General features: G+C 41.4%; 51 protein-coding genes (1 of these 51 running past the window's edge). 28 read left to right on the top strand and 23 right to left on the bottom strand.

The genetic code is table 11. From position 1 onward, the window contains the following. The 5 genes in view from FNZ24_RS03405 to FNZ24_RS03385 are tightly spaced (at most 58 nt apart) and all read left to right on the top strand, a layout consistent with a single transcriptional unit that may run on beyond the window. Window positions 1-491: the 3' portion of a DmsE family decaheme c-type cytochrome gene (locus tag FNZ24_RS03405; protein ID WP_416384810.1), read on the top strand. 460 nt of this gene lie to the left of the window's left edge; the window shows 491 of its 951 coding nt (coding positions 461-951); its start codon lies beyond the left edge, outside the window; the stop codon is at window positions 489-491. A gap of 14 nt (window positions 492-505) precedes the next feature. Further along, window positions 506-2,494, top strand: coding sequence for an MtrB/PioB family decaheme-associated outer membrane protein (locus FNZ24_RS03400; RefSeq protein ID WP_153913020.1), 1,989 nt, complete (start codon window positions 506-508; stop codon window positions 2,492-2,494). Window positions 2,495-2,540: 46 nt separating this feature from the next. After that, window positions 2,541-5,024: a DMSO/selenate family reductase complex A subunit gene (locus tag FNZ24_RS03395; protein ID WP_153913019.1), complete on the top strand. Its 2,484-nt coding sequence runs from the start codon at window positions 2,541-2,543 to the stop codon at window positions 5,022-5,024. 10 nt (window positions 5,025-5,034) lie between these two features. Next, complete coding sequence (locus tag FNZ24_RS03390; RefSeq protein ID WP_153913018.1) at window positions 5,035-5,664, top strand: DMSO/selenate family reductase complex B subunit; 630 nt, start codon at window positions 5,035-5,037, stop codon at window positions 5,662-5,664. A gap of 58 nt (window positions 5,665-5,722) precedes the next feature. Further along, window positions 5,723-6,334: a TorD/DmsD family molecular chaperone gene (locus FNZ24_RS03385; protein WP_194944983.1), complete on the top strand. Its 612-nt coding sequence runs from the start codon at window positions 5,723-5,725 to the stop codon at window positions 6,332-6,334. Between the two features lie 74 nt (window positions 6,335-6,408). Here the strand turns inward: FNZ24_RS03385 and hmpA are convergent, their stop codons facing one another. Further along, window positions 6,409-7,602 (bottom strand): NO-inducible flavohemoprotein, encoded by a 1,194-nt coding sequence (hmpA, locus tag FNZ24_RS03380; protein WP_153913016.1) that lies wholly within the window; start codon window positions 7,600-7,602, stop codon window positions 6,409-6,411. A gap of 364 nt (window positions 7,603-7,966) precedes the next feature. Here hmpA and FNZ24_RS03375 point away from each other — a divergent pair, with 364 nt between their 5' ends. Then, window positions 7,967-9,955 (top strand): methyl-accepting chemotaxis protein, encoded by a 1,989-nt coding sequence (locus tag FNZ24_RS03375; protein WP_153913015.1) that lies wholly within the window; start codon window positions 7,967-7,969, stop codon window positions 9,953-9,955. 677 nt (window positions 9,956-10,632) lie between these two features. On the opposite strand, the gene FNZ24_RS03370 is transcribed toward FNZ24_RS03375, so the two are convergent. The 3 genes from FNZ24_RS03370 to FNZ24_RS03360 form a co-directional block, all read right to left on the bottom strand. After that, complete coding sequence (locus tag FNZ24_RS03370; RefSeq protein ID WP_153913014.1) at window positions 10,633-11,106, bottom strand: peroxiredoxin; 474 nt, start codon at window positions 11,104-11,106, stop codon at window positions 10,633-10,635. Window positions 11,107-11,238: 132 nt separating this feature from the next. Further along, window positions 11,239-11,784, bottom strand: a complete 546-nt coding sequence (locus FNZ24_RS03365) for a DUF2937 family protein (RefSeq protein ID WP_153913013.1) — start codon at window positions 11,782-11,784, stop codon at window positions 11,239-11,241. Between the two features lie 23 nt (window positions 11,785-11,807). Further along, window positions 11,808-12,689, bottom strand: a complete 882-nt coding sequence (locus tag FNZ24_RS03360; protein WP_153913012.1) for a LysR family transcriptional regulator — start codon at window positions 12,687-12,689, stop codon at window positions 11,808-11,810. 158 nt (window positions 12,690-12,847) lie between these two features. Between FNZ24_RS03360 and FNZ24_RS03355 the strand changes: the two genes are divergently transcribed. Then, the gene (locus tag FNZ24_RS03355; RefSeq protein WP_153913011.1) at window positions 12,848-13,204 is read left to right on the top strand and encodes a hypothetical protein; all 357 of its coding nucleotides are present in this window, start codon (window positions 12,848-12,850) and stop codon (window positions 13,202-13,204) included. 54 nt (window positions 13,205-13,258) lie between these two features. On the opposite strand, the gene FNZ24_RS03350 is transcribed toward FNZ24_RS03355, so the two are convergent. Beyond that, the gene (locus tag FNZ24_RS03350) at window positions 13,259-14,185 is read right to left on the bottom strand and encodes a permease (RefSeq protein WP_153913010.1); all 927 of its coding nucleotides are present in this window, start codon (window positions 14,183-14,185) and stop codon (window positions 13,259-13,261) included. Window positions 14,186-14,301: 116 nt separating this feature from the next. On the opposite strand from FNZ24_RS03350, the gene FNZ24_RS03345 reads away from it, so the two are divergent. Together FNZ24_RS03345 and FNZ24_RS03340 are read left to right on the top strand one after the other, a co-directional pair. Continuing rightward, the gene (locus FNZ24_RS03345; protein ID WP_153913009.1) at window positions 14,302-14,643 is read left to right on the top strand and encodes an ArsR/SmtB family transcription factor; all 342 of its coding nucleotides are present in this window, start codon (window positions 14,302-14,304) and stop codon (window positions 14,641-14,643) included. Beyond that, window positions 14,640-15,491: a helix-turn-helix domain-containing protein gene (locus FNZ24_RS03340; RefSeq protein WP_153913008.1), complete on the top strand. Its 852-nt coding sequence runs from the start codon at window positions 14,640-14,642 to the stop codon at window positions 15,489-15,491. Before FNZ24_RS03345 ends, FNZ24_RS03340 begins: the two co-directional genes overlap by 4 nt. 62 nt (window positions 15,492-15,553) lie before the next feature. Here the strand turns inward: FNZ24_RS03340 and FNZ24_RS03335 are convergent, their stop codons facing one another. From FNZ24_RS03335 to FNZ24_RS03320, 4 genes are all read right to left on the bottom strand, one after another. After that, window positions 15,554-16,093 (bottom strand): dihydrofolate reductase family protein, encoded by a 540-nt coding sequence (locus FNZ24_RS03335; RefSeq protein WP_153913007.1) that lies wholly within the window; start codon window positions 16,091-16,093, stop codon window positions 15,554-15,556. Between the two features lie 236 nt (window positions 16,094-16,329). Continuing rightward, window positions 16,330-16,872, bottom strand: coding sequence for a heme utilization protein HutZ (gene hutZ, locus FNZ24_RS03330; protein ID WP_153913006.1), 543 nt, complete (start codon window positions 16,870-16,872; stop codon window positions 16,330-16,332). A 47-nt stretch (window positions 16,873-16,919) separates the two neighbouring features. After that, entirely contained in the window at window positions 16,920-17,429 is a 510-nt protein-coding gene (hutX, locus tag FNZ24_RS03325) for a heme utilization cystosolic carrier protein HutX (RefSeq protein ID WP_153913005.1), read from the bottom strand. Window positions 17,430-17,658: 229 nt separating this feature from the next. After that, window positions 17,659-19,695 carry a TonB-dependent hemoglobin/transferrin/lactoferrin family receptor gene (locus FNZ24_RS03320; RefSeq protein WP_153913004.1) on the bottom strand — a complete coding sequence of 679 codons (2,037 nt, stop codon included), beginning with the start codon at window positions 19,693-19,695 and terminating at the stop codon, window positions 17,659-17,661. A gap of 353 nt (window positions 19,696-20,048) precedes the next feature. Between FNZ24_RS03320 and FNZ24_RS03315 the strand changes: the two genes are divergently transcribed. The 9 genes from FNZ24_RS03315 to hutW all read left to right on the top strand — a co-directional run bounded on the left by FNZ24_RS03315 (window position 20,049) and on the right by hutW (window position 31,292). After that, window positions 20,049-20,807 carry an energy transducer TonB gene (locus FNZ24_RS03315; RefSeq protein ID WP_153913003.1) on the top strand — a complete coding sequence of 253 codons (759 nt, stop codon included), beginning with the start codon at window positions 20,049-20,051 and terminating at the stop codon, window positions 20,805-20,807. A gap of 20 nt (window positions 20,808-20,827) precedes the next feature. Continuing rightward, window positions 20,828-21,607 carry a MotA/TolQ/ExbB proton channel family protein gene (locus FNZ24_RS03310; protein WP_153913002.1) on the top strand — a complete coding sequence of 260 codons (780 nt, stop codon included), beginning with the start codon at window positions 20,828-20,830 and terminating at the stop codon, window positions 21,605-21,607. Next, complete coding sequence (locus tag FNZ24_RS03305) at window positions 21,604-22,029, top strand: ExbD/TolR family protein (protein WP_153913001.1); 426 nt, start codon at window positions 21,604-21,606, stop codon at window positions 22,027-22,029. Before FNZ24_RS03310 ends, FNZ24_RS03305 begins: the two co-directional genes overlap by 4 nt. A 74-nt stretch (window positions 22,030-22,103) precedes the next feature. Further along, the gene (locus FNZ24_RS03300; protein ID WP_153913000.1) at window positions 22,104-23,006 is read left to right on the top strand and encodes a heme/hemin ABC transporter substrate-binding protein; all 903 of its coding nucleotides are present in this window, start codon (window positions 22,104-22,106) and stop codon (window positions 23,004-23,006) included. A gap of 99 nt (window positions 23,007-23,105) precedes the next feature. Then, window positions 23,106-24,122, top strand: a complete 1,017-nt coding sequence (locus FNZ24_RS03295) for a FecCD family ABC transporter permease (RefSeq protein ID WP_153912999.1) — start codon at window positions 23,106-23,108, stop codon at window positions 24,120-24,122. 190 nt (window positions 24,123-24,312) lie between these two features. Beyond that, on the top strand, window positions 24,313-25,077 hold the full coding sequence (locus tag FNZ24_RS03290; protein ID WP_228768366.1) for a heme ABC transporter ATP-binding protein: 765 nt from the start codon (window positions 24,313-24,315) through the stop codon (window positions 25,075-25,077). A gap of 219 nt (window positions 25,078-25,296) precedes the next feature. Next, the gene (locus tag FNZ24_RS03285; protein WP_228768361.1) at window positions 25,297-27,144 is read left to right on the top strand and encodes an ABC transporter ATP-binding protein; all 1,848 of its coding nucleotides are present in this window, start codon (window positions 25,297-25,299) and stop codon (window positions 27,142-27,144) included. A gap of 492 nt (window positions 27,145-27,636) precedes the next feature. Then, on the top strand, window positions 27,637-29,511 hold the full coding sequence (locus FNZ24_RS03280; RefSeq protein WP_153912996.1) for a methyl-accepting chemotaxis protein: 1,875 nt from the start codon (window positions 27,637-27,639) through the stop codon (window positions 29,509-29,511). A gap of 392 nt (window positions 29,512-29,903) precedes the next feature. Continuing rightward, entirely contained in the window at window positions 29,904-31,292 is a 1,389-nt protein-coding gene (gene hutW, locus FNZ24_RS03275) for a heme anaerobic degradation radical SAM methyltransferase ChuW/HutW (RefSeq protein ID WP_153912995.1), read from the top strand. Between the two features lie 816 nt (window positions 31,293-32,108). On the opposite strand, the gene FNZ24_RS03270 is transcribed toward hutW, so the two are convergent. Then, a complete protein-coding gene (locus tag FNZ24_RS03270; protein ID WP_153912994.1) occupies window positions 32,109-33,311 on the bottom strand; it encodes a hypothetical protein in 1,203 nt (400 codons plus the stop codon). 69 nt (window positions 33,312-33,380) lie between these two features. Beyond that, the gene (locus FNZ24_RS03265; RefSeq protein ID WP_153912993.1) at window positions 33,381-33,818 is read right to left on the bottom strand and encodes a hypothetical protein; all 438 of its coding nucleotides are present in this window, start codon (window positions 33,816-33,818) and stop codon (window positions 33,381-33,383) included. A gap of 105 nt (window positions 33,819-33,923) precedes the next feature. Here FNZ24_RS03265 and FNZ24_RS03260 point away from each other — a divergent pair, with 105 nt between their 5' ends. Continuing rightward, complete coding sequence (locus FNZ24_RS03260; protein ID WP_153912992.1) at window positions 33,924-34,187, top strand: hypothetical protein; 264 nt, start codon at window positions 33,924-33,926, stop codon at window positions 34,185-34,187. A 352-nt stretch (window positions 34,188-34,539) separates the two neighbouring features. Here FNZ24_RS03260 and FNZ24_RS03255 read toward each other — a convergent pair whose 3' ends face one another. Then, entirely contained in the window at window positions 34,540-35,442 is a 903-nt protein-coding gene (locus FNZ24_RS03255) for a LysR family transcriptional regulator (protein ID WP_153912991.1), read from the bottom strand. 239 nt (window positions 35,443-35,681) lie between these two features. On the opposite strand from FNZ24_RS03255, the gene FNZ24_RS03250 reads away from it, so the two are divergent. Both FNZ24_RS03250 and FNZ24_RS03245 read left to right on the top strand, forming a co-directional pair. Continuing rightward, entirely contained in the window at window positions 35,682-36,086 is a 405-nt protein-coding gene (locus FNZ24_RS03250; protein ID WP_153912990.1) for a VOC family protein, read from the top strand. A 62-nt stretch (window positions 36,087-36,148) separates the two neighbouring features. Then, window positions 36,149-36,688 (top strand): NADPH-dependent FMN reductase, encoded by a 540-nt coding sequence (locus FNZ24_RS03245; protein ID WP_153912989.1) that lies wholly within the window; start codon window positions 36,149-36,151, stop codon window positions 36,686-36,688. A 27-nt stretch (window positions 36,689-36,715) separates the two neighbouring features. Here FNZ24_RS03245 and FNZ24_RS03240 read toward each other — a convergent pair whose 3' ends face one another. From FNZ24_RS03240 to FNZ24_RS03230, 3 genes are all read right to left on the bottom strand, one after another. Continuing rightward, window positions 36,716-37,228 (bottom strand): GNAT family N-acetyltransferase, encoded by a 513-nt coding sequence (locus FNZ24_RS03240; protein WP_228768360.1) that lies wholly within the window; start codon window positions 37,226-37,228, stop codon window positions 36,716-36,718. 77 nt (window positions 37,229-37,305) lie between these two features. Then, window positions 37,306-37,962 carry a Bax inhibitor-1 family protein gene (locus tag FNZ24_RS03235; protein WP_102529618.1) on the bottom strand — a complete coding sequence of 219 codons (657 nt, stop codon included), beginning with the start codon at window positions 37,960-37,962 and terminating at the stop codon, window positions 37,306-37,308. A gap of 85 nt (window positions 37,963-38,047) precedes the next feature. Continuing rightward, the gene (locus FNZ24_RS03230; protein ID WP_153912988.1) at window positions 38,048-38,398 is read right to left on the bottom strand and encodes a DUF4870 domain-containing protein; all 351 of its coding nucleotides are present in this window, start codon (window positions 38,396-38,398) and stop codon (window positions 38,048-38,050) included. Window positions 38,399-38,867: 469 nt separating this feature from the next. Between FNZ24_RS03230 and FNZ24_RS03225 the strand changes: the two genes are divergently transcribed. Beyond that, window positions 38,868-40,817 carry a diguanylate cyclase gene (locus FNZ24_RS03225; protein WP_153912987.1) on the top strand — a complete coding sequence of 650 codons (1,950 nt, stop codon included), beginning with the start codon at window positions 38,868-38,870 and terminating at the stop codon, window positions 40,815-40,817. Between the two features lie 35 nt (window positions 40,818-40,852). Here FNZ24_RS03225 and FNZ24_RS03220 read toward each other — a convergent pair whose 3' ends face one another. After that, complete coding sequence (locus tag FNZ24_RS03220) at window positions 40,853-41,650, bottom strand: molybdate ABC transporter substrate-binding protein (RefSeq protein WP_153912986.1); 798 nt, start codon at window positions 41,648-41,650, stop codon at window positions 40,853-40,855. 591 nt (window positions 41,651-42,241) lie between these two features. Here FNZ24_RS03220 and FNZ24_RS03215 point away from each other — a divergent pair. Together FNZ24_RS03215 and FNZ24_RS03210 are read left to right on the top strand one after the other, a co-directional pair. After that, complete coding sequence (locus FNZ24_RS03215; protein ID WP_153912985.1) at window positions 42,242-43,696, top strand: methyl-accepting chemotaxis protein; 1,455 nt, start codon at window positions 42,242-42,244, stop codon at window positions 43,694-43,696. A 91-nt stretch (window positions 43,697-43,787) separates the two neighbouring features. Beyond that, window positions 43,788-44,852, top strand: a complete 1,065-nt coding sequence (locus FNZ24_RS03210) for a hypothetical protein (RefSeq protein ID WP_153912984.1) — start codon at window positions 43,788-43,790, stop codon at window positions 44,850-44,852. A gap of 66 nt (window positions 44,853-44,918) precedes the next feature. On the opposite strand, the gene FNZ24_RS03205 is transcribed toward FNZ24_RS03210, so the two are convergent. The 3 genes from FNZ24_RS03205 to FNZ24_RS03195 form a co-directional block, all read right to left on the bottom strand. Next, window positions 44,919-46,661, bottom strand: a complete 1,743-nt coding sequence (locus FNZ24_RS03205) for a sugar phosphorylase (protein ID WP_153912983.1) — start codon at window positions 46,659-46,661, stop codon at window positions 44,919-44,921. A 389-nt stretch (window positions 46,662-47,050) separates the two neighbouring features. Continuing rightward, window positions 47,051-48,271, bottom strand: a complete 1,221-nt coding sequence (locus tag FNZ24_RS03200) for a glycosyl transferase (RefSeq protein WP_153912982.1) — start codon at window positions 48,269-48,271, stop codon at window positions 47,051-47,053. 1 nt (window position 48,272) lies between these two features. Further along, on the bottom strand, window positions 48,273-49,127 hold the full coding sequence (locus FNZ24_RS03195; RefSeq protein ID WP_153912981.1) for an HAD-IIB family hydrolase: 855 nt from the start codon (window positions 49,125-49,127) through the stop codon (window positions 48,273-48,275). 662 nt (window positions 49,128-49,789) lie between these two features. On the opposite strand from FNZ24_RS03195, the gene FNZ24_RS03190 reads away from it, so the two are divergent. Continuing rightward, window positions 49,790-50,998, top strand: coding sequence for a BamA/TamA family outer membrane protein (locus FNZ24_RS03190; RefSeq protein ID WP_153912980.1), 1,209 nt, complete (start codon window positions 49,790-49,792; stop codon window positions 50,996-50,998). A 60-nt stretch (window positions 50,999-51,058) separates the two neighbouring features. Here the strand turns inward: FNZ24_RS03190 and FNZ24_RS03185 are convergent, their stop codons facing one another. From FNZ24_RS03185 to FNZ24_RS03175, 3 genes are all read right to left on the bottom strand, one after another. After that, on the bottom strand, window positions 51,059-52,924 hold the full coding sequence (locus tag FNZ24_RS03185) for a GGDEF domain-containing protein (RefSeq protein ID WP_228768359.1): 1,866 nt from the start codon (window positions 52,922-52,924) through the stop codon (window positions 51,059-51,061). A 227-nt stretch (window positions 52,925-53,151) separates the two neighbouring features. Next, window positions 53,152-53,568, bottom strand: coding sequence for a MarR family winged helix-turn-helix transcriptional regulator (locus FNZ24_RS03180; protein ID WP_153912978.1), 417 nt, complete (start codon window positions 53,566-53,568; stop codon window positions 53,152-53,154). 2 nt (window positions 53,569-53,570) lie between these two features. Then, complete coding sequence (locus FNZ24_RS03175; RefSeq protein WP_228768358.1) at window positions 53,571-54,608, bottom strand: cation diffusion facilitator family transporter; 1,038 nt, start codon at window positions 54,606-54,608, stop codon at window positions 53,571-53,573. A 425-nt stretch (window positions 54,609-55,033) separates the two neighbouring features. Between FNZ24_RS03175 and FNZ24_RS03170 the strand changes: the two genes are divergently transcribed. The 3 genes from FNZ24_RS03170 to sigZ all read left to right on the top strand — a co-directional run bounded on the left by FNZ24_RS03170 (window position 55,034) and on the right by sigZ (window position 57,163). Continuing rightward, window positions 55,034-55,588 (top strand): TMEM165/GDT1 family protein, encoded by a 555-nt coding sequence (locus FNZ24_RS03170; protein WP_153912977.1) that lies wholly within the window; start codon window positions 55,034-55,036, stop codon window positions 55,586-55,588. A gap of 152 nt (window positions 55,589-55,740) precedes the next feature. Continuing rightward, a complete protein-coding gene (locus FNZ24_RS03165; protein ID WP_153912976.1) occupies window positions 55,741-56,439 on the top strand; it encodes a glutathione S-transferase family protein in 699 nt (232 codons plus the stop codon). A gap of 151 nt (window positions 56,440-56,590) precedes the next feature. Continuing rightward, window positions 56,591-57,163, top strand: a complete 573-nt coding sequence (gene sigZ / locus FNZ24_RS03160; RefSeq protein WP_228768357.1) for an RNA polymerase sigma factor SigZ — start codon at window positions 56,591-56,593, stop codon at window positions 57,161-57,163. Window positions 57,164-57,221: 58 nt separating this feature from the next. Here sigZ and FNZ24_RS21820 read toward each other — a convergent pair whose 3' ends face one another. Then, window positions 57,222-57,353: a hypothetical protein gene (locus tag FNZ24_RS21820; protein ID WP_267463719.1), complete on the bottom strand. Its 132-nt coding sequence runs from the start codon at window positions 57,351-57,353 to the stop codon at window positions 57,222-57,224. Window positions 57,354-57,671: the final 318 nt, after the last annotated feature.

The following is a 57,671-nucleotide window of genomic DNA, read 5'->3' as shown; positions in this document are numbered from 1 at the left end:
ACGTGGTACAYGCMGCTAAAGATCCCGCATTAGAYAAGCTCACCGTCAATGACACCTGTAYTAGCTGTCAYACCCGCGAAAAAGCTGACATGAACAAGCGCTCTGCTCACCCAATGAAGTGGGACCAGATGACCTGTATCGACTGTCACTCTCCACACGGTTCAATGTCTGAAAGCGCCCTAAATAAACCAACGGTTAATGACACTTGTTATAGCTGTCACGCTGAAAAACGCGGCCCAATGTTATGGGAGCATGCACCTGTCACTGAAAACTGTGTCACTTGTCATAACCCACACGGTAGCGTTAATGAAGGCATGCTAAATAATCGTGCACCTCAGTTATGTCAGCAATGTCACGCTGATGACGGCCACGCAAGTCGCGTTGTTTTACAACCTGGAATGGATGCCTTTGGCGGTGGAAAAAGCTGCTTGAACTGTCATAGCCAAATCCATGGTTCTAACCACCCAGCCGGCAGCTTGCTGCAGCGCTAATTAGGAGCCATAACATGAACTTTAAACTGAACTTAATTACTGCTTCTTTATTAGTTGCATCAGSKCCAGCCATGGCGGCTAACTTTGCCGTCGGTAATGCYAATACTGAAAACCTCAATCAAGAAAAGTATGAGTGTAAGCGCTGTGGAAATAGCACTGGCTAYAGYGGCAACATTGATATCTCTGCAGGTTACATCGACAGCGACGATGTTCACGCAGCCAATGCTTTTGGGACTGACCAAGACGGTTTTGTCTCTGCGGTCAGTGGCGATATTGAATACCAAGACGAGCATGGTTACCAAGCMAGTATTCAAGCTCATCAATTAGGCTTTGAAAACAGCACAGCTAACATYAGTGTCGGTCAAAAAGGCTTGTTTAATGTCGATGCTGATTACTCACTGATTACCACTTATCAATCAGGTGATGCACAAAGTAGCCTTTACTACGATGACGGCATGATGGTATCGGGCGAGCCTTATGTGTTCGAGCTATCTCAGCAACGTGAGAAAGTGGGTATWGGTGCTGATTTCAACCAAGACTTTTATCAAGGCTATGTGCGTTTCGACCGCGAAGATAAAACCGGTTAYAAGAGCAGCAGCTTAGTCAGCCCAAGCCCTGTTAACTTTGGTCAACGCGTTGACTCAACCACAGACTCATTTACCGCTGGCGCGGCATTAACCGGTGAAAATTGGTTAACTGAACTGAGCTACTTTGGTAGTCAGTATAAAAACAATACTGAAAACTTGAGCCTGCCAACTTATTACGATGTTTACTCAGCCACACCGGATAATGAAGCACACCAAGTGTCGTTATCGGGTCAGTACCGCTTAGACCGCACCATCATGTCAGGTCGTTTCATTGTCGGTCGTATGATACAGGATGATGATTTAATTCAAGTGGCTGGCAACCCAATCCAGAACTGGGATGGCGAAGTCGACACCACAGATGCCAATATCCGCATCACTTCAATGCTCAGCAACCGTTTACGTGTTGGCGGTAGTCTTGATTACAGCAACCGCGAAAACAACAGCTCTGTGTATGAATTCCAGCAATACAACTTCGATAGTGTCAGCGGCACCTTCAAAGAAAATGTTGCCACAGACGTTGAGCGCTCAACCTTTAAACTSAATGCCAGCTACCGTATTGCTAGTGGTTACCGCTTACAAGCAGGTTATGACCGCAAAGACATCGAACGCACCTACAGCGACCGTGAAGAAACCAACGAAGATAGCTTATGGGCAAAACTGTCTATTCGCGCTATCGACAACTTCACCATTGATATGAAAGCCGCTCACAGCAATCGCGGTGGCTCTGAGTATCAAGCYACAGAGCTGACTTCAAGTGAAGACAACTCGCTTATGCGCAAGTACTACTTAGCAGATAGAGAGCGCAATGAAGTTGAACTGCGCGTCAGTCACACCCCGCTTGATTGGTTAAGCATCGACTTTACAGGTCGTTACGCTAAAGACGATTACGACGATACCGTCATTGGCTTAACTGAGTCAGAAGATTACAGCTACGACATTAACCTTAATATGCAACTCACCAAGCAGTTCTCGGCTTACGGTTTTGCAGGTCAGCAGTGGATTAACTCAGCTCAAGCTGGCAGCCAAAGCTACAGCGACCCTGATTGGTACGCGGATATCGAAGATGAGTTTATCAACTTAGGTGCAGGCGTAAGCTACGGCGGCCTAATGGAAGACAAGCTCACCCTTGGCGCCGACTACCTATTCAGTAATTCAAGCAGTGACACTTATATGACTGCTGAGGGTACCAGCCCATACGGCGACTACTACTCCTATAACCATAGCGCGAGTCTTTACGCTAACTATGCCTTGAGTGATGACATGGCATTGAAGCTGACTTACCGCTACGAACGCTATTACGACACCGATGACGCTCAAATGACCCCTGATGAAGTGCCAGGCATGGTTACCCTGGGCGAGCTTAATCACAATTATAACGCCCATCAAATCATGCTGAATTTCAGCTATGTGATGTAGTCGTTTTACAAACGTGCTGAATAAATTTTAGTAAGAGGAAATAGTAATGGAACGCAGAAGTTTTTTAAAAGCGAGTGCTGCATTGGGTTGCGCAGCTACAGTCACAGGCTGTAACACTAGTTCAAAAGATGCAGTGGAAGTCCCACCAGAAACCCCAGTTGATGAGCAAATGACTTGGTCTGCTTGTCTTTGTAACTGTGGTTCAAATTGCCCATTAAAAGTATTTTCAGTCGATGGCAAAATTGTCCGTATTGAAACAGATGACGAAGGTGATGACGAATTTGGAAATCACCAGATTCGTGCTTGTGCGCGAGGTCGCTCTAATCGTAAACGTGTTTATAACCCTGACCGCATTCAATACCCGATGAAACGTGTAGGTAAGCGCGGTGAAGGAAACTTTGAGCGCATTAGCTGGGAGCAAGCGACGTCTGAGATTGGCGCAAAGTTAAAAGGTATTTATGACTCTTATGGTGCTCGCTCAGTATATTCAATGTACGGAACAGGTGCTTACTACGATATCAATGGTGGTAACTCATGGAAGCATATGCTTAATCTCATGGGCGGTTACTTAGGCTATTACGGAAGCTATAGTGCGGCACAAATAGCGAAGCTATTTCCACTTATTTACGGCTCTTCAGCCAATTCAACTATCAGTGAAATTCAGTACAGTGATTATTGCCTCTTTTTTGGTTACAACCCTTTAGAAATGCGTCAATCAGGGTCTGGAGAGGGCTTTGAATATGCCTATTATAAAGAAAAAAATAACCTTAAAACGGTAATTGTTGACTGCCGTTACAGTGACACTCTTGCGGGTAAAGATACTGAGTATCATGCATGCCGCCCAGGAACTGATGCAGCTTTATGTGCAGGTATCGCATATCACCTAATTACTATGGGTTTAATAGATGAAACCTTCTTATCTACCAAAGTATATGGATTCCGCGATGAACCTGCGTTACCAGAAAAAGGATTGGAAGCTTTACCTTATGAGCGCAGTTATGAGGCCTACATTTTAGGTACCGGTGAGCTTGACTCGCAAGCTAAAACGCCAGAGTGGGCAGAGGTAATTTGTGGAGTACCTGCAGAAAAAATCAGGAAAATAGCAGAAGAACTTGCCGCAGCAGAAGCTCCTTATATCGGAAGTGGATGGGGAATTCAGCGCCAAGCTAATGGCGAGAATAATGTCTGGTCAATTGCAGCTCTTTGTATGCTAGTTGGTGCCATTGGGAAAAGAGGCACTTCTACTGGAGGCTTACCCAATTCAGCTATCTCAATGTATACATTTGGATTAGCAAGTCTAACAGGCACAAGCAGTGCAGAAACGGCAAAAATATCTGTATTCTCATGGCCTGACGCAATCAGGAATGGCAAAGAGATGACAGCTTTTAAAGATGGAGTAATACTACCTGACTATGATGATGCCAACCCTGTGGATGGTAAGCTTGATGCAAATATTAAAGCGATTATCAACGTTGCAAGTAATACATTAATCAACCAACATTCTGATTGTTTTGGTACCGCTGAATTACTTGAAGACGACACTCTATGTGAATTAATCGTTGTCAGTGAAAACCATATGACTCCTTCAGCGAAATTTGCCGATTACTTATTGCCTGAAACAACATGGTTAGAAACAGATGATATCGCCAACCAGTCATATGGTGCAGGTGCTATGAATCTAGTTACACCAGTAACTAAAGCTGTTGATCCTTTATTTGATAGTCGTTGTGCTTATGATATTTGTTCGGATATTGCTGATGCTATGGGTGTCGGTGAACTATATCGTCAAGGCAGAGCAGATTTAGATGAAACACTCGAAGCTTATTATCAGCAAAAAGTTGCTCCGATGAGTTCGCAATTTCCATCCACTTACAAAGACTTTCAGTCTCAGGGTATTGTCAAATCATTCAGTGAATCTAGCGAAAGAGATTGTGCATTATATAGCTATGTAAATACAGCTGAAGCCGAAGTAAATACCCCATCTGGTAAAATAGAACTGTTTTCTAATAAAGTCGATTTCATGAACAAAAACTGGGAAAAGCCAGATTATGTTTTAGATCCAACAGTTGTTCCTAATGGTCATTTTATTACTCCAATCCCAACTTATATTGTTACTTGGGAAGGCTTTGAAGATCCAAACACTCGCGATGACTACCCTTTTCAGTTAATTGGTCATCACACTAAAGGTCGAACTCATTCTTCATTCCATAGCGTGCAATGGCTGCGAGAAGCTGTACATGATGCAGTTTGGGTAAACCCACAAGATGCAAATGGCTATGCAGACGGTGACTGGGTCATCGTTGAATCGCCAGCTCGGGATGGCAACCTCGCAAGACAAGTCAAAATTCAGGTGAGATTAAGTAACCGAATTATGCCTGGCGTTGCATCTATCCCTCAAGGTGCATGGTTCGATCCCGAAGCAGGAGTTGATATCGGTGGATGCGTAAATACCTTAACCGCATATCGACCAAGTCCAATAGCTAAAGGTAACCCACAGCATACAAACCGTGTAAGAATTTTTAAAGCATAGGAGCTAATCAATGTCTGAATTAACCCAATACGGCTTCTACTTTGATACCCGTAAATGTAATGGATGTAAAGCTTGCCACATAGCATGTAAAGATAAATTTGATGCTGAAATTGGAGTCAAGCCTCGTCGTGTATACGAATATGGCGGTGGCGCTTTTTCTGAAAACTCTAACGGTACGGTTGAATGTAGTGTATTCACATACTATATGTCTATCGGCTGCAATCACTGTGATGAGCCAGTCTGTGTAAAAGCTTGTCCAACAGGCGCAATGCATAAACGTCGTGAAGATGGCTTCGTTCATGTAGCTACTGATTTATGTATCGGTTGTGGTAGCTGTGCCAGTGCTTGCCCTTATGATGCACCACAACTGGATCCTGTCAGAAAAGTCATGATCAAATGTGATGGTTGTTTTGAACGTGTTCAAGAAGGAAAGCAGCCTTTATGTGTTGTAGGTTGCACCCAAAGAGCTCTGGACTTTGGAAAGATTGATGAGCTTCGTGCTAAATATGGTGAACAAGCTAGTATTGCACCCTTACCTTCTGCAGACATTACATCGCCGAACCTGATCATCGGAACAAGCGAAATGACTCGACCATCAGGTAGCCTCGATGGTGTTATTCAAAATCCAGATGAAGTGTAGTTGATCAGTAAAATGCATGTGGAGAACTAAACAGTTCTCCACATTTTTAGGGGAAACAATGTTAGCAATAAAAGAACGACAGGAACTTTCAGGAGCAATGTTTAACTTACTGGCAGATGCTTTCTATAATCCACCTACAACAGATAAACTCAAGCTAACAAGCAGCTCATTTGAAAACTGGCCAGATTTTTCCGGCCCTAACACAGAAGCAATTCACGCGATAAAACAGAGTCAATTAAACAATACAATAGATGACTTCAATGCCGATTATCATCGATTATTCGTGGGACCAGGTAAGAAGCTCGTTTATCCATGGGGATCATATTACACAGATCAAGAAGGTTTACTCTTTGGCAAAACGACTAAAGCCTGGGAAGATTTTTGCCACACAAGTGATATTAAAATTACTACGATAACTTATGAGCCTACAGATCATTTCGCCCTCATTTTTTCAGCTTTATCTGCTATACAATTAAGTGAACATACTGAAGAAAAAAAGCTAAGACTTATTAAAACCATTTTATTGGAACACTTTAGTGATTGGGGAATAAAAGTACTTAATTTGATACAAGAAAAATCAAATACTCAATACTATTCTGCAATTGCATCACTAGCATTTCAATTAGTAAATTACTGGGTAAATGAGACTGATACTACGTTAGCATCATAATCAACAAAAAAGCGACTACTATAGCGTATATAGTGAGTCGCTTTTTTAATGGTCGTTATCCTCTTAATTCAAGGTTATAGATCTGAATGCGGACCAAAAACTTCGTAGTTTATTTGCGACTCAGCAACATTAAGCGCTAGTAATTGCTGCTTAATTGCTTTCATAAAGCCGATAGGGCCGCAGAAATAGTATTGTGCGTTTGGCACAATATGTTCAGCAATCTTGTTGAGCTCAACTGTCCCTTCAAAATCAAAATCTTCAGCCGGTAAATCTGTAGCTAAAGGCTGACGATACCAAACGTAGCTGTCTAAGTTGGTATTCACATCTCGTTTGGCTTTGATTGCTTGCTTAAAGCTATGCTGTGCACCATCTTCACAAGCATGTACCCAAGTGATATTTGCTGTATGTGATTGCGATAATAACTGATTCAACATGCTCTTCATTGGCGTAACACCCACACCTGCCGATAATAGCACTACTGGTGTTTCTGCTGCTGTCGCCAATACAAAGTCACCTGCCGGCGCAACAACGTCAATCACATCACCCACTTGGTAATGATCATGAAGCAAGTTCGACACCTTGCCATCTGATTCACGCTTAACACTAATGCGGTAAGTGTTGCCATTAGGTGCATCTGATAATGAATACTGACGAATTTCAGTAAACTCAAGCTGTTCATGCTCAAGCGACACGCTTAAGTATTGCCCCGGAGTGAACTCGACGACAGGCTCACCATCTTCAGGCGCTAACAGGAATGAAGTGATAACTGAAGACTCTGCTGTTTTTGCTTTAACCACAAAGCGGCGTTTACCTTCCCAACCGCCAGTTTTAGCCGCAGTTTGTTGATAAAGCTGCGCTTCACGGTTGATAAAAATATCAGCTAAAAAGCCATAAGCATTGCCCCAAGCTGTCAACACTTCTTCAGTCACGGCATCACCGCCGAGCTCTTTAAGTGTCGCAAGTAGGTGACCACCAACAATGGCGTACTGCTCTGGCTTGATTAAGAAACCAGTGTGTTTATGGGCAATGCGCTCAACTGCAGCGCCTAGCGCTTCAAGGTTATCGATATTTTTTGCGTAAGCGGCAACCGCATTAAACAAGGCAACAGGTTGACCGCCAGTATGCTGATGCGCCAAGTTAAATACATCTTTTAACTCAGGGTTATGTTCGAACATACGTTGATAGAAATGGGTGGTTAGCGCTGGACCTGCCGCTTCTAGTAATGGAATAGTGCTCTTTACAACGTCTTTAGTATGCTGATCTAACATAAACAACCTCTAATATGTATTTAAAATGCATGTTTTAAAATGATAATAAACATGCATTTGATTTAGATCAATATATTTTAGATTAATTTCATTTTATCTAGGGCTCATTTAACAATTAATCTCAAAAATTAGGTCGTTTATAAGCGAACAACACCTTGTACCTGACTAAAAATAGAGCAGTAACTCTATTTTTGTATTAAGCCTCTATTTCTTTATAAGCAGCTTAGTCTCTTTTCAATTTAACCATAAATAAAACAAGGGTTTGATCACATAAAGATACAAGTTGATACATACAGTGTAATCTTAATGTCATATTTAATTCATAAAATCCCCAACACTTAATCTCCAAAAAGCTAACATTTCAATGAAGATTTCCACTCTTTCCTTAACAGCTTCGGCAATATTGTTGCTGCTTGCTGCTCTATTGGCTGTTACTGTACTTTGGAGCACTGATAAACGTCAGCAATTAGAATTACAAGCCACTGAACTACAACAAATTCAACAAGCGTTTTTGCTTGAAGTCCGTCCTAATATCAATGCGTACCTTCAAGCTGGCGACAGTGGCACATTAAATCAAGCAAGACAGCAACTCATAGACATTTCAGGGAGCATTGACCAAGTCAACTTACCTTCTGCAACTAATGATATTAACGCTCTGCTGCAATTCCTGAATGGCTTTGTTGATAACCTAGACAACCGCTATCGCGCTGCAGGTAAACTTGCTGGTAACCCACGACAATTATTAGCCCACTCAGAATCTGAAATGCTCGACAACAATATGCGTTTAGCAGCTTACGCAGAGCAAGGCTTAGCTATCAATGCCGAGCTAGCCCAAGATTTTTTACACTTAAGCCGTGAATTACCGCCATTGGTATTTAGGCTATCTCAGCTCACTGACGGTTATCTCATCGGCAAAGACACTCGACTAGAAGCCAGCTTACAGCGCAGCATTGACGAGCTTAATCAATGGCATAAACAATTAAAAAAATTGGACTTAATCGGCATATACCAAATTGAAGAAGTCGATGAATTTGCTTTGGGTGCAGATGAACCAGAACAGTTTGAAGTCGGTGAGAGTTACCGTAGCGAATTGCTAAGTTTGAGTTTACGCTACGACAAAGAAGTGGCTAATACTCACAAAATGCTCGCAGATAACTTAGCCGTGCAATCACAGCTCACAGCTGATACTAACCAAGTCGAGCAGCAACTATTGCGCTTAGGGACACTGCACGCCAAATACGATCAAGACTTAAAAAAGCAGCTACAAACTATTCTCTATTCAATGGTGCTGGTTATTGGCCTATTTGCGATGACTTATTTATGGTTGCAGCAACGTCGAGTCGTCAGTCCATTAAAGCGTCTTAATGCAGCTTTCATGAAACTCAGCGAATCAAATCATCGTGAACAATTACAAGTTAATAGCCGCTGCGAAACCGGTCAGATTGCAGGACATTTTAACCAGTTACTGCATAGATTTGAGCAAGAGGATGAACAGCAGCGACAGCAAGTCACCAAAGTTTCGCAATCATTAAGTTTACTCATTGAGCGTATTAAGCAGTTATCTAATGGTACCGAGCAAACTCAGGAAGTCGTCAACATCGCGCAGACTCAAACCAGTCAAATACGAGAGCTTGCAGATCAGGTTAAGCAAACGTCATCCGTTGTTGAGCAAAAAGCCGCGCTCACTATGGAGCATATGCAAGCAAGTCAAAGCCAAGCTGAGGCTGTTTTAGAAGCAACTGGCACCTCTCAAAAAGCAGTGAGCCATTGTAATCAATCATTGAGTCAGCTTTCGACATCTGTAACTGATGTGTCTCAAATCATTGATGTGATAGGTAATATTGCAGAACAAACCAATCTATTAGCATTAAATGCCGCCATTGAGGCTGCACGCGCTGGTGAACAAGGTCGAGGCTTTGCCGTTGTAGCTGACGAGGTGCGTAATTTATCTCACCGCACTCAAAGCTCCCTTAAAGATATCTTAAATATACTTGAGCAACTCACCATCTCAAATAAAGCCTTAACTGACAGTGTTCAGGGAATTGGAGAAGCAACTCAAAGCCAGCAAGAGCGAGCGACCAACCTACTCGAAGTGGCGAAAACCGTGCAAGAACAAGCCAACGAAATGGTCGGCACCGCAAAACAAGGCTCTGACTTTGCTAACCAACAAGTGAACTACCTCGATGAATTTGGCACCGCCATGGATAGCTTAAATCACCATGCTCAAAGTGCCTCAGATCAAAGCCATCAAATCGCATCTGAAGTGGCAGAATCTGTACACTCCATCGAGCAAAGTTTAGGTATAGAAACTGATTCCGTTATGACTGCAAAAGCAGACAAAAGCGTTTTTTAGTGATGTGAATAATTCATTATTTAATGCATTTTAAATAAGACATAAAGTCGTGGCGCTTCGCCCATACCAGACCAAAAGGGAGTGACGGCAACTCCCTCTTGGAACACCCACCCGCTCCCTTGAAGTGTTAATCCTTCATCGCTTTACACTCATTAGCTAACGCCTCAGGCTCGCCATCCATGGCTCAACTGAGGCTATCTCGGCATCCATGCCGAGCTCACGCAAATGAGTGTAGCGATTCTGGACACTTCAAACGGAGGCTCTTGAGCCTGCAACTTCATTTGATGTTTCTTCATTAGAGCTTAATTGCTTTGGTTATTTTCAATTGAAGTAAAATCGTAGAGAAAAAATACCCAGTGTAGATGTAGCAGCGAGCTTCCAAAACATGGATGTTTTGGCAGAGCTTACAGGGATGTACTTGTAGCGTCTCGCAGTTGTATCTACACATAAGGCCGCTTTTTTCACATCCATGTGAGCGCGACATTCCGTTCATCCTGAACATCCCAGCAGCAGGCAATGGATTAGATTGAACTGTGAGTTTAAAAAGATTTTCCAATACATAAAAGGTTATTGTGTTGAAAAAGCTTTTTAATCGTTATTCTTTAAATTCTATTGATCCACATAAAAAAACGGCCCGTTTAGGCCGTATTTATTAGATTGAGTCAAACTAGCGCCATTTATAACGCTGCTAATATCGCTTCTGCTGTACTCACTTCAAACGACTTTGGTGCTTCCACATTCAAAGTTGTCACAACACCATTATCGACAATCATGGCATAACGCTGTGAACGTACACCGCCAAAGCCAGCGGTATCCATGTCTAGTCCTAATGCTTTGGTAAAGCTTGCATCGCCATCGGCTAGCATGGTCAGCTCAGAGGCATTTTGCGCTGCGCCCCAAGCTTTCATCACAAAGGCATCGTTTACTGACACACAAGCGATCAAATCAACACCTTTGGCTTTTAACTGATCGGCAAAAATGACAAAACCGGGTAAATGAGATTCTGAACAGGTCGGCGTAAATGCACCTGGCACCGCAAACAGCACCACTTTTTTATCGGCAAAAAATTCACTCACATCGTGATTAAGCATACCGTCAGGTGTTAATTCAGATAATGTGCCAGCAGGTAACGCTTGTCCTTGTTGAATCATGTTAAATCCCTATTTAGTGTATTTGAGTGAGGTAAGCATAGAACGAAATTGGCTTCACAAACACCGATGGTTTGTATGGTTAATCATACAGTCCAATTAACTCAGTTATTCAGTTTTAGCCTTAGCGATAAATTAAGCTTCAAGTTTAGATTTGGGTTTAGATTTGGGTCTAATTGCACGATAGGCATGTTTGCAGCCTTTGCCGCAGCCGACGAGGCATAATTCGCAAGCGAGCGACAAAAGAAAACCTAGCACTAATCCTATGCCTATTGCTCGCGTATCAAGCATGATGGTATGACTAAAGTTATGCCAAACTTCTTGTCTAATATCTTCCATCGGCTCAAAAGCCACTTGTTCAAAGCTGCTATAAGCAGTTTGATTAAACTGATTCAGTGCACCACTGAGTAATTGATAACGTTGATAAATAGCTTCAATGCTATCGCCCCCAGCATTAATCACTTGGTCGGGGTTTTGTTGGTAATGATTAATGAGCTTGTCGAGATCGCCAGCAAAAAATCGGTCTGCGTCTCGCTGAAACTCAGCCAAGCTTAGCTTTGCCTCTTGAGTATGAGCTTGAAGTCGCTGGCCATATTGGTCCACAAAAGCAGGCACCTGTACACCGAGCAGAACCCCGCTAACAAACAAGATTAACCGCAAATAATCCATTATCGATTTCATAAATGCTACCTATTGTTAAACGCTTACAGCGTTAACTTGGGTTGAATAAAGTCAATGAAAGCAGAAATGCGCCGCGCAACAGAAGATGACTTGTAATACACCGCATTAACTTGGCGGCAGCCAGCATTTGCCAGCTTTTCAGCCTCTAGTATGGTGACCAAACGCCCATCGGCAATATCTTTATTAATCATAAATCCAGATAAACAACCAATTCCGTGCCCTGCCAGTACTAGCTGTCTAATGGTTTCACCACTACTGCAGGTCATTGTAGGCTCTGCGTTAAAGCCCCCTTTAAGGGGCCAATGGTTAAGGACTTTAGGTTCAGAAAAGCCAATCAAATCATGATTAGCCAATTCACCAATCTGTTGCGGCATACCGCGCTTTTGTAAATATTCAGGCGTTGCCACTAGATACAACATGCTATGACCTAATAAACGAGCATGTAAAGTCGAGTCAGCCAGTTCACCGATCCTGATTGCTACGTCGGTATGCTTTTCAAGTAAATCAACAAAGCCTTCATTAGAGGTTATTTCTAACTCGATATCTGGATAAGTTTGTTTAAATTCATGGATCAAGGGTACAAGCTGATGGAACACAAAAGGACTGGCAGCATTGACGCGTAAGCGACCTTTGGGCAAATCACCACGGCAAATTAGGTCATGTTCTGCTTGATTCAAACACTGCAGCCCTTTACGAATAGCATCAACAAACTGGCGACCTTCATCAGTTAATTCCACACGTCGAGTGGTGCGATTTAAAATAGTCACTCCCAGCTGTTGCTCTATTCGAGCTACCGATCGAGATACCCGTGCCACTTGAATATCTAAATGCTCTGCGGCTGCAGAAAAGCCGCCGCTATCGACCACAGTTAGCAATATTTCTAAATCATCTGAACGCGTCAGCATATTAGTCCCACCCATTTATACTCGCTTAAGCTGATACAAAGTGCTTATTCATTCACAGCTTGAATACTGCTATCTTACTCTTACGATGAAGCACTACAATCGCCCTAAAGCGGTCAAAGCTAGTCATCAATATGGACATTACATTAAAGGATTAATACATGAAAGCCGCGATTTTTTTACCACTATTAGCAACACTTGCTCTGTCTTCACTGACACTATCCAAATCAGCCACTGCTGAGCCATTAAATCCAGAGGCATTAAGTCCAGAGCAAATGGATATGGTTATCCAAATGTCAGTTAACCAAATGAAAGCAGAAGGTGAATTTGCCCAAATGGCGACTTGTACCAATCAAACTGAAGCCAAAGTGGAATCAGTATTTAGCTCTGTAATGCGAACGTGTGTAGAAAAACATATGATTGATCAGGATGACGCTAAAACAACCGCCTGTTTAGTATCAAACTTTTCAGAAAAGCTGGGGATATCAGCCGAAAAATTTACTGCCTGCACAGAGTAAAAACAAAAAGCACTCACCACAAGTGATGAGTGCTTAGTTTATTCTCTAATACCGTTAGAAAATAAACTGGTACAAGAAACCAGCACTGATTGCCATCGATACAATGACCACTAAGAAAGCAGCAATCATTTGATTTTTAAATATCGATTTAAGCAAAATAACTTCAGTTAAGCTGGCACCTGCACTACCGATAATCAATGCCATAACTGCGCCAAGTCCCATGCCTTTTGCCGCTAATGCTGCACTTAACGGAATGACCGCTTCAGCACGAATGTATAACGGAATACCAATCACTGCAGCAACCGGAATCGCTAATGGGTTATCTTCACTAGCAATGCTGGCAACAAATTCTGTTGGCATAAAACCGTAAATCAATGAACCAATCGCAATACCACCTAATAAATAAGGAAGTACGGTTTTAAAGTCAGACCAAGTACTGTTCCAAATTTTACGCCATTTGCTGACTTGCTGAGTTTTAGCACCACAACCACTGCCACAACCTTTTGATTCAGGTTCAATGTAAGCTTCTGGTTTTACATATTTTTCAAAGCCAAGTTTTTCAAGTGCGTAGCCTGCAATGACAGATACACCCATCGCCATCACAAAGTAGAACAGAGTCACTTTAAGACCGAAGGTCACCGCAAATAAACCAATAATAATTGGGTTTAGCAGCGGGCTGGCAAATAAGAACACCATCATAGTGCCAAAACCGGCTCTAGCGCGTAATAACCCTTTTAAAAAAGGAATCGTTGAGCAAGAACAGAAAGGCGTAATCGCGCCTAAAAATCCAGCAACAATATAGCCTCGACCATTTTTGCCACTCAAAATACTTTGAATTTTTGCTGGCGGAATATACTGCTGCAACACACCAACAAAATAACTAATGGCCAAGAAAAGTATTGTTAACTCAACAGCCAAAAACACAAACATGTCCAGTGTTTCTTTAAGCATATCCATATTAATGAAGTTTGAATCGAACATAATTTTATTTCCTAAGTTTTACCATATTTCTAGAATAGTCGAAATATATGCCTTTAAACTGGATAGATCAAGTTATTTCTAGTAATATCGAAATATATTTTCCTTAGGAGTTAAACATGGAAATTGAAATTGTCGCTAAAGCATTGAAAGAATTAGGTCATCCCACTCGTTTGACGATTTACAATAAAGTTGTGCGTACTGGGTATCAGGGGATTGCGGTGGGCGAGTTACAAGAAAGCCTAGCCATACCGGGTTCGACACTTTCACATCATATCTCTAGTCTTGCCTCTGCGGGACTGATTTCTCAGCGCCGAGAAGGCAGAACCTTATTTTGTGTGGCTGCATTTGAACAACTTGAGTCGGTGATTGGTTTTCTGCAAGATGAATGTTGTGCCAACGAAGATTGCAATGATGCGCCACTGCCTAAAACAAAAGGGAAAAGGAAAGCCACTGCATGAAAGCCTGGCTGGTCGCCCCAAAAAATGAACTCATCAGCCAATATGTCGAATGTTACTGGTTTATAAAGACCTATGCAGATGATGAACATCAATTAGATCAGCCCAAGCTTAATCCTGATGCTTGCGGGCACCTTATTATCACCCCTGAAGATCAGCCTTATCAGTTTGCAGTGGACGAGCAGACAGTGACCGGCAGCGGCAGCCATTGGTTGTTTCCTTACAACCACACTTATACTTTAGATCACAGTCGGCCTACGACTATGCTAGGAATTAAGTTTCATGCAGGGGCGCTTTATTCAGTCAATACTTCACCTAACCCTGTGCGAATTAATGAGATATCAGCTGTATCATTTGCAGCATTAATTCAGCAATATCATGATGATCTCAACCTAGATATTGATGCACTGTTAGCACAAGGTGAGTTTGAGTCACAGCAATGTGCAGCGCAACTTGATAGCCTCATCCTACCTTGGCTGCAGCAAGCTAATGAAGATAAACACAGTGCACTTATACGTAAAGCGCTCGCCCTTAAACCTGAAGTGACCATTGCGCAAATGGGCCAACACTTACATTGTTCTCAACGCACACTGGAACGCAGTTTTTTGCGTGTTACAGGCATGACATTAAAGCAATGTCAGTCTATTAATAAATTAGATATGCTATTAACTCATTTGTCTAAAAGTCAGCAGGACAAGATTGATTGGAGTGATGTGGCTTTGCAGTTTGGTTTTAGCGATCAACCTCATTTGATCCGTTACTTAAAAAGCGCCATTGGCAATACCCCTAGTGAGTATGTCAAACAGCGCGATTTTGTGGTTGATATTTATGGTGATTACGAATCATCTTAAAGCCATATTCGATTAAAATACTCGAAGCTAATGTTCTGAGCTAATGCTAGAAGTTTAAGTTATTAATCTTCACGTACCCGCACAAACTCATTCGTCACTAAACAGCCTAAATGTTGCTGGCTGCTGGTATGCTTAAATTTTAGCGGTGCAGCTAACTCACCAAATAAAGAAATACCACCACCTAGTAGAGTCGGAATAGTGGTAATAATGAGTTCATCAATTAGATCTTGCTTTAAAAAGTTTTGAATCGTCACGCCACCATCAATATACAGTTCGTTAAACCCTTTAGCATTTAACTCAGCAACCACCTGTAGCAGTTCATCTTTAACGATAAACACTTTATCAGCAAGCTCAGCAGGTACTTTAGTTAAGGTATTGCTAAGTACGAACACAGGTTTGTGATAAGGCCAGTCACAGTCAAAACTCATCACCTTTTCATAAGTGTTACGACCCATAACCAGTGCATCAATGCGATCCATAAAAGCATTGAACCCCATGTCTGAACCTTCAGGGTTCGGGATTTCGTGTAACCAATCAAGGTTATTATCCTTATCGGCAATATACCCGTCTAAACTGGTGGCAATGAAGACAACATTACTCATAAGCTTGTTACCTTTTAATATTTTATAACCATTAATTGGAGATTGATTTTAGCAGTTTCAGTTAAGTTTAGATTATATAAATGATGATAATGAAAGGCATAAAGATTGATTTTCAACTCATTGGCGAAGCGATTCAGCAGAAACAATACTCACCTAATTATGACTGATTTCTAATCAAAAAAAGCCCGCTAAATTGAGCGGGCTTTTCGATAATAGGGGTATGATTTAACTCAAACTTAAGCTTGTTCAGCGACCTGCTTTGGAGTGCCATGGTGGCCATCGCGCTTCCAATCAACGTCCAATAGTTCAGCACCTGAAAGGCTAAATGCTTGGCCAAATCCTTTTACGTACAAACCATGGTGTGGATTTAGTTTAAATAGATTGAAATCTTTTAATACCGCCAAGTTATCAATCATTTCACCAAATCGAGATGACAAAGCTGCCACACCTTTAGTGAAAGTATCCGTGTCTCTCGCGACGATTTCAGCAGTCGCATCAAACGTTAACCGTTTACGAGCAAACACGCTTTTAGACTCAGACTCATCTTCAACTAACATGACTGATAATTTATCAGACGCTTTTAAATTAGTGCCATGACGAGCAAGTTCACTGACTAGAATATAAAAACCATCATCTGCAAGGGCGAAAGGCGCATAGCTGGCATTAGGTACACCATCAGCATCTTGTGTCGCTAACTGCAAAGTAGAACGTTGAGTTTTAAATTCTTCAATTTCTGGCAGTAACTTCTCACGTAAGCGTTGCTCTTTATCTGTCGACATCACACATTCCTCTTATCTTTTTTATCTTTATAATGGGCTATTAAGGATTATGCCGCTGCAGCGACACTGGCTTTTAACGCCTGAAAGCGCTCAACTTGATCGCTTAATAGCACACGTTTTTTATCTCGACCTAAGTACACTTTGAATACCACTTCACCTTGAGCACCAAAGAAATTAATTGAATGACTCTCTGTGCCTCTAAATGGCTTGCTGATAAGGGCAATAGCACTGATGTCATCTAACTTTAAGTGGCCGTGTAAGCCTTCACCTTTAGTGATCAAGTTATAATAACCATGGGCATATTTACCTTTAGGAAAACTGCCTTTAAATTCAAAAATGCTGCCTGATGCCGACACGATAGTGGTCATGTTGCCCCACTCAGGTAGTGACGCTAATAAGTCATCTTTTTCTGTCAAAGGTAATAATGCCAATTGCTCAGCGGGTAGCGCGCTCACCACTTCAAACTCAGTGATTGAAAGCTCTGCTGCCACTTGTGCAGGCATAGCTGCAGGGTTATCTGCTAAGTACTGTTTAATTTGTTCTACTGATACAGCCATGGAATATCTCCAAATATTAAAAAGCCAAAATCACGGACCCTTGATTCACAAAAGCTGGATTCACAAACGCTAGATTCATAAATGCTAATTTTTGCAAAAGCCAAATCTTGAAAAAGCCGCTCAAACCCAAAGGGCCTGAGAGGCTTATTTTCATGAGATAAAACCGCAGCTTACTCGCGCCGTTTTAGTCTCATTCCCGATTAATTAATCCGCTCAAATGGCAATAGGATTAAAACGAGTAACGCGCTGACAATTTGAAATTCCTGCCTTGTTCATACAAGGTTTGCCACGCTTGGCGATATTCCTCATCACCGATATTTTCAACTGCGAAATCAACACGTAAGCCTTCGAAAGCCCCCATTGCAGGTTCCCAAGCTACGTATACATCCCACAATTTGTATGAGTCATATTGCTCTAAGTTGTCTGTCGGTAAATCATCTTGTTCAGCAACATAAGTGAATCGAGTACCAAACTTCATATCGCCTTCCATAATGGATTGCGATAAATCTAGGCCCATCTTTTTAGCTGGGATATTAGATAGATACTCGTCAGACTCTTTATCTTTACCTTCAGTTTGACCATAGTTGAAAGTCAAACGAGTTTGCTTATAACGGTAGCGAGTGGTGAACTCAAAACCGGTTAATTTAGCTTCGTCCACATTGTCCCAAGAGGTGGTTTGCTCAAGTCCCGGAATTCCATAAAGCGGGTTAGACACTGACTGTTCAATGAAATCATCAACATCGTTTCTGAACGCACTTAAGGTCACCACTAACTCATCGTCACCCGCTAAGTCAGAGAAACGCATGTCTGCTTTGATCTCTTTGTTTTGCGCTTTTTCGGCTTTCAGATCTGGGTTAATTTCAAAGGTGTTACATAAACCGTCTGGCAAGAAACCTGGGATAGAAGGAATACAGTAATGTGTACCTGTTGAGTACATTTCTTCCATGCTTGGTGCACGGAATGCTTCGTCGTAACGTGCACTTAAGGTTAACCAATCAGTGGTCTTCCACACTAAGCCAACAGATGGTGTAAACGCATTGTCGTCAGACGATTGGTTTAAGTTGTTACTTTCATTTTTGAAGGTGTCGTAACGTACTGCAGCATCTAATGCCAAAGTATCAGTTAGGCTAATATCAGCTTTAGTGAAAGCTCCCCAAACCGTAGACTCACCGTCGATATCATCAGGACGTTCGCCAGCTTGGCCATTATCGTCACGAACGGTCTTAATTGTGTCTTTGTAACCATCAACACCGTATGTCAGCACGGTATTGCCAAAGGTCGAGCTGTTATTAAGGCTAAAACCTATGGTGTCGTATTCAGTGCTATCAACTTGGTCTTTAGTGACACGGTCTTCGTCGTAATTGGTGCTATTCCAATATAGCGTCGCGTTTAAATCCAACAATGGGTTATCTGTTGGGCTTAAGCTGTAATCTAAGGTCACATTTTGATCTGTGGTGTTACGTTGAACTAATGGTACTGAGCTGCCCACGTTAGTCGCTGGGTTGCTCGGTACTAACTCGTCCGTATCTGAAAAACGTGCAGAAAACTGTAGACGCTGATCATCGGTTGGCTCCCAACCTAATTTAGCTAATCCACTGGTGGCTTCTGATGCACTGTTTTCAAGAGTTTGGTCGTTACCAATCTTGATGTTGTTGCTGTCGTGGTAGCTACCACTTAATAACCAATCAATATTGTCAGCTAAACCATATAAGGTACCGCTGGTTTTGATTTTATCGCCGTTAGTTTCAAAGCCTTGCTTGACGTAACCACCAAACGTATCGCCTTCGTCTAAGAAGTCTTGTGCCGATTTAGTGTTTTGTGCAACTACACCACCAATAGCGCCACTGCCCCATAAACTACTTGCTGGGCCACGAACCACTTCAATTGATTGTAGTAACTCAGGATCCATGAAGTAAGTGCCACGGTGACCCGAATTAGTATTTTGACGAGCACCATCAATTGTCTGTAATACTCGTTGACCACTTAAACCACGAATTTCAACACCTTGAGATGACGCACGTGGACCGTTGGTAACACTGACGTTAGCTTCGTTTTTAAGTGCATCAGCCACTGAGGCAGGCTGAGACTCTTGCATTTTTTCTTCGCTAATCACGGTAACACTACGACTGGTATCAGATACTTTCTCGCTAATGCGAGTGGCGGTAACTAATACTTCATCAAATTCGGTAACTGTTTTGCTTTCTTGCGCATATGCGGTGGTACTGAAAACCATTGCCATTGCTACTACGAGTGGCTTCTTGGTCATGATTAAATCCTCAAATAAAGTACAAAATTCAGCTTAGCTCGCGGAAAGTAAATCAAACTTTGTTCTGATAAAAAGCTCACCGCTCAATTAAGAAAACGTAAGCACAAAGTGTTATTACTGCCTGACTAATTGCCGCACTTTACCTGAGAACAAAACTTAGATCAAATGAAAATCATTATCATTTGCGATCTCATTACCAATGTTGTATGTTTAGGCACATATTGATACTAACTATTATTAAGTGACTGTAATTACTAGCTTTGTAAAGATTGTAAAGATTTTCAGCTAACTAATTGCTTTACCTAGTAATGATTAATATTTCATCGAATTGCTGTTGTAGAAGAATGTAAATCATGACACCTAAACGATATCTTGCTTTCGGATGCTTAACGATTTTAATCCAAGGCGCTGTACTCGCTTCGCAAAATACTGAAGCGGAAATTCAGTTAGCTGAAGGCTCAGCAATGGGCTCAAGTCAGTCAGTAAGTGTCATGATTGCTATGCAGGCAAGTGCGCAGCCAAGTCAGCCAGAAACCCACAAGAATATCGAGCCAACGCCAGACCCGAAACCTGAGCCTAAAGCTGAGCCTGTGGTTAAACCTGCGCCTAAAAAGCCTGTTGTAAACAAGCCCGAGCCAAAGCCTGTGGTTGCCAAAGCGGAAGTCATTAAACCTGTCACTCCAGAGCCTCAACCTGAGGTAAGTAAGCCAGAGCCGGTCGTCGCGAAAACTGAACAGCAAAAAGATCCATCAGAAACTGAACTTGCCAGTAACGAGGTCAGTGCAGCACATAATCAACAACAAGTTGATGCCAAACAGGGCGTTACAAAACAAACGGTTGCTTTGCAACAACCGACCTTTTCAGCACCACCATCTCAACCTAATTACCCTCGTAAAGCACGTAAGCGTGGTTTTGAGGGCACCGCGACAGTGGAAGTCATGTTCAATCAAATTGGTGAGCAACTCTCGCTCACCCTAGTTAACAGTTCAGGTTATAGCCTACTTGATGCCGCAGCTATCGATGCGGTTGAAAAGTGGAAATTTGCTGCACCTTCACCACAAACCGCTTTTGCTTACACAGTAAGAGTGCCAGTGAAGTTTGCATTAAATTAATCTGAACAGAGGAAGTATTCATGTCTCAACCACTTTATCTTGAACTGTCTCAACAACTGGGCTACCTAACATGGCCTTTGTTTTTCTGCGGGTTTATCACTTTGCTTATCGTGTTAGAACGATTTGCATTAATCATCAATGAACTTTCCAAACGCGATGTTTGGTTAACTGAGTTACGAAAGCAAACACGCAGCGCCACATTGGAGCAACGTCAGCAGTTGATCACCCAGTTAAGCCAGGGCCGTAGCATGTTAGCGAAAGGCACTGCTTTGCTTTTAGCCCATGGCGATCAAGACCGCGCCATGCGTGAAGAAATTATCAACCTGTGGTTGCTAAAACAAAAAGAAAAGCTCCAGTCTGGATTACGCGTACTGCAAATCATTGGGGTAATCACACCGCTACTGGGGCTATTAGGCACAGTATTAGGCCTGATAGAAATGTTTAGCCAATTAGGCTTATCTGATGGACCAGTTACCCCATCTCAACTAGCAACTGGCTTAGGTTTGGCAATGAATACCACTGCGGCTGGGCTTATTATTGCCGTCCCCGCCATCACCATGGCGCACCTGTTTACCCTTTGGGCCGAAAAGCGCTGCAATAAAATTGCCCACGCCTTAAACCAGCTAAACCTGTGGTTAGAAGGGTTTGATCAAGCCTTACATATTGGCTCAGATACTCATGCAGCGAATAACGGCCAAGTCAGCTCGAAAGCAGTAAGCCAGCAAGGCAGTAAAAAGCCATCCCGTAAGGAAAACCAAGCTGTGTTAGCTACTGCTTGCCCTGTGGAGAGTAACGGATGATTGGCTTAGATAATGCCATCGGTCAATCGGGGGCTCAGTCGAGTATGGGCATTGATTTAACCCCACTTATCGACATCATTTTTATTGTGTTGGTGTTCTTGCTACTTACGGCAAATACCCAACTGCTGACCTTACCTGTGGATGTACCTACTGAGGCAGATTCAGAGCTAGTTGGCTTGTCACAACAGCAGCATATCGCTGTCAATATCATGGATGAAGCGCCGCATTGGGCATTGGATGGAGAGCAATTTGAACAATTTGATCAGTTCGAAGTTGCCTTTATCAGTGCATTTAATGCCTCACCTGAACTCAATGTTGTCGTTGCCGCAGATAAAAATGCCCCCGTACAACCTTTGATGACAGTGCTGGCCTTATTGCAGCGACAACAAATCAGTAATACCCAGATTTTAATGGAGCCTTAATGACCTTGTTTTAACGAGGTTGGCCACACAAACGATTCATTTGAGCCTTTATTTTATTTATTCGGAGTCTAGTTATGCTCAAGCAACAAACACGTCATTCTAAAACCGTTTTATTCGCTAGTTTATTCGCCATCACTGGCGCAATTTCAGCAGCGATGTTCAGTCAAACCGCTATGGCTGAACAGCGTGTTGTCAGTGCAGGTGCAGGTATCACTGAGTTAGTCATCGCATTAGATGGCAGCGAAGAGTTAGTGGGCGTAGATTCCACCAGCCAAGTCCCAGCTGAACTCGACTCAGTGGCTAAACTTGGTTATCACAGAATGCTATCTGCAGAGGGCATTCTAGCCTTATCGCCAACCTTACTTTTAGGCTCAGATGCCATGGGGCCAAAAAACACGTTAGAGGTGCTATCTAGCGCGAAAGTAAACGTTGTTTCGCTACCGAGCGCCGATACTAAGCAACAACTACTGAAAAACGTTGAACAGATTGGCGAGTTATTAGAGAAGCAATCTCAAGCCTCAGCATTAACTCAGCAAATAGAACAATCTTTTGTAGAAATTGAAAGTAAAAAGCAAACCATTGCCAAACAAGGTGATGCACCTAAAGTATTGTTTTTACTACTTCAACCTGATCGCCCTGCACGCGTGGGTGGTGATAACACCGCAGCCGATATCATTATTAATTTAGCCGGTGGCAATAATATCGCTGGTTTTGATGGCTATAAGAGTGTGTCTCAAGAAGGCATCTTAGCCCTGCAGCCAGACGTGATTTTAATTTCTAATCGCAGTGAAGATGTGGCAGAAGATCCTGCTGAAAGCCTATTAGCGCATATGCCATTATTGGCTCACACCCCAGCAGGTGAGCATAAGTTAATTAAAAACTTATCAGCCCAAGCACTGTTAGGTGGCTTAGGTCTTAGTGCTGTAGAAGCTGCAGATCAGCTTGCCAGTGACTTCATTGAAATTCAGCAACGATAGTTCGCCCAGACAAACCTTGCGCTCACAGCAAACAAAGTGAGCGCAGTGATGTAGCACATACTATCGACAGTGATACGGTTAAGCACAGTAGGAAACATCATGGAAAATCAACGTTGGCTTTGGCCTTGTTTACTCACCGCTTTGGTGATTACAAGCCTGTTGTCTGTCAGCATCGGACCATTACAAATCAGCCCTGCCACCAGCTTTAACGCTATGGTGAATTGGGCCACAGGCCAAGAGCTGGCTTCGGTTGCACCACATGAACAACTGGTGATCAATAACGTCCGTTTACCACGCACCTTGTTAGCATTAGCCGTTGGCGCCACATTAGCGCAATGTGGCGCTGTAATGCAGGGATTATTTCGAAACCCATTAGCAGATCCAGGCATTATCGGTGTGTCGTCTGGGGCGGCATTAGGTGCTGCGATTTGTATCGTGCTGTTTCCTCAAGGCGGTGAATACCTAGTGGCCTTTAGTGCTTTCTTTGCTGGCCTAATTACAACTTTGATTGTGTATCGTTTGGCCTCAAGCCCGAGCGGTACTTCAGTGGTGTTATTACTGCTTTCCGGTGTCGCAGTTGCAGCTTTGGCTGGTGCAGGTATCGGCGTACTTACCTATATGGCCAATGACATGGCACTGCGTGATTTAACCTTATGGCAAATGGGCTCTGTGGCTGGTGCTCAGTGGCATTATGTCATCTTAAGTTTGATCGCCTTAGCGGTAATAAGCTGGCAGTTTCATCAAAGCGCTAAAGCCCTTAACGCATTATTACTGGGCGAAGCAGAAGCTAGACACTTAGGGTTAGATGTCGACAAGCTTAAGTTAAAGCTCATAGTTTTATGTGCCATTGGCGTGGGCATTGCGGTTGCCGCCACTGGGATTATTGGTTTTATTGGCCTTGTGGTTCCTCATTTAGTCAGAATGATGATTGGACCTGATCACCGCTTACTCTTGCCATTAAGTGCCATGTTGGGTGCTGCAATTTTAGTGGTTGCCGATATTGGTGCTCGCTCAATTGTCGCCCCTTCTGAACTCCCAGTTGGCCTTGTTACTGCACTGTTAGGTGCGCCTTTCTTCATTATTTTATTACTCAAGCAGCGCAATAAGTTGGTGTAATATGTTGAGAAATCTAGAGCTAAAATCAATGCTAAAGACACATAAATCAGCACCTGAGCTATCGGGTTTAGAACTTGCTGGACTCGATAGAACGGCCATATCCCGTACCAGTAAAGACAGCGTGATATTCACACCAAAATCAGAGACATCTGCTGAAGAAACTCAATCCAATAATGCATTAAATAAGTCTGTGGTGAGTATCAATAATCTGTCAGTGCATATTGGTAAAAAACCAGTGCTCAACGACATTAATCTTGAAATCAAACCTGGACAAGTGACTGCATTATTAGGTCCTAATGGCGCTGGTAAGTCGACCTTGCTCAAAAGCTTATGCCAAGAAACAGCGCTCTCTTCTGGTGATATTTCCATGTTTGGCAAACCATTACTTGAATGGAACAGAGCAGAACTTGCCAAGTCACTAGCAGTATTACCACAACACGCCTCGCTGACTTTTCCCTTTAAAGTACACGAAGTGGTGCAAATGGGTTTATACCCATTAACCATTGGCCAGCAACAAGGTTGTGACCTCGTCGATAAACAGCTGGAACAAGTTGCATTATCAGCACTTAAGTTTCGCAGTTACCCCACTCTTTCTGGCGGGGAAAAACAGCGGGTGCAGTTAGCTCGGGTATTGACTCAGCTGGCTCAAGCACCAAGCAATCCCATTCTATTATTGGACGAACCCACTTCTGCATTAGATTTGGCTCAGCAACATAGAGTACTTGAGCTTGCGCAAACCTTAGCTCACCAGCATAACTACAGTGTAGTAGTGGTATTACACGACTTGAATCAAGCCTGTCGTTATGCCGATAGATTGGTTGTGCTAGAAAAGGGTGAAGTGGTGAGTGATGGTGAACCTCACACTGCGCTGACGGCAGATATCATTGAGAAGGTTTGGCATTACAAACCCACTTTAGTTGTTGATCCTAAAAGCAATCTGCCGTTAATTTTTTAACGGTTTTGATGGCTTAACTTCATAACTTAACAATCGACAGTTTATTGAGCTAGAGCCTACTGTTCTTTCAAGGTTTTCTTGCAGCGAATTGTGGGGCATTTTTACAAGGCAGAGGCTTTCTTATGTCGTTATTCTACATAAGAAAGTCGATAACGCAGTAAAAATGGCCAGCAAACGCTATCTCAAATTTTTGCTGTCATGCTCCAAAGGACACTAGTTTTGGCTCAACAAAACCCCCAACACAATAATCAAACCAAAGCACACTTCAAGCAAGAGCAATCAAGGCTAAACTGGACTTGGTTAAAGCAAAAAATCGTGACTCATAAACGTCAGCTTATTCAGGCAAACCTGATTGCTGTATTAGCGACGTTATTAAGCTTACCAATTCCTATGCTTATGCCATTATTGGTTGATGAAGTACTGCTTGGACAAACGGGTTGGTTACTCAATAATTTACATCCAATTTTGCCCGAAGTTTGGCACAAACCCAGTGTCTATATTGTCATTGTGTTACTCGCCGTTATCTTGCTTCGATTACTGACCATGATCACCCAAGTAATACAGGCACGCGAGTTTACTAAAATCGCTAAGCGGATCAGTTTAGATGTCCGACAACGTATGCTGATGCAATTACCTAACATTCAAATTAGTGCATTCGATAAGTATGGTAGTGCTGGGCTTGCTTCACGATGCATTACCGATGTCGATACGGTTGAGCGATTTGTCAGTGACACTCTTTCACGACTCATTATCAGTGTGCTCACCATTGTGGCCATTGCCAGCGTGTTGTTGTGGCTGAATTGGCAATTGGGATTGATGATCATCTTGCTTAACCCTCTGGTGATATATTTCTCATCACGCTTCGCGGAGCATGTGAAAAGCTTACGCCGCAAAGAAAATGCCGCCACCGAAGCTTTTCAGCAAGCGCTTGTAGATACCGTCGATGCCACTCGCGAACTTCGTTTAGCTCAGCAAGAAAAGCACTATTATCAAAGAGTGTTTGGCTTAGCTTCAAGCCTTAGTCACCATGCCATTGCTAATCAATGGAAAACAGATGCATTAAATAAGCTCAGCTTCACTACCTTCTTACTTGGTTTTGAATGCTTTCGCGCCATGGCTATTTTTATGGTGCTGGTATCTGATTTAACAGTGGGACAAATCTTTGCGGTATTTAGCTACCTTTGGTATTTAATGGGGCCAATACAAGAGTTGCTCAATATTCAATATGCTCGATTTGGCGCCCAAGCTTCAATGGAAAGACTGAACAACTTATTGGATTTAGACGTTGAACCGACTCAGGAAAATTCAGATTTATCCCAAACTGAACCACAAGGCTCTGTGACAGCTAAAATCAATATTGATTTCCACAATGTCAGTTTTGGCTTTGAACAAGAACCGCATTTATTCAAGCAATTAAACCTAAGTTTAGCGGCTAATGAATCCGTCGCATTACTGGCAATGAGTGGTGGTGGCAAGTCAACGTTAATCAATTTGTTATTGGGCTTTTATATGCCTCAATCAGGCAGTATCAGCATTAACGGCCAACAGATGTCTGACTATGGCATTAACCGATTTCGTCAACAGGTGGGCTATGTTCCCCAACACCCTAAGTTGATTGCAGGCAGCTTGCGCGATAATTTGACCTTTGGTGTTGAGGTAGATGATGACACCTTATGGCAAGCACTCGCTCACGCAGAGTTAAGCGACACAGTCTCTCAATGGGCTGACCAACTCGACACTGATTTAGGTCGTTCCACTACGCGTCTTTCTGGTGGCCAAATGCAACGTTTAGCCATTGCTAGAATGTGGATAAGCCAACCACAAGTGGTCATTTTAGATGAAGCAACATCAGCCTTAGATGCGGTAACCGAAGCCAAAGTGCTCGCAAATCTCACTGAGTTTTTGCAGCAACGCACCTCAATAATTATCGCTCATAGACTGAATAATTTACGGTTGGCAGACCGAATACTGGTTCTTGATGATGGCAAAATCAGTCAGTCAGGCACTGAGCAGCATTTAAAGAACCAACCAGGGCTATTCAAACAACTCTATGTAGACGTGAGTTAATTTCACTCGTTATTCATCAGCAGTAAACCATCGTAAATCACTTAAACGTTTAGGTGGTTTACTGCTAGGGCCTGTTGAACTTTGCTGCAAAAACAACCTTGAAAGATCAACAGGCCCTAGTAACTTATAATTCAGCCTTTAGCTATTCCTGCAAGGTAAGCAGGTTAAAGCGCCTTCCTTAAAGCTCTTAATTTAAGGCCCTTAGCTTAAAGTGCTTCCTTAAAGAGCGTCCTTTAAAGAACTTTGCTTTCAGTGTCGCTTTAACCCCTCTGCAGGATAATGATTTAGTCAGTAATTTTCAGCAATGAGTACGACTTGTATCTATGCCGTAGCTCTCTCGTTATCACCATGTTTAATTTGGTTATTTAACAATCCAGTTGCTATTAAAACATACAAAACTATGCCACTATCCGCCGCCCAAATTAGCTCTGTAGTGCCTCGATAACCGACGTCATTACTCTGTTCCACTATTCACGGATATTACCGGTTAATATGAAATCCTATTCGTTAAAACAAAAAATCCTTGTTCCTGTATTAGTTGCGCTTTCAATGGTTATTGCTTTGCTTTCTTGGCAAAGTTACTCAAATCAAAAAGACATACTTCTGCAATCTAACCTTGAGCAAGTACAGCGCTTGAGTGGTCAACAAGCAGAACGGATCGGTGATTGGTTTATTGGTAAAATAGGCATCATTTCAGCATTAGATCAATTGGTGCATGATGAACATGCAGTAAAAGCACTACAGCAAGCAGAAGCATCTGGGCACTTCTCTTCAACTTTTTTTGGTAAATCGTCAGGTGACATGCTTGACTCAGATCCTACGATTGACAATACAGGTTACGACCCACGTACAAGACCTTGGTACCAACAAGCAGCAAGTAGCAGTAATGCCATTATTACCAAGCCTTATATTGACTTTACTACCCGTAACCTTGTTATTACCCTCGCTAAGCAAACCCATAACGGCGTGATTGGCGGCGATCTTTATATCGATGACTTAGTCGATGACGTCAACAGAATGAAGCTACCGTCAGACGGTTTTGCCATCATGATGCATAAAGACGGTACCGTTATCGCCTATAAAGATGCCGGCAAGGCAATGGGGCATATTAGCGCGATTGATAAAGATCTAGATTACAATTTATTAATTCAAAACCGCTTACCAAACCAACTTATTCCAATTCATTTTGATGCTGAAGGACGAGACAAATTAGTCTGGGCTGAAGATATTCCGAATACAGATTGGGAACTCATTTTAGTGCTAGATAAACAAACTCTTGAAGCGCCATTAAGCTCACTGTTGCTTGCCCAACTGGGTATATCAACCTTAGTGCTTGTCGTTAGTATGATGGTGATTTCATGGTTAATGGGTCAGCTTTTAGCACCTCTTGCTCGTGTATCTCAAGCATTAGCCCATATCGCCGATGGTGATGCCGATTTAACCCAACGTATTAAAGTGGACTCACAAGATGAAGTTGGAACTTTAGCGATTAGCTTTAACCGCTTTGTAGGCAGCCAACATCAGTTGATTAGCCAAATTCGCGAGTTAGCAAACAAGTTAGATAAACAAGCTGATGACAGCCTAAACAGTAGCCATTTGGCAGAGAAAGAGCTGCAAGTTCAACAACAAGAAGTCACTATGGTTGCCACAGCCGTAACACAAATGGCCAGTGCGACTCATGAGATTGCTGCCAATGCAGAAAATACTGCCACTGCAGCCCAACAATCAAGTACCAGCAGCCAGCAAGGCCAAAGCTTGGTTGATAATACCCGCCAATCAATCACCCTTTTAGCGGATGAAGTTACTCAAGCAACCGATGTGATTGGCGAGTTAAGTCGACATGCCACTGCCATATCTAGCATCCTTTCGACCATTCAAGGCATTGCTGAACAAACCAATCTACTTGCATTAAACGCTGCAATTGAAGCGGCTCGCGCAGGCGAACAAGGGCGTGGATTTGCGGTAGTTGCAGATGAAGTTCGAGTATTGTCTCGACGCACCCAAGATTCAGCGCAAGAGATTTATGAAACCATCGAAACCTTGCAGCAAACCACATCCAATGCAGTCACTTTAATGCAAAGTAGCCAAGCATTAGCCGGCAACAGTGTAAATGATGCTAACGAAGCCACAGTGGCGATTGAAGAAATCACTCAAGCTGTTGCCTTGATTTCAGACATGGCTAGCCAGATTGCCACCGCCGCAGAAGAGCAAACCCAAGTAACTGGGGAAATCACTCAAAATACAGTGGCGATTAAAGACGTAACCGACGATATCACTAAAGCGGCTGAGTTTAGTGTTCAAAAAGCCAAAGATCTCAAAGTTCAGGCTAAATCACTCAATGACTTAGTCGCGACGTTTACCTTATAAGATTAAAGCCAATAAAAGTCATCACTTAAAGCCCAGTAGCAACAATGAATGTTATTGGGCTTTTTATTACTTGTTTATTAAGATTTGATAGTTGCTTTATACTCCCTATCCCTAAAACACTAAGCCCTTTCACAGCAAAGTTCTTGAAACAGCTTGAAGCATTTACCACTTACATACTCACCATTTAAATACTCAGCGCTTAAAACGTTCAGGGCTGGCTTTAAAGCGATTTAGCAATTTTTAAAGCTAGGCAACAAGCATTGCCAGATAATTCAAACTATCAGCCAAAATTTACAATGCAAAGCCAGCAAACTTGATCTATCCCTTAAAAAGATCAAATGATAATGGTTATCATTACAGGTAATTGTTTTTCTACCCAGCTGAGAGTCATCATGATACTAACCTCGACCATGACAGGTATTGCTAGCCCAGATCCATTACAACATGCCTTTAAGGTTAAAAGCGCTCCCCATGCTGGTCGCAGTGGCAGTAGACCGCTTCAGCTAAACGATGACTTATGGCAACAATGGTGGCAACAACCCACTAAGGCTGAAAAAAGAGCTTTATACATTCATGTGCCTTTTTGTCGCAAGCGCTGCAGCTTTTGTAACTTCTTTGAAAATGGCGCGAAACCTGAGCGCATCAGTGATTATATGAATCGCCTGTGTCAGCAACTCACTATTGCAGCCCAAACCCCTTTAGCCCAAAGCCAGCCTTTTGATACCGTTTATGTGGGTGGAGGCACGCCGACGGATATCAAGGCGGAAGAAATTGCAGCACTAGGAAAAGCAATCCAGCAGTTTCCATTAACAGCAGATACAGAAATCACTCTCGAAGGCCGACTCAATGGCTTTGATGATGATAAATGGCATAGCGCACTTGATAACGGCTTCAATCGCTTTTCGTTTGGCGTACAAAGTTTTGATACTGAAGTGCGAAAAGCCGCTGGCCGCTTTGATGATAAGCAAACATTACTGGATAGAATTCAGCAGTTAAGCCAGCATCCAACGGCAAGTATTGTTATCGACCTTATTTTTGGTTTGCCTGGCCAAACCATGGAAATATGGCAACAAGATATCGACGCGGCCATCGCTTCTGGTGCTCATGGGGTCGACTTGTATCAACTGATTGGTTTAGGTGGCACTCGCATCGACAAAGCCAGTGAAAAAGGCAAAATTCTGGGTACCGATACCAGTGAATTTCAAGCCGACAGTCAAACCCGTGCCAATATGTATGCCTATGGTGCGAACAAGTTAGAATCAAATGAGTGGCAGCGTTTATCCAGCTGTCATTGGCGCCGAGACGATCGTGAGCGCAGTATTTACAACTCACTGGCTAAAAGTGGTATTGAAATCTTACCCTTTGGCGCTGGCGGAGGCGGTAGTATTCACGGCCATGGCATGATGAATGCCAGAGATTTAAGCGAATGGCATCAAGCGCACGAATCACAGACATCAGAGTTAGCATCGATAAAAGCACCTGTAAAAGACCCTGTAAGAGTCCCGGGAATGGCATTAAGCCCTAATCCATCAGCCGCTTTTGATGCGGTATTTAAGCGCGGCCTCGACTCAGGAGTTCTGGCATTCAATAAAGTAGAGGCAGAAGTACTGGCTCACTTACAGCCATTATTTGCAGCTTGGCAGCAAAATGGTCTTGCGACACTTGATGATAAAGCGCTTAGCCTCACGCTTGCAGGCAGATTCTGGAATGTAAACATGCAAACAGGCTTGTTTGAGTTTTTGGCTACCAACCCAATCGCTGAGGCGAAAATCGCGAGCTAGCATACGAGTGGAGCATATAGTTCAGCGGGATTTGAGTCGCTTTCAGGCGCGGATTTGATAATTTATCTGATTATGAATGTGATTTTTGATGATAAAGTTTGATCACTTCCAAACTCACTTTTGGACAGAAACGTTTTAAGAACAACAATTTTATACCTCATATAAATTGGGCTAGTTACTCAAGACCATTATTTCAATCTAACCCATTGCCTGCCGCAGGCTTATGTGCAGATACAACAGCGAGACGCTGCAAGTACGTCCCTGTAAGCTCTGCCAAAACATCCATGTTTTGGAAGCTCGCTGCTGCATCTACACTGGGATTATTGTCTCTTCGATTTAAACTTTATTCGCGTCAACTTAAAGATAAAAAAGATACAAATCTAAAAGGCACCATTTGAATTGAGGACGTTGAAGAAAATAGCGTGAGCCTGACAGGACGTCAGGCTAGCTTTCGTCGGGCCATGGACGGCCCATCGGAAGCGTTAGCATTTTCGAATAAGGCCGAAGCAGTCTACAAGCGAGGTTGATAGCTGGATCAATCCCCGTTGAAAATATGCGCTTTTCAGCATTTTTCGATAGGGGCGGCAGGGTGTTCCAAGAGGGTATTGCTGTTGATACCCTCTTGGTCTGGTGTGGGCGAAGCGCCACGACCTTGATTTAGGTTTAGATTCGATTCAAATCTAGAAATTATTAGCTGACTACAGCTGTTAACAAGTTTTGGGGCAGAAACGTTTTAGTGCTAATATACTAAAACGTTAATTTGAGATTAGAAAAAGTATCTTGATACCTCGAATTTTACACCTATTTTAAACAAGACTATTTCTTCAGGTATTTCTGAAGCTTGCGCTTCATAAGGTTTGGTGTGACTTTTTCATGGTGGTAGACATATATTAAACTAACTCCATTCTCTTTACATAATCGAGCTTTACGGACATCACGTTCCAAGTTCTTTTCGTAAGCACCTTGACCACCAAAAAATTCAACTGAATCAGTATGCTGTTTTCCTTGATACTCTATCGCTAATCGTAGTTCTGGTAAGTATACATCAAACCTTTGCTTACCAAGCCAAGTTGGTGAAGCTTCTCGAAGGATACGTTGCTCGATCATTAAATCCTTGGTGAATAGGAAAACTTTGTTCTCATTTACCCACTTTTGTCTCCCAAGTGCTTGCTCAAGATTATCACAAATCCAACTCCAACCAGATTCGTGCTTCTTTCGTTCAGCAAACGCTTCATAGGAATAATGCAACGATGGGGAAGGTTCTCCATATCGAATAATGCTTTCTTCAACACCGTTTTCTTTAATTACGCACAAATGACAAATGTCTTTTAATCTAGGCAAGCTTACTAACTCTGAAAGCATGAATCGTTCACTGTGGTAACTATCATGGTTAGAAGCTTTTTTAGGGTCAGAAAGTAACTCTTCATGAAACCCTTCCGTGCATGAACACAAATACCTTTTACCGTCACTTTGGTTTACAAACGTCATTTCATTGTGAGCACAACTAAACAAGTCATACTCACATAGATACAAACCTTCAGGTGAAAATGTTTCCTCTAGCAAAGAAAGGCAGTTGATTGAAAGCTTACTTCCGACGTCTAGTCGAGGCAATTGAACACGTAGATCTGAATAGGTGTAGTTAATTTGCTTTTTTAGTTTTTTTGCAAAAGTTGGTTCAAAAATTTGATTATCGAAGCAATTCAAAACTGGTGCATATTCGAACACGCCATCTTCAAAATTTCTCTTTACTTTTATAGTTATAGATAGATTCAAATCAAGTTCAAAGTCTTCAGTAGAAGCCAGAGAGTGCCCATATAGAAGTGACGTTTTATTATCAATGGAGCATTCAGCATCAATCAACAAATTATTGAGAACCCTATCATCACCACTCACTTGATTAGAAAGGCACTTTTTAAACGAGTACAGTAAGCAGTCGGTAAATGAAGCATATGTTTTTTTCTCTAAACTATTAGCTATTTCATTTTCGAGACTTTGCTGGCTTAACGTTATGTTTATCACGAACTGCTCCATAGCTAAGATCGTACAGGTACGTTTCTGGATATAGAAGCTAACCGAAGTCAGTAGAAGTTAAGGTTGGCTGTATATTTTTACACCTTCACTGAGAATGAATTTAACCGCCTCTAATGCTGCCATCTTCCCCGTCTCTTTTACTCCTCCTTGCAAGATATCTCCAACAGGCTTCTTCTGTGTCAAAGAATCAGGCATCGAACTTAATGCTTCAAGGCCTTTAGGAGACAGCCTGATCCCAGTAGCATTCATGGTGGCACGTTCAGAGTGAACAGGAAACCTAGTCCAGAGATAGTCAGCCTGATACAGCCAACTCATGGTATCTCGGCAGATACCCTCAAGAATGACGAAATTTTCTTGATAGTCCGATTTGTCATAGTATAGGGATACTTGATGAGCAATCTGTCTATAGTCAAAGTCCGTTTCATTAGGAAAATTTTTATAGCACTGACCTAATATCTCGGAGACCGTCAGATTGAACATATCGATATTTTTCACGATTATCTCCCAACTACTATTCGACATCTGCACTATAGTTTCATTATGAAAACTAAGTCAAATAACTCGTAATGTTTTGATATAAACGATCGGTGTTAGCACGGAATGGGGCATAAACGAGTTACCCGTTTATGTTTTGTACTTCATCTATATTGGCTAAATTACTCAAGACCATTATTTCAATCTAACCCATTGCCTGCCGCAGGCTTATGTGCAGATACAACTGTGACACGCTACAAGTTCATCCCTGAATGCTCGGCCATGACGTCCATGTCATGGACGGTCACAGCCGCGCTTACACCGGAATTTTCATTTCTTCGATTTAACTTTATTCGCGTTAACTTAAAAATAAAAAAGATACAAATCTAAAAGGCACAATTTGAATTGAGGACGCAGAGAAAATAGCGTGAGCCTGACAGGACGTCAGGCTAGCTTTCGCGGTGCAGGGATGCACCATCGGAAGCGTTAGCATTTTCGAATAAGGCCGAAGCAGTAATCAAACGAAGTCTAAAGCTGGATCAATCCCCGTTGAAAACATGCGCTTTTCAGCATTTTTCGTTGGGGCAGCAAGGTGTTCCAAGAGGGTATTGCTGTTGGTACCCTTTTGGTCTGGTGTGGGCGAAGCGCCACGACGTTGATTTTTTTCAAATGATACTTTCAGAATTTGAAACAAGTTTTAGGGCAGAACCGTACATCTTGAGGTAGCTTAGGCACGTCTGCTTTAAGCCGGCATATGCTCCACCAGCAAGTCAATAAAACTTCTAACTTTTGGGGTTAAATGCTTGCGGCTTGGGTAAATCGCATAAATATCCACTTCTGGCTGATGATAGTCCTGAAACAACACAGTTAACTTATTTTCAGCTAATGCCTTGGTTAAATAAAACGACGGCAACCTTGAAATACCATGACCATCTAGCACCATGGCCAATTCCATATCGGCATTATTACAAGCAATCACCTGTGGTACATCTATGGTCATCGTGTCCTTTTGAGGATGTTCAAACACCCAGCGGTTAGGCTGTTTCATATTGCTATAGCAAATGCACTGATGAGTGATTAAGTCTTCAGGAGTCAGCGGCGTGCCGTGTTTAGCTAAATAAGCAGGTGTTGCAATGGTATAAGCATGAAACTGACTAATGCGTTTACAGATTAAACTGGAGTCATCAAGTTGTTGCGTCGCTCTAATCGCTAAATCATAGCCATCTTGAACTAAGTCCACATGACGATCACTGAAGTCGATATCCAGTTTAATTTGAGGATATAGACGCATGTACAAAGACAAAATGGGCTGTAAATATTGCAGGCCAAATGTCACTGGGCAACTTATTTTAAGGGTACCTGTTGGCGTTTGTTGACTACTATCAAGCATCACTACAGCCTGCTCAGCATCCATCACCATTTGCACGCATTGCTGATGAAACAGCTTACCTTCAGGAGTTAAACTCAGTGAGCGTGTAGTGCGATGTAATAAGCGAGTTTTTAAACGTTGCTCTAACTTAGTGATCGCTTTACTAATATAAGAAGTGGAGTGACCTGTTTTTTCTGCTGCTTCAGAAAAACTCCCTAACTCAATCACTTGTGTAAAAATAACCACACCATCAAACAGCTTAGTATCCAACTTCATACCCCTTCCCTGTTGTTGAGCCAAAATTGATAGTCACTCAGATCAAAATAAATCATTCACTCTCTACTGTACCTAGCTTATCTATTCCATAAAAGCCTCAATAATACAAAAAATCACCAATTACGAGTCATATGGAAAGAATAATTTGCCTTTTAGCCCCTTAATCGGCTTAGTGTTATTCAGTAAAGTAGCTGTATCGATTAGCAATAATCTACCCCATTGAATCGTCAGGAGAGAGCATGGAACACATCACTCGCATCAATCATTACGGACTACGTGTGAAAGATTTTGAAGTATCAAAAGCCTTTTATGCCCTACTTGGTTTCAAATACATAGCAGGGCCAATGGGGCCTGAGCCCGTCGCCATTGTCGAGCACCCATGTGGGGTTAATATCAACTTCATTCTGAATGCCGCTGATGCCGATACTAATGTGTTGATGGACATACCCACCAAACACACAGGCTACACCCATATCGCTTTGGAAGTCACCGATGCAAATGCAGTAATGAAAGCACTAGCAGATTTAAATATTCCACTGAGTGGCGAGCCCATGACTCATGTCACTGGCAGCTCATTTTTTATCAGAGACCCTGACAGAAATGTGGTTGAATTTATTGAATATAAAGGATTAAATCATCTTTAAGCTTGGTTTACTTCTTACCTAAAACAAATCTTAAATTGGCTTTAAAAGCCTAAGGCAATAACATGAAAATTTTAGCATTCGCAGCGAGCAGCAGTCGTCAATCAATCAACAAAAAGCTGGCGAACTATGCCGCTCATCAGGCAGCCAAGTTAGTTGAAAACGCAGACGTTGAACTATTAGATATTAATGACTACGAAATCCCGTTATTCAGTGAAGATCGTGAAAAAGAACTCGGTCAGCCTGAGTTGGCCAAAGCATTTTTTGAAAAGATTGGCAGCGCTGATGCTATCGTGATTTCATTTGCCGAACATAATGGTTCTTACACTGCGGCATATAAAAACTTGTTTGATTGGACATCGCGTATCGACCAAAAAGTATTCCAAGGTAAGCCAACGTTACTACTAGCCACTTCTCCAGGACCTGGTGGCGCTGGCAGTGTTTTAGCTGCAGCAACAGGTTCAGCACCTTATTTTGCCGCTGACGTGAAAGGCTCAATGTCAGTGCCAAGCTTTTATCAGAACTTTGATGCGGAAACGGGTGAGTTAACTAACACTGAGCTTGCTGCGCAGCTCTCTGAGGTTGTGACTCAACTCATCAGTTAACCTAGGCTATTTATATTAGTACACGATTTATATTAGTACACGATAGCGCTGTATTATTGCCGCAGCGTTATCGTCTTCTAGCTCAATTTCAGAGTGCAATATACCGCCATTAGCGATAATCATTTTGGCTGAGGCCAAATTAGCTTTGTAGCAATGAATGTGCAGCTCCTTCATGCCCTTAAGTTTCGCCACAGCAATAGTTTGACCCAAGAGTTCTATCCCTAAGCCTTCTCCTCTAAAGCTTGGACGAATACCTAAGCCAACATGACCGCCGCAATGACGAATAGTCTCATTCAAACTTAACCTTAGATTTGCCACTCCCAATAACTCACCAGCGTTAACCAACCAATAGGTTTCGCTTGCCACATAACCTTGAGGCAGATTAACCCCGTCAGCAAAGTCCTGATTTTTTTGTAGCATGGCTTCAAAATCATCACAGTCGAAATCAAGCGGAAACGGATAACGCTCTTCATCTTCCAACTCTGCAATGTACTGCAAATAGCTTTGACGATACTGCAAACAAGGCTTCACTAATTGCACTGACAACTCCTTTGGTGTGCTATAAAACAAAAAAGAGCCTTACGGCTCTTTCGTTTATGCCGAAATGCTATTACTTGCTACTTGCGCCCTAGAATACGTAAAATTCTTAGGAACAAATTAATGATATCCATGTACAACGCAGCGGCGCTATCTATCGCATTATCAACGGTTTTAGGAATTTGGTTCGCGCGACCCCAGTCGTAGCCTATGTAGCCACAAAAAATCAGCACCACAATCCAATCTAAAATACCGTGATGAATCCCAAATACATAAATTTCAATCAACTCAACGACAATCACCAACAATAATGCAATCGTCAGTGCGCCAGCAATTTTACTAAAAAAGGCAGGAAATAAAGTACCAAGGCACATCATTCCAATAGTAACTAAACCTGTAATTCTAATGGCTTCAGACACTAATGCCGCATCATATTGGCTCACCACTAAGTTAATAATGAAACCAAATGGCACCACAACAAAGTTATAACCAATAAAACTGACAATAGGTTTGTCGGAGGATGAGAATAAGTAAATACCTAAAAAACATGAGGCAAAGTAACCAATAAAGAACACCCATGAGTTGACTGACGCAATGGCCTCAGGAGAGATGTTAGTCACCATCCACCAATTAACGCCAAAACCCCAACAAAGGGTTAAACCTATGACCAAATTATACAGCGGCCCACTGATAATATTATCCGTGGTATGCCGACGGTCAAAAACATTTGTTTCCACTTAATACTCCTTTTAAGTGTGGCGCTTAATCAGCATGGCATAACTGCATCATGCTGATGTTCAAGCACTATGAATTTACTCTGACTTACTTAACTAAACGTAAAATATAAGGCACTTTGATGCTGTCACCTTTAGAGGCTGCAATTGCACCTAAAATACAAAATACTAGATTAAAAATACCTACAGCAAACATAGTTAACATACCAATGACAATGATAAATAGCAGGCTTGAAATGAAGTAACCAATAATGACTGTAATAGATAAGTTTAATGACTCTTTTGCTTGTTCACGGACAAACTCATCATCAGTTTTAACCAGATATAAAACTAACCCAGGAATAAAACCAAAAAAGATGGTGCCTATCCAGCACAATAACGCCAAATTTTTTGAATCTTGGCTAATATCTTCTACTTGCAAACTTGTTTCTTCGCTCATTTAAAATCCTTAACAACCTAATTTCCTAGGTATGAATAATATTAATAACCAATTGTTATTGAAGGCATATTAAAAAGTATTTATGACAAAGTTATGCAACGAAAGGAAGAAATAGGAAAAACTCGAAAGCTCCTTTTCACTTACTCGATAGCAATCCTTCACTCATCGACTCACAATATGTTTCTGTGATTAGATTAACCAGCGATGTTAACTTGTGCAATAGTTTTCATACTTTAATTTCAATTTTAAAGTATAAGATTAAGTATTTAAAAACATTACCTTAACTAACTTTTTCAATCATTAAAATTGATCTGTTTGTTTAAAACGTTCAGCAATCATCACGTCAAATTGAGTAACGGCTACATTCGTCAAATTATGGCCTATTGGCACATAAAGGTAACTATCACTTTGGTATCCCATTTACAGTAGCCGCAGAAGAGATTGACAACATTAATCTCAAGCCTGTGAAGTGAGTGATAAACCTATGCATAACGCCATGCGAAATAAGAGTATTCGAGTATTCAAACTTATTTTTAGCATCATTCTGATCTTTGGTATCAGCTTATGTTTATACGTTTTTAACCAATACCAACGGATTGAAAATGATCAGCTCACTCGCATTAATGATAGTCACGCTCAGCGCTTGGCATTTGCTTCAGAGCGTTTATCGAGTGTGATTGAAGAAGTGGATGACATGATAAAAAAGATCTCCACTAGTCCCCAAGTGGATCTATTTACCCAAACAGCCAGTTTGAGAAACCGAACCGCATTAGAAAACATGTTTTATTTCATTGTGAAGAATGAAAATGTCTACTCTCAAGTTCGCTATATAGATAACGCTGGCATTGAACTCATCAGAGTCAATAACAAACAAAACAACATAGAGCGAGTACCTTCATCTGAATTAGAAAACAAATCTAAACGCCCATATTTTTTGTATGCACAGCAACTTAAGCAAGGTGAAATAGGAACTTGGCCAGTAGATGTAGAAATCGAAAACGGTCAGTTAACTAAACCGATTAAAACCAGCTTAAGGATCATGACGCCTGTTTATAATCAGCATCAACGTCAAGGCTATATTGTGGTTAACCTCAGTGTCAGCAATGTACTTAAGGCTATTGAAGCAATGCAAAGTGATAGCTTTATCACTCGGATCATAGATGAAAATGGCAACATTCTCGCTAGTGACAATCCATCTGAAGAGTTAGGCCATTTTTTTACAACTTCAGAACAGCAAAGCATTACCAATAGCTTTTCAGCTTTATGGCAGCAAATATTATCAACAGATTATGGCCGGCTAACTACAGAGGACACGACTTACTCATACACAGAGCTTGGATTGAGTGATGTTTATGCTCCTCTTGGTAAGTACATTCTTATCACCACACCAACAAGTTCAGCTTTTGTTACTGAGCAAAAAAATAATTTACTCACTATTGCTAGCTTATTGTTATTACTCCTTTTAGGAGTATGTGGCTATATTTTCAAACTGTTCAACAGTCATGAAAATAGTGAGATGAACCAACAAATTATGGGCGCTGCATTTAATGGTGTCGCTGGTGTCATTATCACTGATCAACACTTTAAATTAATCAAAACAAATAAAGAATTCGCACGAGTTTCTGGCTTTACTCAGCATGAATTAATCGGTGAGTCATTGGATAAACTTAATATCCAATTTACCCAAGCTGAAATGACCACAATTAGACACCATTTACGCCAAGGTAATTGGCAAGGCGAGGTCATTGGGCAGGATAAACAAGACAATCCATATGCACTTATGGCTCGAATTCAGGTATTAAGAAATAACCTGGGCGCCATAAAAAAGTATGTGATCACCTTTACTGATATTACTCAGCGTAAACAGTTAGAGGAAACACTCAGAAACCAAAGTGAATCAGATCCATTAACTAACGTATGGAATCGCAGAAAATTTGACTATGAATTAAATAATCTGAGTGTATATACCAAACGCTATCCTAACTATCATGCCTGCTTAGGAATAATCGATATAGATTACTTCAAAAAAATTAATGATAACTTTGGTCATGATGTGGGTGACAATGCATTGAAAAACTTAGCTGACTTTCTTTCATCTCAATGCCGTGAAACAGATATCATCGCGCGTATTGGTGGTGAAGAGTTCGCTATTTTGATGCCGCATACTTCTCTTGACCAAGCTGAAGCCGTATTAAGTCGAATAAAAAATAATATCGATTCCAGCACATTAATGCCATTTACCGTCAGCGCTGGTATTTCTAGAGTTCAAGATGATGCCACGCTAGCTTATAAACATGCAGATATCGCTATGTATAAAGCTAAAAAAGCGGGCCGTAACCAAGTTAAGCGATATGATTCATCTGCAGCGACTCCAACAAAACAACGGGCAACTCTCAGTGTCGTGAATGCCCATTGCTAATCAATTTTAGGCCAGTGTGACTGGCCTAAACCTCGTTACTTTAATGGGGTATCAAAGCCGTATTGCGCTAATATTTCTTGTCCTTCGCTGGACAAAATAAAATGCGCTAAGCCTGCAGATTCTGGCGTTGCACCATTAATTAGCGTTAGCCCATATTGTGCGCCCACCGACAACTCCTCTGGCACACTGACAATGCGTAATGCTGGCACTTCTTTTTGTGCCAATACTGCGTTAGTACAATAGGTTAAAAAGATATCAGCTTGGTTATTTTCCATCACCCAACCATAAGGATTACGACCTTCTGGTGCTTTGGCAGAATGTTCACCACCGGTTAACTGTAGTGCTTTTTGTTGTAATAATTTTTCCGAGCCTGGTTGTACTTTTTCTGCTTTAGCAAACAGTTTCCATGCATAGTCACCTGCAGGATCCGCTTTAGGGGTAGAAGTACCAACTCTAATGTCTTTCGCTAGCATGCGTTGCAACAATTGTTCACTTGTCACTGACACATTAGCTTGGGTGATTGCACAAAGTTTATTGCCAGCAAAGCGCACAACAGGTCCCGCTATAGTGTCCTTGTTTAATGTTTGGGGATGCTTCATATTGGCTGATGCATACAAATCCACTTTCTCACCTTGCTCTATTCGTTGTCTTAATAACCCTGAAGGAGCAAATTGTGAAGCAACATTGACGCCGTATTGTTGTTGGTATTGTGTGATAACGTCTGTCATTGCAGCCTTTAAACTACCTGCAGCTCTGAATTCCACTTTTTCACTCGCTGCAGTAGTCATTGAAAAACCACTGAGTACTGCCAAGGTTACTAACCATTTTTTCATTTTTACACGTCCTATATTTCTTCATTTCCATGTATTTCACCGACACGACATTACGTCATCTCGCTATTCATCGTAAGAATAACGAGTACACATAAAAAAATAGCGGGCTTCATCGCAAAATTTAATATTCACATCAATTATTTACAAAGGTACTTAACAAGAATTTAGGTAAATATGAGACAAAACATGTGTAGATGATAAGAGGATGGCACCTAATACATGCCACTGATTAAATTACCTATAAATATGCCTAACAAAACAGACAAGCAAGCCGATAAAACCTTATAAACATCAAATCTAGTTCAAATGAAGCCGCCAGCATGACCTCTAAGAGACGACTAAACTAAATACCGGCTTCAGATGCACGCTTGATAATAGAAAATGATAAAAAATAGTCAATGACAATAAGACTGAGATCTGCCTCGGGTTAATCAATATCGATACTCGGTACCATGCTTAACTTCAACCTATATCAACGTGTGACAGGCAAGCTTAACGTCACTAAGATTTACAAAGCATATTGATATCCAGACAGCCTTGATAAAGGTTGTCGGCACGGATGATGTGACTTTGAATAAAGGAATACTCGACATGAAACAAATCAATTTTCGCAAAGTCGACGCCATTCTCATTAAGTTGAGTTTAAATGGTAAGTTTTGGGTTATTTGTACACTCGTCACCATAATAACTGCCGCAATCGCTGTCAGTAATTACTTCTCGACCACGTCTAAAATTGAACAAGCCTCTGAAACGTTTGCCCAATCGAGAGTCGAAGCTCTTGCCGATGGCGCACGTGCCCTGGCACTTGAGGGTCAATCATTAATGGACTATGCCCAGCGACTAGATGCCCAAATAGGCCCATTAACCCAAGCAAGACGCAGTGGTAATAATGTCACCGTCAGCGCCCCTATTGATAACCAAGCAATCATCATCACTGTTAATGTTGCTAAGTTGGAAGCTGATGCATTTTCAAGTGCCAACTACCTGCTATTATTTGCCTTTTTAGGTTTATTGCCGCTGTATTTAGTCTGCTACTGGACGTCGACATCGTTAGGCGGAGGATTATGGGATATGTATGTGGCAATTAAACGTCTTGCAGATGGCGACTTAACTTGCCGACTTAACTTTTTTGGTACCGACGATTTCAGCTTAATTGCTCGTGAGATAGATCGCAGCGCCGATAATATGAGTGAAATGGTCACTGCTATTGCCGCTAATGCTCAAACCCTCTCTGAAGCTGCTAACGAGTTCAACCAGCAAGCAAACCAAAGTGAAGAGCTCACTCAGTATCAACATGAGTTTTTAGATACGGTATCAGTGGCAATGACCCAAATGACCGCCGCCATCGAAGAGGTGTCTCATAATGCCAGCGGCACATCCGAACAAAGCCAACAAAATTCAGCCCAAGCCAACAATAGTCAAACTCAAATTGCTGAAGCGGTAAAGCGTATCGGTGTGCTAACCAGTCGCATTTCAGAGGCATCGACCTCTGTTGGTGAACTTTCACAAGCTGCGGCCAATATTGGCGCGGTAGTAACAACCATTAATAGCATATCTGAACAGACCAATTTGCTAGCACTAAATGCAGCCATTGAAGCCGCGCGAGCAGGTGAACAAGGTCGTGGTTTTGCAGTGGTAGCCGATGAGGTTCGGACACTTGCAAGTCGAACCCAACAAGCCACGGTAGAAATTCAAACCATGATTGAAGGATTGCAAAAAGATACCAATACCTTATCTCACATCACTACCGATATTGTGTCACAAGCCAACCAAGGCAGAACCGCCATCGAATCTGTCGGTGAGGATGTTGATAGCATGGTGGGTTCAATCAGCCATGTATTTGATATGAGTTCGCAAATCGCCGCCTCATCAGAAGAACAAAGCGCAGCTTCTCGTGATATTGCCAGCCAGTTAAACGATATTCGAGGCCAAGCAGAAACCATTCGAGAAACAGCCCACCGCTCAGTATCTCTCGCGGCAAATTTATCAGAATCATCAGCAGGTCTTGATGATATTTTGAAGCAATATACCCTTGCAGAGAAATAATTAATGATAGAAAAGTAAATTAACCTACCGTCCCAGTTAACATTGTTGTTACAATAACTATTGGTAACATCATGAAAATTAGGGATAATTAATGAAATACGTTTTAGCATTGATAGCTTTTACTTTATTATCAGGCTGTGGTTCTGTTCCATATAAAACTGATTTAGCAAAAGAAAATATGGAAAAACTGGATAACTCGCGAATTTATGCCAACTTAACCAGTAATAAATTGGGAGCACAATACAATAGATTTGAGTCTCATGCCGCTGGCGCAGCTGGAGTATCTGCGGGGGCATTAGGGGGGCTTCTTGTTGGAATAACAGAAGCTATTGTTAATGAGTCACGCGAAACAGATGCTGAAGACGCTATTAATAAACTGCGTGAAGTACTAGAAAGCGACGCGCTAGAAAAAGCCTATCAGAAGCAATATCAACAGCTAATTACCCAACTACCACAACTAGCTGATAACGAAGTAAAAGTATTAAATGAATGGCCTTCAAAAGGCATTAAATCACTTAGCTTCGGCGGGAAACCAGCTTTTTTAGTGCTATCGCCAGACTATAGCCTGACACCTTCAAACAGAATGCTGCATGTTTTTTTAAGTGTAGAGTTATACGAACCTAAAAAAGGTAAGAAACCTTCACTGTTATATCGTAATAAATTTTTGTACCAATCAAGATCAGCTAGAACAATTAGCAACATCAAATCCCCAGAAGAAATTGAAGCTCAAATAGCTGAAATAAAACTAGAATACAAAGACCTACCTTCAGATACGTTTGCTAGAAATAAAGCCATAATCAAAAGAGATAAAAAGATTAAAGCTGTCGGTAATACGTATACAACAGAAGAAGCAGCGGGTATGCAAGCTAAGGTTTGGCTAGAGAATGATGCTGCATTACTTAAACAATATATGCACGAAGGCGTTGAAGAGGTCTTCTCAATGTTCGCATTTGATTTAGTAAATAACACTGAATTGAAAGCAATGAAAACAACTGAGGTATTCGACAGCCCAACAAGTAAGGAAGCAGGTAGAAAGTGGCACCGCTTAGCTGATAATTGGTTAAAAGGTGTAATGATTTCTATGTATGAAAATGATCCATTTCTTGGAGTAAGAATGAGTCAGGGCCAAAAAATCATTGGCCATCATAGGCAATAAAATAAGAACTTAAGGCAAACACTATATGTTTAGTATTTGCCTTAAGTTAAGCCAGTAACTGAATTCTTAAGCCACATTGCTTATCCACACAGTTTGATAAGGCTCTAACAATTTAACTGCTGTAATATCGCTAATCACTTCACCATCAATTAAATCAAACCAAGTTTCAGTGCCAATTAAGTTAAGTTCAGCTAACGGTAAATCCATAGGTTGATCGGTAATATTACTGATACAAAAAATGCTTTGTCTACGATCACGGCTTTGACGCCAAAATCCAAATAACTGTAAACCTAAGTGCAAGGTAAACTGGGTGGCATTGGGGTTAAAGGCTTTCTGGTTGGTTCGAATACTAATGAGCTTAGTTAATGACGCTAACACTTTACTGTGTGTATTCTGCTCATCAGCTAATAAGCTATTGAGAGTATGATAATCCCAGCGATGGCGGTTAATAGAACGGTTATGGGAGGTGTTCGCCAACTTTTCATAGTCATTTTCAGTACCTAATAAGCTATGAATATAAATCCCTGGGATCCCTTCTAGCCCCAACATAATCGCATGTGCACAAGTAAATCGCGCCAAACCATGCTGATCTTTGCCTTTGGTTGTACCCTGTAAGGCATCAATTAAAGCGATATTGATTTCATAAGGTTTTTTCTCGCCACTTTCACTGGTTCGACTAGAAATTTTGCCGCCAAATAACGCCATGGTATCCACAAGCGTGTTGATTTCATCATCTTCCAATATCCCTTCAACAGGCCTTAACCCTACCCCATCATGGGAGGCAATAAAGTTAAAGTAAGTCGTACCGTCTTGAGCTGGAGGCATACTCATTTGCCAGCGTTTTAAATACAAACAACTGCCTGTAATTAAGCTGTTTATCAGTAAAGGAGGCAGTGAAAAGTTATAAATACAATGGGCTTCGTTAGCGTTACCAAAATAGGTTAAGTTTTGAGTATTTGGAATATTGGTTTCAGTAATGACCACTGCATCATATTGTGCATGCTCTATAAGGGTGCGCAGTAAGCGTATGACCTCATGAGTTTGTGGTAAATTGATGGATTTAGTCCCTACAATTTTCCACAAAAAAGCCACCGCATCTAAACGAAATATATTCACTCCGGCATCGAGATATTGGCGAATAATCCGCACAAATTCCATCAGGACTTGCGGGTTTCTGAAGTCAAAATCAACTTGATCGTGGCTAAAAGTACACCATACTTGCTGCCAACCATTACTGGTATGTGTTGGCCTAAGTAAATCAGAGGTTCTTGGGCGCACTACTTCTGATAAATCATCATCAATATTGGCAGTAAAAAAGTAGTCATGTCCCACTCCCTCACCTTTAATAAAGTTTTGAAACCAAGCGCTACGACTAGAACAGTGATTTATGACTAAATCAGACATCAAGCGTCGTTTGCTCGCAATGGTTTCGATGTCAGACCAATCACCTAAGCCATCATTGACACTGGAGTAATCAATAACCGCAAAACCATCATCTGAGCTAAATGGAAAAAAGGGTAAAATATGCACCGAATTGATGCACTCAAGATGCGTATTCATAAATTCAGACAAGGTAGCCAACGGCTTTTGTTCAGAGCAAATGATGCTATCGCCATAAGTGATCATCACCACATCTTGCTCAGACCAATGGTTACTATAGGGCTTTGGGGTAAAGCCGCCTTGCTCAATACGCATAGTATCAATTAACGATTCAGCTAATTCATCGCTAGATAGCTTGAGTTCAACATCTTTATAAATACAATCAAGCTGTTGAATAAGCTTGTGTTTTAAACTTTCAATTTCTGTCATAAGTCTTTCTTCTAACGTTAATCATTATTAATTACTGTTAGTCACTTGATGATACTTAACTCAAATGGCTAACAGTAAAAACGATAGGCCAGAAAATCCAATCAATAGGGCCTGTTGATCTTTCTAGGTTGTTTTCGCAGCGAATTGTTGGTCATTTGTACAAGGCAGAGACTTTGTGGTGTAGTTATTCTACATAAAAAGTCGATAACGCAGTAAAAATGACCAACAAACGCTGCCCGAAGGGTTCGACTAAAAGCGTTTTGCTATTTGTTGAATGCATCTTTGTGAATAAAAGGTGCTTAGATGACTAGGCATCAATTCATCCGCCTCGATTAAAACGCTTTTATTTCGAACAAAACTTAGTCAGCAAAGGTCAACAGGCCCTACTTCTACATGAACTCGGCATTATCTGCTTCAACCGCTTCTTTAAGCTGTTCAAGCACATCTGGCATAGCACTGATCACACGACTCCACGTCGGCATAAATGGTGTTTCCATCGGGTTATCTAAAAAGCGCTGACCTGCTGTAACAATATTTTGAGTGAACATTTCAACGGCTTTTTCTTCAGTATGGATATCTGTGGATAAGCCATTCATCAACGCATCATTATGGTAGGTTTCAACATAGTCCAGCGCGATGCGGTAATAGGTCGCCTTTAACGTTCTGAACGCTTCAGTATTGAAGGTTTCACCTTGAGTCGCCAACTTTCTGAAAAAGGCTTTCGTGATATCAATAGACATTTTAGATAGGCCAGCCTCGGCATTATCTAATGATAAGTCTTGATGTTTATGATCGTAATTATCGGCAATATCGACCTGACAAATTCGATTATGAGCATAGTTTCGATGCATTTCACTGAGTACACCAATTTCCAGTCCCCAATCACTTGGGATACGCAAATCATTCAATACATCACGGCGAAATGAAAATTCACCCGCAAGTGGATAACGAAAGCTATCCATATATTCTAGATAATCGTTATGACCAACGACTCTTTGCAAGGCTTTAATCAATGGCGTGACCAATAGGCGTGATACACGGCCATTAATCTTTCCATCAGACATACGGGCGTAATAGCCTTTACTGAACTCATAGTTAAACTGAGGGTTAGCCACGGGATAGAGTAAGCGTGCTAATAATGACTTTTCATAAGTAACGATATCGCAGTCATGTAATGCCACCGATTCAGTTTTACCCGATGCTAAAGTGTAGCCCATGCAATACCAGACATTACGTCCTTTACCTAGCTCTTTAGGCGCTAAACCTAACGCACTAAGTTTGGCATCTAATGCCTGTAATCTTGGGCCATCATTCCATAATACTCGGTGATGTTGCGGCAATTGATTAAAGAACCCCAGTGCTTGCTTATATTGTTCTTTATCGGCTCTATCTAGACCAATAACAATTTCATTGAGATATGGCACTTCTTTCAATTTATTAATGATTTGAGGTAATGCCTCACCTTCTAACTCTGAAAATAGAGAAGGTAAAATCAAGCCTAAAGGACGAGTCTTAGAGAACTTCATCAAGTCCTTTTCCATTTCATCGTGGGTACGCTGAGTTAAATTATGTAGCGTAGTAACAATGCCATTTTGATAAAAATCAGCCATGTTATGCCTCCTCTAGCGTAAATGATGGTGTTGGTGTCGATGATTCTAATAACAAAGCCTGCAAGCACTCAGCCCAACCTTTAGGGCCGTATTGCTGGCTTTGCATGGTCTTATTGGCAGTGTTAATTTTTGGGAAAGTATGTGTCGGGGATTTAATTTGAATCGCCACATCAGCAGCTTCTAACATGGCGCTGTCATTGCCACTGTCACCCAGTGCAATGGTTTGCACACTGGTTTGATAAACATCAGCATAAACTTGGGCTAACCAGTCCATAGCGCGGCCTTTATCGGTATGACCCCCCACATGTAAAAAGCGGCCACCTTGCAACATATTGGCGCCTAGGCTATTCATATGCTTAATAAAGGCTTGTTTGCGATTTATATCTGCAGTCCATAGCACAGGCTCTGAATAATGCCTTACTAAGGCCAGTGTGGCCTTTTCTTCAGATAAATCAGTTAATTCACATAACTCTTGTGCAGTTAAAGTTGAAAAACCAATATAGTCACTGCTAAAGTCACTCGCCTCGGTATCCAATAGCTCTAACCAATGTTTTCTTGGTTCGCAAAATTCTTTTACCCAATAATAACCTTGGGTTATGGTGTCAGCGGGTTGAGTGTCAAAATAGCCAATAGGGATGTAAACCACCGCTCCATTTTCAGAAATAAAAGGCGAATTAAAACCAATTGTCTGTTGAATTTTTTCCATTTCAGCAAAAGTTTTGCTGGTGTTTGGAATGATAGGAATTTGTTTTTCTACCAATGCCTCAATCACTTCAATTGCGCTCGAAAAGCTATAATCATAATGGTCGAGTAAAGTGCCATCCATGTCGGTAAAAATTAGCGGTCGTGTGGTCATGTTTATTCCCTTCCTTACGCAAACAAAAAATCTCTCTGTTTAAAACGTTTCAGGTAATGTGCCAGATCATCCTAAACTGCACTAAATTGGGTCAAACAAATTCGTTAACCATTGAAAAATTTAAACAAATTTTTTTAGCAATATTTCATGAAACTTCACTTTTTTGGAGGAATACTAGGTTTGTTGCTGGGTTTTAAATCACGCCTCGCACTAACATGGTGCAAATCATATCCTTTTCATCGCGATCACTCAGCTAGGCAATAGGCTAAAAAGTAATGCCTGAAATCAGCAGTGGTTAAGGATAAGGATGAATAAGAGGGTGAAGCTGAAATGGTTGAGATTGATTCAGTCGGTAAGCGACTCGAAGCCTTTTATAACAGATTAACGGCTTATTGGTAGCAGTAAGCTGAGTATTAAGCTTGGGCTTTCCCTACACTTATACAAGCTTTGTGAGGGTTTCATCCATCATAAGCGAGTTATGACTTTATTCGAATTCCATTATATTCCTTTCTGCCAACAGGCATTAAGCGGTAATGAGGGTGCTTTAATTCAACTATAAGCATACTTATCCACTCCAAGGGACCTCATTACCGCTTTCTTAATTAACCCTTTCATGTCATTTAAAACGCTCTTTTACTGCGCTAGCTATCAGGTCACCTCTCATGTTGAGAAAAATTATCATTTGTTCAATTCTATTTAGTCACACTGTGCAGGCAGATAACGATAATGATTACTTCGACCCTATTGATGGCCAATTCGACATGGGGCATTACCTAGCCGAAAATGCCTATGGTTTTTTACCCGTACCTGTAATCATTACAGAGCCAGCTGTAGGTGTGGGTGGCGGTGTAGTTGGACTATTTTTGCATGAATCAGATGAAGAAAAAGCCCACAGACAAGAGCAAGCCATGGCATCTTTAGATGGCGGGGCTAAGCTCATTCCGCCTGCAATAACCGCCGTAGGTGCTTTGGCTACTGATAATGGCTCTTGGTTTGCCTTTGCTGGTCATCGGCATTCATGGAAGCAAGATCATATTCGCTATACGGCTATTGGTGGTGCGGGGGAAGTGAACTTTGATCTTTACTCTACATTAGGCGGTCTACTTCCTGTTGAGCAGCCACTTCAATTTGATACCCAAACCACAGCAGCATTCGCCAGTCAGAAGCTATTATTTAGAATCCCTGACACTAGCTTAATGCTGGGAATAAAACAGTTTTGGGCACAATCGAGTATTTCTTCATCGAACCAAGTTGTTGATTGGATTTTTGAGAAAGCGCTTGGAGATCACAATACCACTTCAGGGCTTGGCTTAGCTGCTGAGTACGATACTCGCGACAATATGTTTTACCCGTCTGAAGGTTATTTATTGTCAGCTGAGTACATGAGTTATAACAAGGCTATGGGTTCTGATTATTTGTACGATAGTTTAGAAGTCAGTGGTCAAAGTTTTTGGCCTGTTGCCGACAAGTGGACTTTAGCGGTCGCAGGTGACTACCAAGCTTTTTATGCCAAAGATGACGCCTTGCCGCCTACAGTAAAGCCTTATATCGATTTACGAGGTGTCTCGTCATATCGCTATCAAGGCGATCAGGTGGCGACATTACAAACCCAAATCATGTACCACCTGAATAATCGCTGGACCTTGTCTGGATTTTACGGATTAGGTTATGCCGTTCAAAACAATGAATTATTAAGCTCATCCACTCAAGCCAATTCGATAACCGAGTCATCTTCTGATGAATTGATATCAGCCTATGGCGTGGGGTTTCGCTATCAAATTGCCCGTCGCTACGGCATCCATATGGGAGTTGATGTGGCGTTTAGCGAAGAAGAAAGCGCACTTTACTTTAAAGTAGGTAGCGGATTTTAATATTTAAAGATAATACTAACCGCACTCACAAAGAGTGCGATTAACACTCATCATTAAGTCCTACGCGCACTGTTTAGCAAGATACACTTTATTTTTACCGGAAAATTTAGCTTGATATAGCGCATCATCAGCTTGCTTGGTTAAATCAGATAATGTGGTCGATACGCGGTCGAGGGTGGCAACGCCTAAACTAATGGTAAATTCAACGTTCACGTCTTCAAATTGGAATGACTGCGCCGCAATGCCATTACGGAGTCGATCTGAAATGGTAAATGCGTCATCTAAGTTAGTGTTGTCCAAGATTATTAAAAATTCTTCACCACCGATCCTGCCCACTAAATCTTCTTTTTTGAGCCAACTTCTCGCTCTTTTAGCTGCAGCTTTAATGGCTAAATCACCAATATGATGGCCATATGTGTCATTGATCGCTTTAAAATTATCAATATCAAATATAATCACCGAGGCGCTGTGACCTTTGCGTATTGCTTTTTCTATGATTTTTTGACCTTTCTGGAAAGTATATCCCCGATTAGCTAGGCCCGTAAGGTAATCTGTTTGCGCGCGCTCTTTTAAGGTCTTTCTTGAGTGCAGTAACACCAGAACAATGGCAAATAACACTATCGCCAGCACCAGAAAAAGTGTCAGTCTTAAATCACTAATCCGCTCTTTATCTTCTATTGCAGCCCAATTTAATTCATTAATTGCTAAGCGATTTTCAAGTAATTCATTTTCAAAAGAAGCCAATTTAATATTATGGTCTAGTGAGCTAGTTAGTACTTTACTGTCAATAATGCTTTGATTGTTCTCTCGCTCAATATCCACTACCTGAAGAAATAAATTGGCCGCTTTAGCAGGGTTATTTTCAGCCAGTGCAATAATCGCATCAGCCTTTAACATCATATCCTTCATATTGGCTGGAAATTTATCATCCAGTCTAAATATTCTTGCCATTTCAGCTGCTTTATTCAAGTCACCGCTACGTGTATAGGCAAGAGCCAAATACAAATAAGTACTCGTTATAAAGTATTGCTCTCTGGTGGTATCTTGTAACGAGAGTGCTTTTTCAAGATGAACAACTGCTTGGGTAAAGTCGTATGTTCTTAGGGCAAGTTGACCCGCATTAAGGTGTGAGAAAAACAATAAGTCTCCTTCACCATTAGCTTCTCTTGCTAACTCAAATTGCCGCAGGATGCTATCTTCAGCTTTTTCCCAATCACCTAACTTAATCGCTTGGCTTAACATGTTGTGCTGCATGTTAAACATATCTTCAATATCGTTGATAGTTTTCCAGGTTTCATAAGCTATTTTAAAGTTTTCATAGCCACGTTGATGCAACCCCACACGACGATATAAGCTGCCTGTCGCGTTGTAAATTAAAGCCTTACGATTAACATTTAATTGATCACTTTTATCCACCACCATTATTGCTTCATCAAGTAAATCAATGCCTTTATAAATGTTGTCCGGTTCAATATAACAAAAAGCATTTTGGGTCAGCGTTTTAGCGAGGAGTTCTGAATTAGTGTGTTTGCGGGCATATTCAAGCGCTTGTTTTCTATCAACGCAATAGGTCGCCGGATCATTAGATTGGAGATATAACGCAAAAGAACGTTCTAAATGACTATCAATGAGAATGTCTGACACTGGCAAATATTTAACTAAAGCAATGCCTTTATCGTAACTTTCAATAGCTTGGTTTAGATCGCGAGTTTTTTCATAAGCTTGCCCGTATAGAAAATAGGCTTGTGCTTGTTGCTGCGCCGACAGGCCGCTGTTGGTTATATCAAATTCATCCAACAGTACAACAGCTTCTGCAGGTGTGACATCAGCCACTGCATTTTGTAATTCTATTAGGGTTTCATTAGCAAATACGTTACCGCAGAGCAAAGAAAGACAGCCGAATAGGCAAACCCGCCACCTTTTCATCAATACTATGTCCATATAAAACCTCAACATCATAACCCTTTAGCAGTATATCTACTTCAGAGTAACACAGTATTCCATTCTAGATAAATTATTGATTTAAAGATATATTTGTTACCTTTAGTTACATATATAACAAAGAACTTTGATCATAACCTCGGTTTAAATTCACTAAAAAGTAATAGACAGAAATAATTTCGGTTCACTCGTGGGGGATGTTCGCCTTTCAGCTAAAATTCTTGATTCATTTTCTGTAAACATGACAATAGGATTTGTGCTTCTTCTGCAGAAACATGACGGGTAAGATCATTCATTAGCTCAAGGTGTAGTTGGTTATGCTGCCGATGAATTTCCTCACCGGCCTGAGTAAGTTTAACCACAGTTGAACGACCATCTTCAGGGTGTGCACCACGTTCAATTAGCGCTAAATTTACCAATTTATCCACTTGAACAGTTAATGTTCCTGTCGTTATCCCAAGCTTTTGCGCTAACTCTTTCATTCTAAGTGCACCATGACAACCCAACACCTCAATGGTATGAGTTTGCGCCAGTGAATAGCCTGTTTCTTTGACAACAGACTGCTCCCAAGAAGACATCTTGTCGTAAAACTCAGTAATAGTTTGGTTAAGCAATTCGGTATTTGGCATTATTATCTCATCGGGTGCACTTCAAGCGTTAGATGATGGATTTTATCAAATTGACTCAGTAAGGTCTTATATTCAGCCACAGAAAAATCAGCTTGTTTTGCCACTAACGTTAATGCTGCTGAATAATGATGACCGCTGATCTTCCATATATGCATATCTTTAACATCTGCATAGGGTGCCAATGTTGCGATAATCTTGTCTCTATACTGAACATCAATATTTTCATCAAGTAGCACTGGGCTTGTTTGCTTCATCAAACCTAATGTCCACTTAGTAATCACAATCGCACCGACGATGCCCATAACAGCATCTAACCAATGCCAGCCGTAAAACTTGCCAAAAACCAGTGCAATAATCGCTAACACAGAGGTTAAAGCATCAGCCAAAACATGCATGTAGGCTGCACGCAAATTATGATCATGATGTTTGTCGCTATGCGAATTAGCATTGTCTTTTTCATTGAGCTGCTCGTGCGCATGAGCATGCGAATGGCCGCGTGAATGACCATGAGAGTGACTGTGCGAATGACCATGCGAGTGACTGTGCGAATGGCCATGTGAATGTCCATGGCTGTGTGAATCGTCATGATCATGATGATGGTGCTCACCCAGCAAGAAAATACTGGCCACATTCACCGCTAAGCCAATAAATGCCACCATGATCGCTTCATTAAACTGAATGGTTTGCGGATTAAATAAACGGTGAACAGATTCAACAATCATTAATAATGCAACGATACCCAATACTATTGCACTGGTATATCCCCCAAGAACACTCACCTTTCCTGGCCCAAATGAAAATTTATCAGTGTGAGCATGTTTTCTCGCATAACGATACGCAAACAAGGTGATGCAAAATGCGGCGGCATGGGTGCCCATGTGCCAGCCATCTGCCAGTAATGCCATCGAGCCAAAAACGGTACCTGCAATAATCTCCACCACCATAGCTGTCACGGTCAAGATTAAAACATATAAGGTTCTTCTTTCACCTGAACTTTGCTGTGCACAAAAGTCATGTTGATGTTCAGTAGTAAATTGCACTTGGGCACCTTTTAGTTTGACTATCAAAGTATTTATTTAAAATACCTTGATAATCAAACTAAATCAATGTCATTTGGACTATTTAATGAGGGTTAAGCATATCCCAACAAGGATTTACAAAGTAAACAGCCGTTTCTTTTAACAATAACCTCTGAAATAAGCTTCTTTGTAAGCTAGATTTTTGCTTGATAAATATCCTGACAATCTTTACACTGCGGCTGTCTTTGGGGAGTAACTTGCCACTCATTTAAACAGCCTTTAAATAAGTCGGTTTGTTCGTCAACATAATTGATGCACATCATCATGGCGTTCAAGACTCAGTACCAACTGAGTTTAGTGAGACCATAGACAATGATCGCAACCCGAGGTGGGGAGTGAGCATTGTCTTAGGTTAATCATAATCCCCGCCTCCAAAAGAGTATTCTGTGAGCGTATTAGCGATTTCCATTACCACTGTCGCATTAGCCGAAATTGGTGATAAAACCCAACTGTTATCTTTACTGCTAGCCAGCCGCTACCGTAAACCCATTCCCATTATTGCTGCCATTTTTCTAGCGACGATTGCCAATCATGCTTTAGCTGCATATTTAGGTGTAGTCATCGCCGACTACCTTTCTCCTCAGGTATTAACTTGGGTACTAGCAATAAGCTTTTTAGCGATGGCAGCGTGGATACTTGTTCCTGATAAGCTCGATGACGATGAGAAAGTCTCAAACAGAGGGCCATTTGTTGCCAGCTTTATCGCCTTTTTCATTGCCGAAATAGGCGATAAAACTCAGATAGCCACCTCTATTCTTGGCGCTCAATACGCTGATGCGCTAGCGATGGTGGTGATAGGAACCACTATCGGCATGCTACTCGCCAATGTCCCTGTGGTGATAATTGGAAAACTGTCTGCAGATAAGTTGCCATTAGCATTAATACGCAGAATTACAGCAGGTTTGTTTGTATTGCTAGCTATGGCTGCAATGTTAGCTTAATACCAGTAAACCATTGATATAGAGCTATTACCTAAATTGGGGTTAATAGCCTTTAGAGTAGAAGATAAAAAGTTTCGTCTTTTTTTATCAGCCTTCGTCTTATGAGTAATTAAACAATTAAATTTGCATTACATCATAAGAAGGCACAAACCATGATTAAAATTATCAGCTTTAAAATCTGTCCATTTGTTCAACGTGTTACCGCAGCATTAGCGGCTAAAAATATAGCTTATGAAATTGAATACATCAGCTTAAGTGATAAACCACAATGGTTTTTAGATATTTCACCGAATGGACAAGTGCCGGTGATGGTCACTGAAAATGGCACTTCATTATTTGAGTCTGATGCGATTATTGAATACATCGAAGATGAATATGGTCCACTTGAGCAACACGTTACCAATGAGCAGCGCGCATTAGATCGAGCGTGGAGTTACTTAGGGTCTAAGCATTATTTAGCACAATGTGGCGCGATGAGCAGCAAAGATAAAGCGACCTTAGAAGCTCGGTTTGAAAAATTGTACAAAGCGTTCCAAAAAGCTGAAAATCAGCTTACTGGCAGCACCCAGTTCTTTAAGTCTGATGCATTAAGCAACGTCGATTTAGCTTGGTTACCACTACTTCACCGCGCTGATATTATTAAGCAAAATTCGGGCTATGACATGCTATGCGGATTACCAAAAATGCAAGCATGGCAACAAGCTATAATGACATCAAGCTTAGTTGAAAAAACAGTATCGAGTGATTTTGTTGAAAAATTCTCAGGCTTTTATTTAACCAATACCTATTTGGCTGAAGGCAAAGATATTGTGCAAACAAGTTGCAGTGGGAGTGCGAATTGCTGCGGTTAAATCGCTATTCAAATAGCAAATCAATAGGCTGTAGGCGTTATACAGCCTGATAGTGCAGCGCTACAGTGTATATTAAGACAACACACAAACTGATCTAAGTATGGCTTAGATCAGTTTTGCGTTTCAAATAAGGCGCTTTATAGGAACTTATATGACAACATCAACCGCTATCAGCATCGAAACTATTTGGGCAGAATATCGCACTAGCCTCAAGGCATTTTTGACTAAAAATGTCTCCAACCATGCTGATGTGGATGACTTGCTGCAAGAGATCTTAATTAAAAGTTATAACAGCTTAGAAAAAATCCAAGACACCAAAAAGCTAAAGTCTTGGTTATTTCAAATTGCTAATCACACCATCATCGATTTTTATCGCAAGCGTGCTAAGAACCAAACAAGCGAATTACAAGAACAATATGACTGGGCATTAGAAGAAAGCGAAGATATTTTTGAGCAAATGACTGATTGTATTTCGCCATTTATTAATGGTTTACCACAAGAAGAAGCTGAGTTACTTACTGCAGTTGAGCTCAATGGAGTCGCCCAAAAAGCCTATGCTGAACAGCAAGATATTAAGTATTCGACCTTAAAATCGAGAGTGCAAAAAAGCCGCCAGTCTTTATACAGCTTATTTAATCAATGTTGTGACTTTCACCTTGATGCCAAAGGTAATCTTGTTTCCTATACCCGTAAAACGGGTAAAGATTGTGGCGGTAAGTGCTAGTGGTTACAAATTATTGAATACTGCTTAGTTGTTCAGAAAATCAGCCAGTTTCTAGTAGCTAACCATTTCTCATGCCTACTAGTCGGCCAAAGAAATGAGATAAGCCCACAGTATTACGAATTCTTTCTGCCCACATGGCCCCGAGCACAAAACCGACAAGCGCCATCATAGGCACGGTGAATTCTCCCATTTGYYCTAGACTTTTTCATGTTAACGTTCATCATCATCCCCCCTTATTTGGGAAAGTGTTAATACGCTAGCGCATTATTAACTCATGTCCCGCAAGAGATACTTCTGGCAACCCATTGGGTTGCCATTTTTTTTTGCTTATCGTTTCTCTTATTTAGATAGATGAAGTCTTTGTTTACGGATACTGGGCTCGGTTAACTTGAAATACTAATGAAGAGCTGTAAATAAAAGCACTAAAAAGCCGAAAAACACACAACAAATATTAACCCAGCAAATCAGATACTTAAACTCAACTGGCAGATGGTAAATACTAATATCC

It is taken from the genome of Shewanella sp. TC10, assembly GCF_009663145.1.
Taxonomy (GTDB): domain Bacteria; phylum Pseudomonadota; class Gammaproteobacteria; order Enterobacterales; family Shewanellaceae; genus Shewanella.
The sequence above is the reverse complement of the archived record's forward strand: the minus strand, read 5'-3'. Positions and strand labels throughout refer to the sequence as shown.

Bases quoted from the DNA above. Each gene is read 5' to 3' on its own strand.
- FNZ24_RS03230 (WP_153912988.1), bottom strand. From the start codon at position 38,398: ATGAGCGAAGAAACAAGTTTGCAAGTAGAAGATATTAGCCAAGATTCA.
- FNZ24_RS03215 (WP_153912985.1), top strand. From the start codon at position 42,242: ATGAAACAAATCAATTTTCGCAAAGTCGACGCCATTCTCATTAAGTTG.
- FNZ24_RS03200 (WP_153912982.1), bottom strand. From the start codon at position 48,271: ATGGCTGATTTTTATCAAAATGGCATTGTTACTACGCTACATAATTTA.
- hmpA (WP_153913016.1), bottom strand. From the start codon at position 7,602: ATGTTAGATCAGCATACTAAAGACGTTGTAAAGAGCACTATTCCATTA.
- FNZ24_RS03390 (WP_153913018.1), top strand. From the start codon at position 5,035: ATGTCTGAATTAACCCAATACGGCTTCTACTTTGATACCCGTAAATGT.
- FNZ24_RS03305 (WP_153913001.1), top strand. From the start codon at position 21,604: ATGATTGGCTTAGATAATGCCATCGGTCAATCGGGGGCTCAGTCGAGT.
- FNZ24_RS03255 (WP_153912991.1), bottom strand. From the start codon at position 35,442: ATGAAGTTGGATACTAAGCTGTTTGATGGTGTGGTTATTTTTACACAA.
- FNZ24_RS03375 (WP_153913015.1), top strand. From the start codon at position 7,967: ATGAAGATTTCCACTCTTTCCTTAACAGCTTCGGCAATATTGTTGCTG.
- FNZ24_RS03350 (WP_153913010.1), bottom strand. From the start codon at position 14,185: ATGTTCGATTCAAACTTCATTAATATGGATATGCTTAAAGAAACACTG.
- FNZ24_RS03365 (WP_153913013.1), bottom strand. From the start codon at position 11,784: ATGAAATCGATAATGGATTATTTGCGGTTAATCTTGTTTGTTAGCGGG.
- FNZ24_RS03310 (WP_153913002.1), top strand. From the start codon at position 20,828: ATGTCTCAACCACTTTATCTTGAACTGTCTCAACAACTGGGCTACCTA.
- FNZ24_RS03280 (WP_153912996.1), top strand. From the start codon at position 27,637: ATGAAATCCTATTCGTTAAAACAAAAAATCCTTGTTCCTGTATTAGTT.
- FNZ24_RS03340 (WP_153913008.1), top strand. From the start codon at position 14,640: ATGAAAGCCTGGCTGGTCGCCCCAAAAAATGAACTCATCAGCCAATAT.
- FNZ24_RS03300 (WP_153913000.1), top strand. From the start codon at position 22,104: ATGCTCAAGCAACAAACACGTCATTCTAAAACCGTTTTATTCGCTAGT.
- FNZ24_RS03195 (WP_153912981.1), bottom strand. From the start codon at position 49,127: ATGACCACACGACCGCTAATTTTTACCGACATGGATGGCACTTTACTC.
- FNZ24_RS03205 (WP_153912983.1), bottom strand. From the start codon at position 46,661: ATGACAGAAATTGAAAGTTTAAAACACAAGCTTATTCAACAGCTTGAT.
- FNZ24_RS03245 (WP_153912989.1), top strand. From the start codon at position 36,149: ATGAAAATTTTAGCATTCGCAGCGAGCAGCAGTCGTCAATCAATCAAC.
- hutZ (WP_153913006.1), bottom strand. From the start codon at position 16,872: ATGTCGACAGATAAAGAGCAACGCTTACGTGAGAAGTTACTGCCAGAA.
- FNZ24_RS03220 (WP_153912986.1), bottom strand. From the start codon at position 41,650: ATGAAAAAATGGTTAGTAACCTTGGCAGTACTCAGTGGTTTTTCAATG.
- FNZ24_RS03185 (WP_228768359.1), bottom strand. From the start codon at position 52,924: ATGAAAAGGTGGCGGGTTTGCCTATTCGGCTGTCTTTCTTTGCTCTGC.
- FNZ24_RS03250 (WP_153912990.1), top strand. From the start codon at position 35,682: ATGGAACACATCACTCGCATCAATCATTACGGACTACGTGTGAAAGAT.
- FNZ24_RS03165 (WP_153912976.1), top strand. From the start codon at position 55,741: ATGATTAAAATTATCAGCTTTAAAATCTGTCCATTTGTTCAACGTGTT.
- FNZ24_RS03345 (WP_153913009.1), top strand. From the start codon at position 14,302: ATGGAAATTGAAATTGTCGCTAAAGCATTGAAAGAATTAGGTCATCCC.
- hutW (WP_153912995.1), top strand. From the start codon at position 29,904: ATGATACTAACCTCGACCATGACAGGTATTGCTAGCCCAGATCCATTA.
- FNZ24_RS03295 (WP_153912999.1), top strand. From the start codon at position 23,106: ATGGAAAATCAACGTTGGCTTTGGCCTTGTTTACTCACCGCTTTGGTG.
- FNZ24_RS03370 (WP_153913014.1), bottom strand. From the start codon at position 11,106: ATGATTCAACAAGGACAAGCGTTACCTGCTGGCACATTATCTGAATTA.
- sigZ (WP_228768357.1), top strand. From the start codon at position 56,591: ATGACAACATCAACCGCTATCAGCATCGAAACTATTTGGGCAGAATAT.
- FNZ24_RS03180 (WP_153912978.1), bottom strand. From the start codon at position 53,568: ATGCCAAATACCGAATTGCTTAACCAAACTATTACTGAGTTTTACGAC.
- FNZ24_RS03360 (WP_153913012.1), bottom strand. From the start codon at position 12,689: ATGCTGACGCGTTCAGATGATTTAGAAATATTGCTAACTGTGGTCGAT.
- FNZ24_RS03260 (WP_153912992.1), top strand. From the start codon at position 33,924: ATGGGGCATAAACGAGTTACCCGTTTATGTTTTGTACTTCATCTATAT.
- FNZ24_RS03355 (WP_153913011.1), top strand. From the start codon at position 12,848: ATGAAAGCCGCGATTTTTTTACCACTATTAGCAACACTTGCTCTGTCT.
- FNZ24_RS03385 (WP_194944983.1), top strand. From the start codon at position 5,723: ATGTTAGCAATAAAAGAACGACAGGAACTTTCAGGAGCAATGTTTAAC.
- FNZ24_RS21820 (WP_267463719.1), bottom strand. From the start codon at position 57,353: ATGGGAGAATTCACCGTGCCTATGATGGCGCTTGTCGGTTTTGTGCTC.
- FNZ24_RS03320 (WP_153913004.1), bottom strand. From the start codon at position 19,695: ATGACCAAGAAGCCACTCGTAGTAGCAATGGCAATGGTTTTCAGTACC.
- FNZ24_RS03190 (WP_153912980.1), top strand. From the start codon at position 49,790: ATGTTGAGAAAAATTATCATTTGTTCAATTCTATTTAGTCACACTGTG.
- FNZ24_RS03210 (WP_153912984.1), top strand. From the start codon at position 43,788: ATGAAATACGTTTTAGCATTGATAGCTTTTACTTTATTATCAGGCTGT.
- FNZ24_RS03395 (WP_153913019.1), top strand. From the start codon at position 2,541: ATGGAACGCAGAAGTTTTTTAAAAGCGAGTGCTGCATTGGGTTGCGCA.
- hutX (WP_153913005.1), bottom strand. From the start codon at position 17,429: ATGGCTGTATCAGTAGAACAAATTAAACAGTACTTAGCAGATAACCCT.
- FNZ24_RS03315 (WP_153913003.1), top strand. From the start codon at position 20,049: ATGACACCTAAACGATATCTTGCTTTCGGATGCTTAACGATTTTAATC.
- FNZ24_RS03335 (WP_153913007.1), bottom strand. From the start codon at position 16,093: ATGAGTAATGTTGTCTTCATTGCCACCAGTTTAGACGGGTATATTGCC.